This is a genomic window from Neobacillus dielmonensis (genome assembly GCF_000612665.1).
Lineage (GTDB): Bacteria > Bacillota > Bacilli > Bacillales > Cytobacillaceae > Neobacillus > Neobacillus dielmonensis.
In genome coordinates, this window is record NZ_HG942079.1 from 1 (window position 1) to 57,671 (window position 57,671).

Annotated in this window: 57 protein-coding genes and 1 riboswitch; of the genes, 26 read left to right on the forward strand and 31 right to left on the reverse strand. The window is 42.8% G+C overall.

What is annotated here, in order from left to right:
- Nucleotides 1-48: 48 nt before the first annotated feature.
- Together BN2425_RS18730 and BN2425_RS18735 are read right to left on the reverse strand one after the other, a co-directional pair.
- Nucleotides 49-2,010: a bifunctional 2',3'-cyclic-nucleotide 2'-phosphodiesterase/3'-nucleotidase gene (locus BN2425_RS18730; RefSeq protein WP_052352963.1), complete on the reverse strand. Its 1,962-nt coding sequence runs from the start codon at nt 2,008-2,010 to the stop codon at nt 49-51.
- A 370-nt stretch (nt 2,011-2,380) separates the two neighbouring features.
- Entirely contained in the window at nt 2,381-5,425 is a 3,045-nt protein-coding gene (locus BN2425_RS18735) for an efflux RND transporter permease subunit (RefSeq protein ID WP_042462672.1), read from the reverse strand.
- Nucleotides 5,426-5,997: 572 nt separating this feature from the next.
- Between BN2425_RS18735 and BN2425_RS18740 the strand changes: the two genes are divergently transcribed.
- Nucleotides 5,998-7,299 carry an NCS2 family permease gene (locus BN2425_RS18740; protein WP_042462675.1) on the forward strand — a complete coding sequence of 434 codons (1,302 nt, stop codon included), beginning with the start codon at nt 5,998-6,000 and terminating at the stop codon, nt 7,297-7,299.
- A gap of 32 nt (nt 7,300-7,331) precedes the next feature.
- Here the strand turns inward: BN2425_RS18740 and BN2425_RS18745 are convergent, their stop codons facing one another.
- Both BN2425_RS18745 and galE read right to left on the reverse strand, forming a co-directional pair.
- A complete protein-coding gene (locus BN2425_RS18745; RefSeq protein ID WP_042462678.1) occupies nt 7,332-7,793 on the reverse strand; it encodes a hypothetical protein in 462 nt (153 codons plus the stop codon).
- Nucleotides 7,794-7,917: 124 nt separating this feature from the next.
- Nucleotides 7,918-8,889, reverse strand: a complete 972-nt coding sequence (galE, locus tag BN2425_RS18750) for a UDP-glucose 4-epimerase GalE (protein WP_042462681.1) — start codon at nt 8,887-8,889, stop codon at nt 7,918-7,920.
- A gap of 259 nt (nt 8,890-9,148) precedes the next feature.
- Here galE and BN2425_RS23475 point away from each other — a divergent pair, with 259 nt between their 5' ends.
- The gene (locus BN2425_RS23475; RefSeq protein WP_042462683.1) at nt 9,149-10,729 is read left to right on the forward strand and encodes an N-acetylmuramoyl-L-alanine amidase; all 1,581 of its coding nucleotides are present in this window, start codon (nt 9,149-9,151) and stop codon (nt 10,727-10,729) included.
- A gap of 561 nt (nt 10,730-11,290) precedes the next feature.
- On the opposite strand, the gene BN2425_RS18760 is transcribed toward BN2425_RS23475, so the two are convergent.
- Nucleotides 11,291-11,449: an anti-repressor SinI family protein gene (locus BN2425_RS18760; protein ID WP_319922089.1), complete on the reverse strand. Its 159-nt coding sequence runs from the start codon at nt 11,447-11,449 to the stop codon at nt 11,291-11,293.
- A gap of 394 nt (nt 11,450-11,843) precedes the next feature.
- Here BN2425_RS18760 and BN2425_RS18765 point away from each other — a divergent pair, with 394 nt between their 5' ends.
- Both BN2425_RS18765 and BN2425_RS18770 read left to right on the forward strand, forming a co-directional pair.
- A complete protein-coding gene (locus tag BN2425_RS18765) occupies nt 11,844-12,347 on the forward strand; it encodes an Lrp/AsnC family transcriptional regulator (RefSeq protein ID WP_042462686.1) in 504 nt (167 codons plus the stop codon).
- A complete protein-coding gene (locus BN2425_RS18770; RefSeq protein WP_042462689.1) occupies nt 12,344-13,525 on the forward strand; it encodes an aminotransferase in 1,182 nt (393 codons plus the stop codon). The genes BN2425_RS18765 and BN2425_RS18770 overlap by 4 nt, the downstream gene beginning before the upstream one ends.
- Before the next feature lie 73 nt (nt 13,526-13,598).
- Here BN2425_RS18770 and BN2425_RS18775 read toward each other — a convergent pair whose 3' ends face one another.
- From BN2425_RS18775 to BN2425_RS18785, 3 genes are all read right to left on the reverse strand, one after another.
- Entirely contained in the window at nt 13,599-13,808 is a 210-nt protein-coding gene (locus tag BN2425_RS18775; protein WP_042462692.1) for a hypothetical protein, read from the reverse strand.
- 152 nt (nt 13,809-13,960) lie between these two features.
- Entirely contained in the window at nt 13,961-15,574 is a 1,614-nt protein-coding gene (locus BN2425_RS18780) for a hypothetical protein (protein WP_042462693.1), read from the reverse strand.
- A gap of 36 nt (nt 15,575-15,610) precedes the next feature.
- Nucleotides 15,611-16,501, reverse strand: a complete 891-nt coding sequence (locus BN2425_RS18785; protein WP_042462696.1) for a hypothetical protein — start codon at nt 16,499-16,501, stop codon at nt 15,611-15,613.
- A gap of 736 nt (nt 16,502-17,237) precedes the next feature.
- Here BN2425_RS18785 and BN2425_RS22625 point away from each other — a divergent pair.
- Nucleotides 17,238-17,375 (forward strand): hypothetical protein, encoded by a 138-nt coding sequence (locus tag BN2425_RS22625; RefSeq protein WP_154663555.1) that lies wholly within the window; start codon nt 17,238-17,240, stop codon nt 17,373-17,375.
- Nucleotides 17,376-17,410: 35 nt separating this feature from the next.
- On the opposite strand, the gene BN2425_RS18790 is transcribed toward BN2425_RS22625, so the two are convergent.
- The gene (locus BN2425_RS18790; protein ID WP_042462698.1) at nt 17,411-17,830 is read right to left on the reverse strand and encodes a VanZ family protein; all 420 of its coding nucleotides are present in this window, start codon (nt 17,828-17,830) and stop codon (nt 17,411-17,413) included.
- Between the two features lie 209 nt (nt 17,831-18,039).
- Between BN2425_RS18790 and BN2425_RS18795 the strand changes: the two genes are divergently transcribed.
- Nucleotides 18,040-18,609: a DUF6241 domain-containing protein gene (locus BN2425_RS18795; protein ID WP_042462701.1), complete on the forward strand. Its 570-nt coding sequence runs from the start codon at nt 18,040-18,042 to the stop codon at nt 18,607-18,609.
- 95 nt (nt 18,610-18,704) lie between these two features.
- On the opposite strand, the gene BN2425_RS18800 is transcribed toward BN2425_RS18795, so the two are convergent.
- Both BN2425_RS18800 and BN2425_RS18805 read right to left on the reverse strand, forming a co-directional pair.
- Complete coding sequence (locus BN2425_RS18800) at nt 18,705-19,634, reverse strand: SDR family NAD(P)-dependent oxidoreductase (RefSeq protein ID WP_042462704.1); 930 nt, start codon at nt 19,632-19,634, stop codon at nt 18,705-18,707.
- A 61-nt stretch (nt 19,635-19,695) separates the two neighbouring features.
- On the reverse strand, nt 19,696-20,262 hold the full coding sequence (locus tag BN2425_RS18805) for a TetR/AcrR family transcriptional regulator (RefSeq protein ID WP_042462706.1): 567 nt from the start codon (nt 20,260-20,262) through the stop codon (nt 19,696-19,698).
- A 198-nt stretch (nt 20,263-20,460) separates the two neighbouring features.
- On the opposite strand from BN2425_RS18805, the gene BN2425_RS18810 reads away from it, so the two are divergent.
- The 4 genes from BN2425_RS18810 (at nt 20,461) to BN2425_RS18825 (ending at nt 23,700) form a co-directional block, all read left to right on the forward strand.
- Entirely contained in the window at nt 20,461-20,895 is a 435-nt protein-coding gene (locus tag BN2425_RS18810; RefSeq protein ID WP_042462708.1) for a PaaI family thioesterase, read from the forward strand.
- Between the two features lie 39 nt (nt 20,896-20,934).
- Entirely contained in the window at nt 20,935-21,501 is a 567-nt protein-coding gene (locus tag BN2425_RS18815; RefSeq protein WP_042462710.1) for a lysophospholipid acyltransferase family protein, read from the forward strand.
- Between the two features lie 186 nt (nt 21,502-21,687).
- The gene (locus BN2425_RS18820; RefSeq protein ID WP_042462713.1) at nt 21,688-22,584 is read left to right on the forward strand and encodes a DMT family transporter; all 897 of its coding nucleotides are present in this window, start codon (nt 21,688-21,690) and stop codon (nt 22,582-22,584) included.
- A 276-nt stretch (nt 22,585-22,860) separates the two neighbouring features.
- Nucleotides 22,861-23,700, forward strand: coding sequence for a YhcN/YlaJ family sporulation lipoprotein (locus BN2425_RS18825; RefSeq protein WP_042462715.1), 840 nt, complete (start codon nt 22,861-22,863; stop codon nt 23,698-23,700).
- 42 nt (nt 23,701-23,742) lie between these two features.
- Here BN2425_RS18825 and BN2425_RS18830 read toward each other — a convergent pair whose 3' ends face one another.
- Nucleotides 23,743-25,134, reverse strand: a complete 1,392-nt coding sequence (locus tag BN2425_RS18830) for a S8 family peptidase (RefSeq protein ID WP_042462717.1) — start codon at nt 25,132-25,134, stop codon at nt 23,743-23,745.
- A gap of 258 nt (nt 25,135-25,392) precedes the next feature.
- On the opposite strand from BN2425_RS18830, the gene BN2425_RS18835 reads away from it, so the two are divergent.
- Nucleotides 25,393-25,647, forward strand: a complete 255-nt coding sequence (locus BN2425_RS18835) for a DUF1292 domain-containing protein (protein ID WP_042462719.1) — start codon at nt 25,393-25,395, stop codon at nt 25,645-25,647.
- Between the two features lie 107 nt (nt 25,648-25,754).
- On the opposite strand, the gene BN2425_RS18840 is transcribed toward BN2425_RS18835, so the two are convergent.
- From BN2425_RS18840 to BN2425_RS18850, 3 genes are all read right to left on the reverse strand, one after another.
- The gene (locus tag BN2425_RS18840; RefSeq protein WP_042462721.1) at nt 25,755-26,432 is read right to left on the reverse strand and encodes a uracil-DNA glycosylase; all 678 of its coding nucleotides are present in this window, start codon (nt 26,430-26,432) and stop codon (nt 25,755-25,757) included.
- Between the two features lie 314 nt (nt 26,433-26,746).
- Nucleotides 26,747-27,280: a transposase gene (locus BN2425_RS18845; RefSeq protein ID WP_042462724.1), complete on the reverse strand. Its 534-nt coding sequence runs from the start codon at nt 27,278-27,280 to the stop codon at nt 26,747-26,749.
- A gap of 219 nt (nt 27,281-27,499) precedes the next feature.
- The gene (locus BN2425_RS18850; protein ID WP_042462726.1) at nt 27,500-28,387 is read right to left on the reverse strand and encodes a LysR family transcriptional regulator; all 888 of its coding nucleotides are present in this window, start codon (nt 28,385-28,387) and stop codon (nt 27,500-27,502) included.
- A gap of 213 nt (nt 28,388-28,600) precedes the next feature.
- Here BN2425_RS18850 and BN2425_RS18855 point away from each other — a divergent pair, with 213 nt between their 5' ends.
- Nucleotides 28,601-29,224 (forward strand): chromate transporter, encoded by a 624-nt coding sequence (locus tag BN2425_RS18855; RefSeq protein ID WP_042462728.1) that lies wholly within the window; start codon nt 28,601-28,603, stop codon nt 29,222-29,224.
- Nucleotides 29,225-29,240: 16 nt separating this feature from the next.
- Nucleotides 29,241-29,783 (forward strand): chromate transporter, encoded by a 543-nt coding sequence (locus BN2425_RS18860; protein ID WP_042462730.1) that lies wholly within the window; start codon nt 29,241-29,243, stop codon nt 29,781-29,783.
- 323 nt (nt 29,784-30,106) lie between these two features.
- Here BN2425_RS18860 and BN2425_RS22630 read toward each other — a convergent pair whose 3' ends face one another.
- Together BN2425_RS22630 and BN2425_RS18870 are read right to left on the reverse strand one after the other, a co-directional pair.
- Nucleotides 30,107-30,277, reverse strand: coding sequence for a hypothetical protein (locus BN2425_RS22630; RefSeq protein ID WP_154663556.1), 171 nt, complete (start codon nt 30,275-30,277; stop codon nt 30,107-30,109).
- Nucleotides 30,278-30,509: 232 nt separating this feature from the next.
- A complete protein-coding gene (locus BN2425_RS18870) occupies nt 30,510-30,896 on the reverse strand; it encodes an FxsA family protein (protein WP_042462731.1) in 387 nt (128 codons plus the stop codon).
- A gap of 1,050 nt (nt 30,897-31,946) precedes the next feature.
- On the opposite strand from BN2425_RS18870, the gene BN2425_RS18875 reads away from it, so the two are divergent.
- Nucleotides 31,947-33,806 carry an aldehyde ferredoxin oxidoreductase family protein gene (locus tag BN2425_RS18875; protein ID WP_042462733.1) on the forward strand — a complete coding sequence of 620 codons (1,860 nt, stop codon included), beginning with the start codon at nt 31,947-31,949 and terminating at the stop codon, nt 33,804-33,806.
- Between the two features lie 72 nt (nt 33,807-33,878).
- On the forward strand, nt 33,879-34,127 hold the full coding sequence (locus BN2425_RS18880) for a MoaD/ThiS family protein (RefSeq protein ID WP_042462735.1): 249 nt from the start codon (nt 33,879-33,881) through the stop codon (nt 34,125-34,127).
- A 380-nt stretch (nt 34,128-34,507) separates the two neighbouring features.
- On the opposite strand, the gene BN2425_RS18885 is transcribed toward BN2425_RS18880, so the two are convergent.
- On the reverse strand, nt 34,508-34,723 hold the full coding sequence (locus BN2425_RS18885; RefSeq protein ID WP_042462737.1) for a hypothetical protein: 216 nt from the start codon (nt 34,721-34,723) through the stop codon (nt 34,508-34,510).
- Nucleotides 34,724-34,804: riboswitch (glycine riboswitch) on the reverse strand.
- Between the two features lie 220 nt (nt 34,805-35,024).
- Here BN2425_RS18885 and BN2425_RS18890 point away from each other — a divergent pair.
- Together BN2425_RS18890 and BN2425_RS18895 are read left to right on the forward strand one after the other, a co-directional pair.
- The gene (locus tag BN2425_RS18890; protein ID WP_042462739.1) at nt 35,025-35,315 is read left to right on the forward strand and encodes a restriction endonuclease; all 291 of its coding nucleotides are present in this window, start codon (nt 35,025-35,027) and stop codon (nt 35,313-35,315) included.
- A 200-nt stretch (nt 35,316-35,515) separates the two neighbouring features.
- Nucleotides 35,516-37,240 carry a multicopper oxidase family protein gene (locus BN2425_RS18895; protein WP_081798137.1) on the forward strand — a complete coding sequence of 575 codons (1,725 nt, stop codon included), beginning with the start codon at nt 35,516-35,518 and terminating at the stop codon, nt 37,238-37,240.
- A gap of 129 nt (nt 37,241-37,369) precedes the next feature.
- Here BN2425_RS18895 and BN2425_RS18900 read toward each other — a convergent pair whose 3' ends face one another.
- Nucleotides 37,370-39,430, reverse strand: coding sequence for a beta-galactosidase (locus BN2425_RS18900; RefSeq protein WP_042462742.1), 2,061 nt, complete (start codon nt 39,428-39,430; stop codon nt 37,370-37,372).
- 213 nt (nt 39,431-39,643) lie between these two features.
- Here BN2425_RS18900 and BN2425_RS18905 point away from each other — a divergent pair, with 213 nt between their 5' ends.
- Together BN2425_RS18905 and BN2425_RS18910 are read left to right on the forward strand one after the other, a co-directional pair.
- Nucleotides 39,644-40,078 (forward strand): hypothetical protein, encoded by a 435-nt coding sequence (locus tag BN2425_RS18905; RefSeq protein ID WP_042462745.1) that lies wholly within the window; start codon nt 39,644-39,646, stop codon nt 40,076-40,078.
- Nucleotides 40,079-40,309: 231 nt separating this feature from the next.
- Nucleotides 40,310-41,137, forward strand: coding sequence for a glycerophosphodiester phosphodiesterase (locus tag BN2425_RS18910; RefSeq protein ID WP_042462747.1), 828 nt, complete (start codon nt 40,310-40,312; stop codon nt 41,135-41,137).
- 90 nt (nt 41,138-41,227) lie between these two features.
- On the opposite strand, the gene BN2425_RS18915 is transcribed toward BN2425_RS18910, so the two are convergent.
- A complete protein-coding gene (locus tag BN2425_RS18915; RefSeq protein ID WP_042462750.1) occupies nt 41,228-42,277 on the reverse strand; it encodes a M14 family zinc carboxypeptidase in 1,050 nt (349 codons plus the stop codon).
- Nucleotides 42,278-42,526: 249 nt separating this feature from the next.
- On the reverse strand, nt 42,527-43,879 hold the full coding sequence (locus BN2425_RS18920; protein WP_042462753.1) for a glycosyltransferase family 2 protein: 1,353 nt from the start codon (nt 43,877-43,879) through the stop codon (nt 42,527-42,529).
- Between the two features lie 495 nt (nt 43,880-44,374).
- On the opposite strand from BN2425_RS18920, the gene BN2425_RS18925 reads away from it, so the two are divergent.
- Nucleotides 44,375-44,563, forward strand: a complete 189-nt coding sequence (locus tag BN2425_RS18925) for an aspartyl-phosphate phosphatase Spo0E family protein (RefSeq protein ID WP_042462756.1) — start codon at nt 44,375-44,377, stop codon at nt 44,561-44,563.
- A gap of 66 nt (nt 44,564-44,629) precedes the next feature.
- Here the strand turns inward: BN2425_RS18925 and BN2425_RS18930 are convergent, their stop codons facing one another.
- The 7 genes from BN2425_RS18930 to BN2425_RS18960 all read right to left on the reverse strand — a co-directional run bounded on the left by BN2425_RS18930 (nt 44,630) and on the right by BN2425_RS18960 (nt 49,510).
- On the reverse strand, nt 44,630-45,178 hold the full coding sequence (locus tag BN2425_RS18930; protein WP_042462758.1) for a DUF2812 domain-containing protein: 549 nt from the start codon (nt 45,176-45,178) through the stop codon (nt 44,630-44,632).
- Between the two features lie 5 nt (nt 45,179-45,183).
- On the reverse strand, nt 45,184-45,504 hold the full coding sequence (locus tag BN2425_RS18935; protein ID WP_042462760.1) for a PadR family transcriptional regulator: 321 nt from the start codon (nt 45,502-45,504) through the stop codon (nt 45,184-45,186).
- Between the two features lie 209 nt (nt 45,505-45,713).
- Nucleotides 45,714-46,202: a GNAT family N-acetyltransferase gene (locus BN2425_RS18940; protein WP_042462763.1), complete on the reverse strand. Its 489-nt coding sequence runs from the start codon at nt 46,200-46,202 to the stop codon at nt 45,714-45,716.
- Nucleotides 46,203-46,272: 70 nt separating this feature from the next.
- Nucleotides 46,273-47,439 carry a TraB/GumN family protein gene (locus tag BN2425_RS18945; RefSeq protein ID WP_042462766.1) on the reverse strand — a complete coding sequence of 389 codons (1,167 nt, stop codon included), beginning with the start codon at nt 47,437-47,439 and terminating at the stop codon, nt 46,273-46,275.
- A 153-nt stretch (nt 47,440-47,592) separates the two neighbouring features.
- Entirely contained in the window at nt 47,593-47,898 is a 306-nt protein-coding gene (locus tag BN2425_RS18950; protein WP_042462769.1) for a hypothetical protein, read from the reverse strand.
- Between the two features lie 207 nt (nt 47,899-48,105).
- Entirely contained in the window at nt 48,106-48,975 is an 870-nt protein-coding gene (locus tag BN2425_RS18955) for a pentapeptide repeat-containing protein (RefSeq protein ID WP_154663557.1), read from the reverse strand.
- Between the two features lie 85 nt (nt 48,976-49,060).
- A complete protein-coding gene (locus BN2425_RS18960; RefSeq protein WP_042462772.1) occupies nt 49,061-49,510 on the reverse strand; it encodes a DinB family protein in 450 nt (149 codons plus the stop codon).
- Between the two features lie 262 nt (nt 49,511-49,772).
- Between BN2425_RS18960 and BN2425_RS22635 the strand changes: the two genes are divergently transcribed.
- Nucleotides 49,773-49,928 carry a hypothetical protein gene (locus BN2425_RS22635; RefSeq protein WP_154663558.1) on the forward strand — a complete coding sequence of 52 codons (156 nt, stop codon included), beginning with the start codon at nt 49,773-49,775 and terminating at the stop codon, nt 49,926-49,928.
- A gap of 143 nt (nt 49,929-50,071) precedes the next feature.
- On the opposite strand, the gene BN2425_RS18965 is transcribed toward BN2425_RS22635, so the two are convergent.
- The gene (locus BN2425_RS18965) at nt 50,072-51,526 is read right to left on the reverse strand and encodes a M20 family peptidase (RefSeq protein ID WP_042462774.1); all 1,455 of its coding nucleotides are present in this window, start codon (nt 51,524-51,526) and stop codon (nt 50,072-50,074) included.
- A gap of 309 nt (nt 51,527-51,835) precedes the next feature.
- Here BN2425_RS18965 and BN2425_RS18970 point away from each other — a divergent pair, with 309 nt between their 5' ends.
- The 5 genes from BN2425_RS18970 to BN2425_RS18990 are packed head-to-tail and all read left to right on the forward strand — an operon-like array spanning nt 51,836 to nt 55,932.
- A complete protein-coding gene (locus BN2425_RS18970; protein ID WP_154663559.1) occupies nt 51,836-53,500 on the forward strand; it encodes an AAA family ATPase in 1,665 nt (554 codons plus the stop codon).
- 57 nt (nt 53,501-53,557) lie between these two features.
- On the forward strand, nt 53,558-53,785 hold the full coding sequence (locus tag BN2425_RS18975; RefSeq protein WP_042462779.1) for a DUF2997 domain-containing protein: 228 nt from the start codon (nt 53,558-53,560) through the stop codon (nt 53,783-53,785).
- Nucleotides 53,786-54,520 (forward strand): hypothetical protein, encoded by a 735-nt coding sequence (locus BN2425_RS18980; protein WP_042462782.1) that lies wholly within the window; start codon nt 53,786-53,788, stop codon nt 54,518-54,520.
- Nucleotides 54,521-54,568: 48 nt separating this feature from the next.
- The gene (locus BN2425_RS18985) at nt 54,569-55,333 is read left to right on the forward strand and encodes a ComEA family DNA-binding protein (RefSeq protein ID WP_052352965.1); all 765 of its coding nucleotides are present in this window, start codon (nt 54,569-54,571) and stop codon (nt 55,331-55,333) included.
- Complete coding sequence (locus BN2425_RS18990) at nt 55,333-55,932, forward strand: 4Fe-4S single cluster domain-containing protein (RefSeq protein ID WP_042462785.1); 600 nt, start codon at nt 55,333-55,335, stop codon at nt 55,930-55,932. The genes BN2425_RS18985 and BN2425_RS18990 overlap by 1 nt, the downstream gene beginning before the upstream one ends.
- 98 nt (nt 55,933-56,030) lie before the next feature.
- On the opposite strand, the gene BN2425_RS18995 is transcribed toward BN2425_RS18990, so the two are convergent.
- Both BN2425_RS18995 and BN2425_RS19000 read right to left on the reverse strand, forming a co-directional pair.
- On the reverse strand, nt 56,031-56,792 hold the full coding sequence (locus BN2425_RS18995; protein WP_042462787.1) for an SDR family oxidoreductase: 762 nt from the start codon (nt 56,790-56,792) through the stop codon (nt 56,031-56,033).
- Nucleotides 56,793-56,939: 147 nt separating this feature from the next.
- The gene (locus tag BN2425_RS19000; RefSeq protein ID WP_042462789.1) at nt 56,940-57,365 is read right to left on the reverse strand and encodes an OsmC family protein; all 426 of its coding nucleotides are present in this window, start codon (nt 57,363-57,365) and stop codon (nt 56,940-56,942) included.
- Nucleotides 57,366-57,671 lie beyond the last annotated feature (306 nt).

Here is a 57,671-nt window from a genome sequence, read left to right on the forward strand (position 1 = left end):
TGCTGGGCGCACGTAAAAAGGGCAGTGCGGCTGATGTGCACTGTCCTTTTATTGTACAGTTAAATCCAATAGGTACTTGGCAAATCCCCCATTTGAAGGCCCAAGATACTTGATGTCTGCGAACTGCTTAGCAAATTTTTGAGCAGTGGGTGATGAGTCAAAAACAGCCGTCGCAGTCCCGTTGAATTTTGCAATCGACCAATTGCTGTCAGCAGATGGACTAACCGTTTCGTTTTCTTGAATATAATCCTTTAGAATTTCACGAGTTTCATCTGGACCATTAAATATAACTTTCCCTTTGCTTACTCCCGGAAATGTTTTGCTTCCAGCCCGGTAATTATTCGTAGCAACAATGAACTTCTGGTCCGGCGTGACCGGTTTACCTTGATAAGTGAGATTAACAATCCGGCTGGAATTCGGGTGAATTAATTTATTATTGTAATCATATTTAGCAGGCTTGGTCACATCTATTTGGTACTTCACTCCATCCATCACATCAAAATTATAGGAACGGAAATGGGGATTGATTAGCTGCTGCTCCCCAGGTTGTGCAGGGTTAATCTCATTGAACAATCCAGCACTCATTTCGAGCCATTCTTTTAGCTGTTCCCCATTGATTAGCACCGCCTGAAGCATATTTGGGTATACATATAAATCTGCGATATTTTTAATCGCTAATGTGCCAGCAGGGATATCCGTATAATAACTGGGACCGCCGCGTCCGCCTGCTTTAAAGGGAGAGGCTGCCGAAAGAATCGGTATCCCGGCAAATTTACTGTAAGCGGGATCTTTTAGTTTTTCCGTTAAGTAATTCATTTGAGCATTATTAATAATTTGTACGGCCGGATCATCTTGAACAAGGGCAAAATAGCTGAAAATCGGAGTTGTTGTTTCGCCAACTGGCTGATTCACATAGTCAATCGTCGCCTGATGCTCAGGGAAAATTTCCTTCAGAATATCCTTATCGGCCGGAACATGTGATTTCCCCTTTTCTTCAGCAATCGGCCAAACCATACTTTTCCCATCCACAACGGACCATTTGCCCTGTTTCTTTTGGAGATTTAAATCAATGATTCCCAAATGGCTGCCAAAGGTCCCCGCCATGACAACGGGCTTTCCTTGGATTGTTCCTTTTTCAAGATTGGTATGAGGCAAATCTTTATATAACGGTCCAGGAAACAGATTGTGAGAGTGGCCGGATAGAATAGCATCGATTCCGTCAAGCTGTGCCAAATAGTAGGCGGCGTTTTCCATATCAGGCTCATAGGGCTCGCTGCTGATTCCGGTGTGGGCCAGAGCCACAATTACGTCTGCGCCTTCCTTTTTCATCATAGGAATATACTTTTTCGCAGTCTCTACAATCGGTTTGACCGTGATGTTCCCCTCTAGGTTGGATTTATCCCACTCCATGATTTGCGGAGGGACAAAACCAATGATGCCAACTTTGATTGTGTGTTCTCGGCCTCGATTGTCAACCACAGTTTTATTTAAAATGACATAGGGGACAAAATATGGTTCGTCCTGCGTGACCTGGTAAACATTCGCATTAACCACCGGCATTTTTGCCCCTTCAATTACCCGATTTAAAAAATCGAGGCCGTAATTAAATTCGTGATTACCGACCGTTACGGCATCGTACCCCAAGCGGTCCAAAGCCCGAAAAACGGGATGTGTCTCACCCTTTTTCAATCCTTTTACTTTGACCATATAGTCGCCTAAAGGGTTGCCCTGTATATTGTCTCCATTATCAAATAATAGGGAATTGAGTACCTCTTCCCGGGCATGCTTAATGAGTGAGGCTGTCTTTGCCAGTCCCAAATTTTGCGCCTCTTTTGTTTGATAATAATCGTAATTGGCCAAATGACCATGAATATCGGTGGTTTCTAGTAAACGTAACTGTATCACAGGTTCCCCCTCTTCCGCTGCAGTCCGCAATCGAGGCATTTGGACTTCCAATATGATGCCGGCCAGCATCAATGATACGAATAGAGTAATTATTTTTCTCAGCAAACCTGTAGCCTCCCTTATCCGTGACCATTAAATGAATATATTATCTGCAGAAAAACTGATAATATGAGTTCGATTAGGGAAAAATACAAGCTTACTATTGAGAAGTGGCCTTGGAATAAAGCAGGTTTTAGTCACGCGAACCTCAAGGACATAATTGTATTGTCTTTTAAACCGCCCTTATCAAGGACTGTTCCATCTAATTTCTCTTCTTTTTGTTTTTAAGACACCTTATGAAAGACATTTTCATTATGAATTCCACTCTTTTTGTCCTTCATCCCCCTATGAAAGACAGTTTGATTCAAATTTCACCTCAAACTGTCCTTCATGCCATCTCGCGGGAAGTCTTCGTGTCTCTCCTCTAGAGCGCGAACTACTTCCTATCAAACAGGCTATAGATAATGGGGATAATAAACAGAGTAAGAAAGGTACTGCTGATTAAGCCGCCTATCACGGTCAATGCCATTGGCTGGTTTATTTCGGTGCCTTCTCCGATTCCAAGTGCAAGCGGGATTAAACCTAGGATGGTGGTTAACGCCGTCATCAAAATTGGTCTAGCCCGGTCCTTTACGGAAACGACGATTGCCTCTATCTTGTCCATCCCACCCGCTCTCCTCTGATTGATATAATCAACAATCACAATCGCATTATTTACCACAATGCCAGCCAGGACGATTGCACCAATTATGACCGTAAGACTGATGGGACTTTGAGTGATGGTCAGAGCAGCCGCCACTCCTATTATCATTAAAGGAACAGTAAACATGATGACAAATGGATATTTTAACGATTCAAACTGCGCTGCCATAACAAGATAAACGAAGACGATGGCTAAAATGAACGCTAAAATTAAATCGTCTATGGATGAATCGAGCAGCTCCCGTTCCCCGCTAAATATCACATCAGACCCTTCTGGAAGACTCAGCTTGGCAATTTCTTTGTCTACTTGCTTTGCCATATCCCCCAAGTTGGTAGTAGCTTTGTATTTTAATGTGAACTGTACTGCCGGTTGCTGATTAATTCTCTGGATATCAACAGGGCCGCTTTTCTGCTTAATATCAGCCACTTCCGCTAAACGAATAAAGCTTCCGTCTGGCCTTTGAATCAGCAGTCCCTTTAGCTGTTCTAAATTGCTGGTGATATTCCGGTCATACTCGACAAAGACACTAAATATTTCTCCTTCCTTTGTTACCATCTGGGTGGCCCTAGCCCCGCGGGTAGCGTCATTTACCATCATGGCAATTTGGGCCGGGAACAACCCATTAACCAACGCTTTTTCCCGGTCAACCGTCACTTGGACCTCGTCCACTTTTTCCATTAAATCAGTCGATAATTCATTGACTTCACCGAGATCCTTTAATGCTTGATAAATTTTATTCACCGATTGTTTTAATCGCTGTTCGTTTGTGTCACGGACACTAAAGCTAAGGGTATTAGGATGTGCGCCCGTTGTCGATTGCAGGTTGAAAGATAGCTTCGACGTTTTATTAGCTTGACTAGCAACGGTTGTTAATTCGTTTTTCACCTCGTCAACAAAGGCGAAGGTCGATCTCCTCCGGTTGTCCAAGTCTTTCATTTTCACATAAAGCTCAGCAACATTTGTCTTGGTGGTCCCCCTGAAGCTTGCTTCCTGAGTGGTTCCAATCAGACTGACATAGGTGTCTACCTCTGGCTCATTCTTTAACACTTTTTCAAGAGCTGCTATAACTTTGTCTGTTTCTGAAAGGGCAGCCCCGTTTTCTAGCTTCACTCTGACACTAAAGAATCCTTCATCCATGTTCGGCAAGAACTGCCTCCCTACTGTTGTTAACCCATAGCAGCTAACAGCTAACAATATAACGGTAACAACTAATACTGGAGTTCGGGATTTTAGGGCCCAACGGACTGATTTTTCCAGCCGCTTTTGCCAACTGTTCTTTTGCCGTCTATTTTCACGGATTAAGATTGGTTTTTTTAACAAACGGCTGGCAAGCATAGGCACCACTGTTAATGCGACGAATAACGAGGCCAATAAGCTAAACGAGATGGTCATGGCAAACTCGGTAAATAACTCACCAATAATCCCGGTGATAAAGACAACAGGTAAAAATACCACCACTGTTGTTAACGTGGAAGCTGTAATGGCAGCCCCTACTTCCTTTGTGCCGCTCTTTGCTGCCTCCTGCGGGGATTTCCCCATGGAAAGATGCCGGTAAATGTTCTCAATCACGACAATTGAATTATCAACCAGCATTCCAATCCCAAGGGCCAATCCGCCAAGCGTCATAATATTCAAAGTGAATTTGGCAAAATACATCAGCACAAACGTAACAATGACCGAATAAGGGATTGCAATACCAATTATCAGGGGGCTGGTGATATTTTTCAAAAAAAGGAACAGGATCACCATCGCCAAAATTCCGCCCACAATTAACGAATCAGAGATGTTGCCGATTGCCATGCGAATATAATCACCTTGCTCAAACAATATTTCCGACTGAATCGTCTTATATTTATCTTTTTCTAAAAGTTCATGTAAACGTCGGCTGAATTCCTTGGACACGGCTGCCGTATTGGCCTCTGACTGCTGGAGAACACTCAGCAGCACAGAAGGCATCTGATTGGTTCGGGTGATTGTCCGGTCGTCAGCCTTTGTTATTTCAATCTGGCTGACGTCTGCCAATTCAAAAGGCAGGCCCGTCATGGGGTTGTAACCGACTGTCAACTCCTTTAAATTGGCAAGGGAATCAATGGTTGAGACAATGCGAGTTGTCAGTTCTTTTCCTTCTGTTAAAATGGTATCGCCCGGTAGTGAAATGTTATTGGCCTGAATTCTTTTCACAACATCAGCTTGACTGAGTTGGTAACTGCGCAGCTTCTCTTGGTCTAATGCGACCCGGACCTTTTGAACGGTGGTCCCGGAAAGATTAACGCTTGCGACTCCTCTCACCTTGTTCAGTTCGAGCTTGAGTTGTTCCGCCAACTCTCTTAAAGCTTGCTCATCCTGCTGAGATTGAAGCGACAGTTGAATAATCGGGAATTGGGATGGGTCAAATTTTAGAAACCGCGGCTTGCCCACATCCTCAGGCAGTATGGTCATGTCAAGCCTTTGCAAAACTTCATCCTGCACTTCCTCAATATCTGTGGACCAGGAAAACTGTAAAATAATCAAATTGGCGCCTTCCTGTGATGTCGATGTCATCGTTTTAATTCCAGGGAGGGTGGCCAAACTTCTCTCTAACGGTTTGGTTACTTTCTCCACTATCTCTTTGGGGCTGCCACCAGGATAGGTGGTGACGACCACTCCGACAGGTGGGCTGATTTCAGGGATCAGCTTCATCGGTATGTTTATTAGGGAAACTGCTCCCAAAATGACCGCGAGTAACATGGTAACCAAAGTAAAAACAGGCCGTTTAATTGAAAAATGACTGATGTTTATGGGAATCCCCCCTCATGGGCAAATAAAATCGTTTCTTGTAAAAATCTTACATATTACTATATAAAACCTGTGGAGCAGAAACAAGTTAACGCATGGGATTGAAAGCTATTCAGATGAAGGTCTTTTAGATTCATAAGGACAAAATTCTTTAATCTCTGGTTCACTTTGATTTCATGGCGGCTTCATGAGGACAAAAACCTCTAAAATCCAGCTTACTTTGTCTTGATAGCGGCAAATTCTTTCATCGCGAATCTTGTCTTTTAAAACAAAAAAACTCCGAATATGGACGGAGTTTTTTTCAAATATATTATTGGATCAGCTGGTTTAAAGATAAGTTATTAATCTAAAGTATGTTTATATTACTAGTGCGTCGCAAATGCCAATCCAAACAAGGCCCCTTTTATTTTGTTCCTCATCCTAAATCCACCTTTTTTATTTCTATTATGGCCTCCCTAACTGCTCATGACTAGCATAGAAAATGGATAAGCTATAATTACCTATTGAAATTTTAATCATTAGCGAATATTATTATAAAGTTGAATTAATAATGTTCGTGTTTTGGAGGAACTGTTATGTTTAGGCTGCAAGAAAATCAAACTAGCATAAAAACCGAAGTCCTTGCTGGAATTACCACCTTTTTTACGATGGTTTATATTGTTGTCGTCAATCCTGTGATCCTATCCGATGCAGGTGTACCGTTTAACCAGGTGTTTACCGCTACAATTATCGCCTCTGTAGTAGGAACACTGTGGATGGCTTTATTTGCTAATTATCCGATCGCCATTGCACCAGGTATGGGGCTCAATGCCTATTTTACCTACTCTGTTGTTGGGGCTCATCAGGGAATTAGTTATCAAACTGCATTTGCTGCTGTATTTGTGGCTGGCCTTATTTTTGTCATTTTGTCATTAACTCCCCTTAGAGAAAAATTAATCGAAGCAATTCCGGAAAATTTAAAATATGGGATTACTGCCGGAATTGGTTTATTTATCGCTTTTATTAGCTTACGCTTAACGAAAATTATTGTCGCTGACCCAAGTAACCTTGTGAAACTGGGCAACCTTCATGAGAAATCGGTGGTACTAACCATTGTTGGCTTGGCCATCACTCTCATTCTAATGTCGTTTCGAGTGAACGGGGCCTTATTTTTTGGCATGATCGTTACTGGTATTATCGCCTTTTTCACAGGGCAAATTCACTTCAAGGAAGGATTTGTCGCCCTGCCCTCTCTACCTGAGGGGCTTATGATTGCTAATCCATTTACCGCTTTAACAGACGTAGTGCATTACAGTCTGTATGCGGTGGTATTTTCCTTTATTTTAGTTACCATTTTTGACACAACCGGAACAATGGTCGGTGTTGCCAATCAAGCTGGGTTAATGAAAGGGGATAAGTTGCCACGGGCCCGCCATGCCTTACTTTCTGACTCGATTGCAACAGCGGTTGGGGCCATGTTTGGGACAAGTCCAACAACTGCTTTTATTGAGTCAACATCGGGTGTAGCGGCAGGCGGACGAACTGGCCTCACATCGCTGACCGTCGCTGCCCTGTTTATCCTATCCGCGTTCTTTGGGCCGCTTGTAAGTGCTGTTTCAGGAATATCAGCGATCACGGCACCTGCTTTGATTATTGTCGGCAGTCTGATGATGGGCAGCATTGCCAAAATACGCTGGAATGAGCTGGATGAAGCTTTCCCTGCTTTCTTAACCATCTTAAGCATGCCGCTTACTTCCAGTATTTCTACAGGAATTGCACTCGGTTTTATCAGCTATCCGCTTTTGAAGACAGCCAGAGGAAAATGGCGTGAAGTCCACCTGCTTGTTTGGGTGTTTGCGGTTCTATTCTTTATTCAATTAGCATTTTTACAGGGTTAATTGAAAAAGCCAGGCGGGTGGCCTGGCTTTTTCTATTTATTATAGTCCCACATGATTTTCCAGTCCCCTTTTTCTTTGACAAGATAGATTTCTTGCTCCAAATCAAAGTGACCGTATTTACCTTTATAGGTTTGTCTGACCAATACTTTATAAACATTTTTCAGAACAGGTGCTGTTTTTTCCATTCTCCATGTTTTGATTTTTTCCGGCTTTTCGAGCGTATAGGAAAAGGTTTCTACGCCAAAATGATTCATAAACACGTGTGCCCGATCTTGAATGTAGTTACTTTTTGTGAATTTCTTTTTCATGGAGGAGTGAAATAGCTCCCAAGAGTTTGCAAAATCACCTTCCTGCTCATATTGATAAAATTGGCCGACAACCTCCTCAGCAGCCTTACCGGAAGTGGCAAATATCCACATCACAGCTATAAAAATCACAATAAGGATCAATACTCCCATTAGCAGCCGTTTAAATGGAGTTGATTTTTTCCGCATATTCATCCCCTTTAACTCTATGTATACCATAAGGATATGAAAGGACCTGTTTAAATAGTAGTCCACAAAAAAACACCTTGGCCCAAAACACAGCCAAGATGTTTATTTTTTAAAAAAGTATCGTTTAGTAGCGTTGGTTTTGATGCCAGTTCCAAGCATCCGCAATGATTTTTTCTAAATTCCGCTGGGCTTTCCAGCCAAGTTCGGAATAAATTTTATCGGATGAAGCAACAAGTCTTGCAGGGTCGCCGGCACGACGGTCGGCCATTTCCACGTTTGCTTGTTTACCGGTGACTTTTTCACAGGTTTCAATAACCTCTTTCACCGAGTACCCAAGGCCATTTCCAAGATTGTAGACCTCAGCAGTTTTCTTTTCGGACAGGAGTGCTTCTAAGGCGAGAATATGGGCGGATGCTAAATCCGTGACATGGATATAATCGCGGATGCAAGTCCCATCTTCAGTAGGGTAATCTGAACCAAACACCGAAATCTTATCTCTTTGTCCCAGCAGTTGCTGCAGGATAATTGGGATTAGGTGGGTTTCTGGATTATGGCTTTCCCCAATCACTCCAGACTCATGCGCACCCGCTGCGTTAAAGTACCGGAGAATCACATAATGTAATCCATAGGCTTTTGAAAAGTCTGAAAGGATTTGCTCAACCATGAGCTTAGAATGCCCATACGGATTAATGGGAGCAGTAGGAGTTGTTTCATCGATGATATCTACGCTTGGGATCCCATAGGTAGCGGCGGTAGATGAGAAAATAAAGTTCTTCACCTTAAATTTAGTCATAACCTTTAATAGAGTTAAAGTGGCCGCTACGTTATTTTGATAATACTTCAACGGATCGACTACGGACTCTCCAACCAGGCTGTTGGCGGCAAAGTGCATGACTGCTTTTATCGGATAACTTTTAAAAATCATATCCAGATCTTCTTCATTACCAAGATCACCTTTGACAAAAATCGCCCGGCTGTCAACAGATTCCCGATGACCAGTAGATAAATTGTCTAAAACGACTACTTCTTCTTTTTCGACTAATTCCTTAACAAGATGGCTGCCAATGTAGCCGGCACCGCCGACAACTAATATCATGCTTCATTTCCCCTTAGTTAAGATTCACTTTCCTACAGTATTATAACACTTTCATAAAGAAGCTGCTCACATGATACAATAATAAAAATTCCCCGTGCTACAAATAATTGGCAATTAATCTTTTAGTGGTATTTTACTAAAAAAAGAGGAATCGATAGACCTAGAACTACTAAGGTGTCGAATGAATAGTATGACAAGGACCATCTAATACCGCATTATTTTAATTGATGCTTGTAAATAAGGAATTGGAGGAGATGAAATGAAAATTTATTTAGATCCAGGTCATGGTGGCGCGGATCCAGGTGCCCAAGGTAATGGACTAAATGAAAAAGATATTACACTGGACATTGCGCTGCGTTTACAGGCCATTTTAGTCAACAACTATGAAAACGTACAGGTTAGAATGAGCCGTACAACTGATGCAACTGTTAGCTTAGGGCAACGAACGAATGACGCCAATACATGGGGTGCTGACTTTTTCCTAGCAATTCACATCAATTCAGCCGGCAGTTCCGCCCGAGGGTATGAGGACTATATTTACAATGGGTTATCCGACTCGTCCAGAACAGCCAGAATTCAACAAACAATTCATGAAGAAGTCATAAAAACCATTCAGCTCCCAGACCGGGGCAGAAAGAAAGCAGATTTTCATGTTTTAAGGGAAACAAAAACAGATGCAGTCCTTACAGAAAGTGGGTTCATTACGAATCCAACTGATGCTGCCCTTATGAGTCAGCCACAATGGCGCCAAAGTGTCGCTCAAGGACATGCCAACGGGTTAGCCAGAGCTTTTAATCTTCAACTGAAGACAAATGTTGCACCTGCTCCCACTACATCGCCGGCGCAAAGCAGTCAACAGCAGCCCCCAGGTTCAAATGCGGGAACTCTGTTTAAAGTCATTTCTGGCTCTTTTCAATCAAGGGATCATGCTGACGAGCGCGTTTCAGAACTTCATTCAAGGGGCATTAACTCATTTGTGGACACGACTGTCATCAATGGTGCCACTTGGTACCGGGTTCAGACAGGAGCTTATGCTAATCGTGCCAATGCAGAATCTAAATTGACCGAACTTAGGAATGCAGGCTTTCAAGATGCCTTTATCGTTGCCGAAAAAGGGAACACGAGTGCACCAGCCAGCAGTACTGAACCGGCAGCGCCAACTCCAGAACCAGCAACTCCAGTAACCCCTGAACCCACTGAACCAAGTACTACTGTCCCTGAAACACCAACCACCGCAGCCCCTAGTGCGGATGAGCCCATGACACCGGTCACCCCATCTCCCGATAATGGCGGCAGTACCGCTAATAATGAGCTGCCAGTTAGTACTATTCTAGGTCCAACACTGCTGTCCCCGATGCAGATGGACCAATTTGCCAGACAGGTTAACCCGAATGCGCCTGCCTTAGCTAACTTTTATTTAACAATCGGTGAATATTATGGGATTCGAGGGGACGTGGCCTATGCCCAGGCCCTGCACGAGACGAACTTTTTCCGATTTACGGCAGTGGTCCAGCCAGGACAGAACAACTTTGCCGGAATAGGGGCAACTAACAGCAATAGTACGGGAGCTATTTTTGCTACACCGGAAGAGGGAGTCATTGCCCATTTGCAACATTTGTATGCTTATGCCACTACAGATCCAATGCCTAACCGGTATCCGCTTGTGGACCCGCGTTTTCATTTAGTAGCCCGGGGTTCTGCACCAACTTGGACTGACTTAAATGGAAAATGGGCTGTCCCCGGTACCACCTATGGTCAATCTATTTTAAATCTATATAGAAGAATGCTGGACTCAGCGATTGGGAATATGCAATCGGTACGAAATAGTATCACAAGTTAATAATGTATTGATTTAATTCATCCCCTTGATTTTTTACAATCTGCCTGTCTATAATTCTTGGCATCACAATAGAAATCGGAGCCATAGACAAGCCCGTACCAAAATATTTAATTATCTCCATAGACTAATAATAATATATAAGGGGATACGGGAAAAAGCCCAAGATACGTTGAACCCAATCGGTAAACTTGGTATCTGGATGCTTTACTGATTATTGAATTTTTATAAGCTTCTGCGCCGAGGAGGCTGCTCCCCGGCACGCCCGCGGGTTCGCTGAGCGACTGGAGCGGAAATCAACAGCCAAATTTAACATAGCCTTCAATAAAGATATTGGGAAACTTCAAGCAAAGTTAAGACGTATTTCCCCAGCCCCGTACTCCCGCAGGAGTCGAGCGCCTTCCGCTCCAATTAACAGAGTTAAAAAATCAACATTATCGTTTAACAGAGCCTTATTAAAAAAGAAGGCTGACTAAAGAAATTCATCCGTCACCATCGAAATCAATGGGAGCAGATCATTTCTTAACGTCAGCCACCTTTATGTATGTAAAGAACTTAAAAACCTTAAACCTTTTGCTGATTGAAAAATTGTCTGACCATTTCGATAGAAAGTCCCTGTTCTTTTGCTTCTAAAATCAGTGCGATCCATTCTTCGTCTAAAACCTCAGTTTCCACATTAGAAATAACCATCATCTCACCCCTATAATACAATCGGTCAGCCATCTTGCTTATTCTCCTTTCCTTTACCCCCGTGATTTTACATTTTTATCTTCATGTTTAAATACGACCAATTTACTATGTTTTCGCATTTTTTTAGGACTGTTTTCTTAATTAACCATGATGTCATTATTATATATAGTGCTTTTACATTAGGGTGTTGTAATTTGTCATCCTTCCATATTTTTCCCAACTTTTTTAATACAAATTTCAACAATTTTTTAACCTTCTTTGGGCGACTGATATAATACCCGCATAAAGGTAAAAGTCCCCGAATCATCTCGATTATGTAAACGAGTACTCTAAAAATTCATATTTTTAGGAATGTTTTCTAGTGACAGTATTGAAAAATAAATTTACAATCAACAATAGAACATTTTTAATCAAAGGAGAAAAACGGATGAAACTAACCAAACAGGAAATTGAAATTTTAAAAATATTGGAGGAAAATCATAGAATTTCTGTAGAAACGATTGCCTTAATGGCCGTGTGCAGTGAGGAAACCGTCAAAGAGACACTCAAGAAACTGGAAGACAGGAAAATCATTATCAGTTATCCTACGTTAATTGATTGGAGTAAGGTAGAGGGCCAGGAGACAATTGTGGCAATGATTGATGTGAAAGTGACTCCAAAACGGGGGGTTGGATTCGACGAGGTCGCAGAACGAATTGCCCGTTTTCCGGAGGTATCGTCCTTGTATTTAATGTCCGGTGCCTATGACTTATCGATTACGATAGAAGGAAAAACGATGCAGGAAATTGCTGCTTTTGTTTCCGAAAAGTTATCACCGATTGAAAATGTGGTTTCTACCACCACTCATTTCATGCTAAAAAAATACAAACACGATGGCGTGTTATTTGAAGATGGCGGCGATAAAGACCGAAGAATGGTGGTTACACCATGAAACAAGAGTATGTCCATTATTTGTCAGACACTGTGAAGGATCTCCAGCCATCGGGGATACGCAAGTTTTTTGACTTGGCTTCCAGCATGGAAGGCGTCATCTCATTGGGGGTCGGTGAGCCGGATTTCGTGACTCCGTGGAATGTCCGGGAAGCAGCCATTTTATCCTTAGAACAAGGGTTTACCTCCTATACAGCGAACCCTGGACTTTTGGAACTGCGGGAGGAAATCTCGAAATACTTGAACACCCGATTTTCGGTCGATTATCATCCAGCCGATCAAATTATCGTCACCATTGGAGCCAGCCAAGGTTTGGATTTGGCATTCCGGACGATTTTGAACCAAGACGATGAGGTGTTGATTGTGGAACCTGCTTTTGTTGCCTATGCCCCTTTGGTTAGCGTTGCCGGCGGGAAGCCCGTGGCGATTTCCACTTCTCCGGAAAACGGATTTAAAGTCACACCTGAACAAATTGAAGAAAAGATTACTGGCAGAACCAAAGCGATACTACTTAGTTCTCCCAACAATCCCACAGGCAGCACATTAAACAAACAGGAATTGGAGAAAATTGCTGAGATTGTTGAAAGGTACGATTTGCTAGTCGTTTCAGATGAAATTTATGCCGAATTGGTATATGAGGATGAACCCTATACAAGTTTTGCTGCTATTGATGGAATGTACGAACGGACGATTCTACTTAACGGGTTTTCCAAAGGTTTTGCCATGACCGGCTGGAGATTAGGGATTCTAGCAGCGCCCAAAGAATTGGTGGAGGTCATGTTAAAAATTTATCAGTACACGACGATGTGTGCCCCTCATATGCTGCAGCACGGTGCCATTGAGGCGCTTCGCAATGGCTATCATGAAGTGGAAGCCATGCGGGCGAGTTATCGGCGCAGGAGGAATTATATGGTGCAGATGTTGAATCAAATCGGTCTGTCGTGTCATAATCCCGGCGGGGCTTTCTATGTGTTCCCATCCATTCGGTCGACCGGCCTTACATCGGAGCAATTTGCTGAAGAGCTTCTTCGCGAAGAAAAGGTAGCGGTGGTCCCTGGTCATGTTTTCGGGGAAAGTGGAGAGGGCTATATACGCTGCTCCTACGCAACGTCAATGCCCCAACTGCAGGAAGCACTGAAACGGATGCAAAAGTTTATTAAAGCAAAGAGTCTTGTTTAAATAAAAGCATTTATGTATGTAAGAGAGGAAAGGTTGGCACCTTTTCCTCCTCAGCCTTCTGTTCTTTTTTCTTTTACCAATGGTGCCCATAGTGGTGATGATAGGGAAAATGGTGATGGTGATGATAGGGGAAACCATAACCTCCGTATCCACCAAAACCGCCATAACCATATGGAGAGCCATAGCCATAACCACCAGGGTAACCAAACCCGCCACCTAGGTAGCTATATCCACCAGGATAGCCGCCGTATCCACCGAGAAACGGAAACATACTTGCACCCACTTTCTTTTAATTCCTTACACTCTAGACATATGTAAAGGATAGAATAAAGGAGCTATTCCATTAAAAATTGGGCTAACGGAAACAACGTTTCGCCTCATGTATATACAAAAAACCGAAGGATTGGAATCCTTCGGCTTTTTCATATGAAGCCATTATTGAATTGAAGTTGGAATGGTTGTTTCTAGTGCAGCTTCATCTTCTGATACAGCTAAACCAGCGAGAACAGCTGATTGGTCTGCAGCATGTGCTTTTGCTGCGGTGCTAGCTTTTAAGCTTGCTTGAGCCGCTACTTTATTTTCAAAAGATGGGCTTACAGCTTCTGTTGCTTCAGCGGACTCTTCTGCTGTTTCTTCCTCTACTACTACATCAGTTGTCCCTAGCGCAGCGTCTAGACTCACTGTTGGTTCGGATTCTTCTTCGGCCGTGGCTTCTTCCGCAACAGCTTGGTTTGCATCCTCTTCTACAGTTGTTGTCCCTTCTGCTGGAGTTTTACTAGTGACAGCCTGTGTCTTTTCTTCAGTAGCTTCCTCGTTCACTGGCTCATTTACTGCTTCTTCAGCTGACTCAGTGCTTTCAACTTCGTCTTCCACAGCTACTGGTTCTTCTATTGGAGTTTCATCAGCAACTGTTGCAGTACCTTCTTCCACTGGCTCAATTACTGCTTCTTCGGCAGAATCAGTGCCAAAAAAGATAGCAGAGTTTTTATTGGCATGTGCTTTTGCCGTTTCACTTGCATAAGCACTGGCTTGGGAATTTGCTTTGTTTTCTGCAGATGGATTTACTTTTACTTCATTTTCATCTGAATCTTCTTCAGTAGCAGCCTGGTCTGCATCTTCGTCTACAGCTGCTGTTTCCTCATCTGAAGCTTCAACAGTGACCGCTTCAGTTGTTTCTTCCATAGTTTCTTCATTGGCCACTATGGCATCCTCTTCAGGCTCAGTTACTGCTTCTTCAGCAGACTCAGTGCCATAAAAGATGGCAGATTTTTTATTGGCATGTTCCTTTGCTGTTTCACTTGCATGAACACTGGCTTGGGAATTTGCTTTGTTTTCTGCAGATGGTTTTACATTTTCATCCTCATCGTCTGAATCCTCTACCACGGCCTCTGGCTCGTCGTCTTCATTTGTTTTGACAACGGCAGGAGTGTCGTAATTTTTAGAAGAATCATCGTCTTTGTCAGCATCCTCATCTTCTTGCTTAACCGGCTCTTTGGCTGCTACTTCTACAGCGGGTTGATCTTCAGCAACCGTTTCTTCCGCTTGAGCATCATCCTCTGTCACAGCTGGTTCTTGAGGTTCGACTGCTGGCTCTGTTACTTCTGGTGCTTCTGGTGCTTCAGTAACCACTTCAGGCTCTTGTGGTTCAGTTGCCACATTTGCTTCAGGGGTAACAGGCTCTTCCACTGCAGGCTGAGGAACTGGCGTTTTCTCTGTCTTTTCGCCCTTGCCCAGCACAGCAGAGTTTGGTGCAGCATGAAGCTTGGCTGTCTCGCTGGCATGCACACTCGCCTGCGATTTGCTGGCTTGCCCATTATTAGCCTGACCATTTGTGTTCACGTGTGATTGCGGTTGGGCTTTCCCCGCTGGTTGAACTGACGCAGGCGTATGGGCCTTTACCGCTTTTTCAGCTTGTACCGCATGAACTGCTTTTGCTTGACCCGGACCTGCTGCTTCCGTAAGCTGCCCACCGGCAAGAATTCCTACAGTTAATGCTCCAGCTAATGCAAAAGATTTTACAACAACATTTGGATTCAGATAGTGTTTCATTTTTTAATTCGCTCCTTTTTAAATGTGTTCCGTGACTTACCTGCGGGATACGCTATTTAAATAGGAGCTTTTTTGTGGCGGTGGCAATGGCGGTGCATTTACCCACTGGTTCGTTAACCATGCCTGCCGAGAATAGTAAAAATGCTCAAGTTGGCTGCCAAAATACTGGTCCGATACAAACCATTTATCGGTCACACTGCTCACACTTGAACTACCACTGAAGCGTTCATTGGGTGAACCGCCGCCGGAGGAGTTCGCCCGCTGGCTAGAATTCGTTGCCTGGTCATCCTTTGGAAGCTTGCTGGACTCCTCAGGATATTTGTTATCGTTCTGCGGTTGTTGAGACAGTGTATTGGCTGGTTTATCCACTTTAGTTTCCAATCGGATTGGGCCTTTCTCCTCCGATTTTACTTCCTTAGCGATTTCAGTCACGTCCTCTGCTTGACGTAAAGATAGGTCATCGTAAGTTTCTGCATCTTGTTTTTTAAAGTGCATTTGCTCTTCTACTTCCGTACCTTCATCCTTTACCACGTCTGTATTGGAAGTCTTCATGTCAGCCCTTCTTACCGCAGCCTGTGCATGTTCGTTCGCCTGTGGTGGCAGCTGATGCTCATTTGTCGCTGCTTTGTCGGGCGTAACACTAGGCTTAGCCGCATTGGCATATGGCTGTTTCTCCCCTTGATTACTTGAATTGACCTTGTTTGCGGCAGGGATTGTTTTTGGTGCGGCTTGTGCACTTTCCGATTTTGGCGAATGACCAGCTGGAGATACAGCATTTGAGATATTACTTGAATTACTAGGCTGCTTCATTACTTGAGAAGCTGCCTGAGGTTTATGAACCTCGTTTTTTTCAGCGAAGGCATTGTCAGGTAAAAACAAAGCTGCCCCAGCCATTAAACCTAATATAAGGAACTGGCGGTACTTCATCTTTTCACCTCCCCTCATGTTGAAGTTCTCGGGAAAAGATTCGAGAGATTTATACAGTTTTCGACCGCTTTTTTCACACTCAATGAAAACATTTCTTTTTGCCTGATTCATTTATGATGCTAAGTTCCCTTGTTTTTGGAAATTTTTAATAGATTCCGGGAAAAGCGGCACTTCAACCCCTTTCTATCAAATATGAATTGGTTATTCCTGTCGAAGGATTCCTGTTCTCACTGTCAGCCTTCACCTACTTCTGCAAACAGGATTTGCTATTGTTTAATAAAGAACCATTTACTCCAAGACTTTTAAAATATCTGGCAGGTCTTCGAACAGGTGCAGGACATAAAAGTTTATAAGATTTTTAAGGAGTGGTTAAAATGGACGTGCAAGGGAGTTTATTAGTTGGGTTATTGTGGGGAACATCCTTAAGTATCCCCTTATGGATTGCCTTATTCGGATGGATTAAAATTATCGTTTATTTATTTAGTTAAATTTTTCACTATAGTAGTCTATCTTTTGCCACTTCAAGTTATCATAATAATGATTCCTTCAAAGCACTTGTTAGAGCCTGTGATTTTGTAAATTAAGCTACAGAGTAGCTCGACCACAAAAGATATTTTTACCTACTTTTAAAAGAGCATGACAGAAAATAGTATTTCAGTATATAATCACATAGTGAAAAATCTATGAACAAGAGTATAAATAGAAAGACAATGTATCAGAAAAAGGGGAAAGATGAATGGCTAAAGATATCTGGCTAACACCTGAAGAAGTGATTGAGCGCAAACAACGAAAGAAGCTTTTGGTCAAAGGCTTTATCTTCCTTGGAACCATCCTTGCTAGTGCATTATTGACGATTATAGCAAACCAGCTTTAAACAGAAAGCCCTGGGATTTCCGGGGCTTTCTTGCTTCACTGGCCTCTTATATCGAATTGTCTAGATTTTGGCGCCAAGTATTGCATACTAAGCGCCATGATGATACCGGCAAGATCAAATCCTATATCAAACAATCTGCCATCCCTTGTAAAGAACAATTGAAGAATTTCAGTAAACATCGCGTAAGTAGTGGCAACGACAAAAATCAGGATTTTTGATTGCTTTTTCCTTTGTAGCAGCAAGGCAAATACGAAAAAAGCAAAGCTGTGGCCAATTTTTTGCTTAACAAATCCATTACTTACTTGTTCTGGCATAGGCGTAAATAAATCTGCCAAATCGGGGTGAGACTCCCAATGAAATTGAACTTCACCATAAGCGAGCAACTCTGAAAAACTGGCCGTGCAGGTCAAAACGAAAATTAACAGCATCCAAATTAAAATGGTAACACTTTTCATAACTCCTCCCCTTTCTGATAACCATCTTTGTCTATACGTAAAAGATATATACTATATGGTTCAACGCTTTACAGTAGTGGGGGACTGTCCCCCACCTAATTAATGCTTTAGTGTAGCGGAGAACTTCTCTATTTTTCTGTTTTGCTGGAATGATTTAGGATTTATTGGTAAAGTAGAGGTATCTGGAACTTCTTATAGGGGGATAGAGTGTGAGAAAAGTCTTGATGATAACGGCTATAGTTCTGGCTGTCTTGGCGAGTGGAAGTTTTGGAGTTTATAAGATTATGGATAATGCTTCCGGATATGAGGAGAAGCAGGAGGCTATACAGGCCGATACTACTACTGTCGATGATGCAGCTAAGAGACAGGAAGAAATAGAGAAACAGCAGACGGCTAAAATCGGCGGAATTCAATATGATATAGGGATTGATCAGTCAAGCTCCCAAAAAGCTGTCATCGAAGTCATGCATAAAATGACTCATCAAAAAGTGAAGGCGGAAGATAAGTGGGGCGCTATCCCGATGATTCCCGATACCATTAACAAAGTCTATGAGATTGTCAACAATAGTCAATTCGAGTTAAAAGAGGATTTACTAGGAATCCTTGATAAATGGAAGAATGGGAACTTCGCGAGTGTAGATACGGACCACAATTATTTTTGGCGGTACCAGGACGGCACCGTTGGCAAAGCCTATGGGATTATGAGTAAATCAGAGGAAAAAACGTTTGTCATCAATAACTATGGACAAGAATACTTAGCCGATATGGGCATTCAATAATACGTAGTAATCCGGAGACCATCCGGCACCTAATTCAATCGGCGCCGAATGGTCTTTTGTAAAATTCCCCCGTGATAAGCTCCCTCTGTTGCGGTTTAGTCCTGGACCATAAATTCCAATGTCCTCGCTAACCCCTGTTTATAAGGGGTACGCGGCAGCGGGCCAATCCAATTTTCATACTTTCCTCCATCCAACACCACCGGTTCCTCATTTAAATAGAACATCTCTATCACTTCCCTCATGCCTGCACTAAACAGGCCAAGGATTCGAATCATATTTTTGCTGACAATGGACACCTTTTGGTCATACCCTCGAATTTCCCTGAGCATTTCGATTAACTCGTCACCAGTCACGGCGCCATAGCTGGGAATGTTCCAGACTTGGCCATATGCTTCTTCATGCAGCGCTAGATTGACTAGGGCTTCGGCTGCATCAGGAGTATAAATGAATTCCTTGGCTATTTTAGGATTTCCAACGTATAATGCTTTTTTATTCTTCACTACATTCTTCAGCGTATAGTGAAGCAAGGTGTTTTCTGCATTTGGCCCATAAAAGTCAGGAAAATGGGCAAGGATAAATGGCACGCCGGAATCCTTTATTTTCGTTTCGATGTGGAGACGAATTTTCCCCTTTTTGGTATGCGGTTGTTTTGGCGTCGTTTCCACTACTCTCTTTCCTGCTTTTCCATAAGCGTATATATTATCCACGATAGCGAGCTTGACGGATTTTTCTTTTGCCACGGTTAAAATATTTGTTACCAAATTCTCTAGTCTGGCTTCCCACTGCTCATAAGGAATATTGGCGGCATGAAAGATGACATCTACCCCAGCTGCAGCCTCCCGAATATCATTGATTTGAAAAAGATCCCCTGACACAATGGATACATTGGAATCCGCTGCGAACAATCTTTCCAGCTTGGTTTTCGTTCTAGCAAAGGCTGTTACCTGAACTCCTCTGGACGATAAATCCTTCACAATCGAATACCCGATACCACCCGATGCACCTAATACTAATGCTTTTTTCAACCTAACTCTCCCCTTTCTCAATTTAATTGACCACTGGTCAATTACTCTAAAAAAAATCTGCTTAAATTAATTTTAATAAAAAATCCGCATGTGCCTCTGCAAGGTCCTTGACCTCTTCAAATCCATTTACATATCGGCAGTAATGCGTAACAAACCCATGTAGGGACAAAAATAATAACCAAATTTCCTGGACTTTTAACTTCTTACCGCTCAAACGCGCCACACTTTGAGCAAAGATTTCGTAGCTTCTATTTGGTCCTTGGTTTAATAAATTTCTTACTTCCTCATCCTTTGTTAAAAACATAATCTCATAGTGACTTTGATGGTTGAGCCCAAATTCAATGTAGGCGACCAAAATCTGCTTCAGTTTTTCCCTTTCATCCAGATCCTTGCCAAGCACCTCTTGAAGTCTCTGGTTTAGCAAAACAAAATGATCCTCCACTAACTCGTAAAAGAGTTCTGCCTTATTTTTAAAATGATAATAGAGGGTGCCATGACTGCAGCCAAGTTCTTTCGCAATCTGCCGCATGGAAACATGCTGGTAGCCTTTACTGACAAATAAATCTCTTGCGGCGTCCATAATCATATCTTGTGTTAATTCTTGCTGGACTGGTTTTCGCGGTGACATTTGCTGTATCCTCCTTATTGACCACTGGTCAATAAAATATTACCTTATATACCAATAAATGTAAACTCTTTTTTGTAATTGTTTTGCACTAAATAGTTGTTGCAGGGATTCCCCCTTCGTAGTAGTATATTTTTGGCAGATTAATAGTAATATTGTTGAATTTTTTTCATAAACAACTTTCAAATGGGGTGTGTATGGATGGCCTATCTAGATACCTTGCAAAAAATGATGGATGGTGAAGTGCCTCCCCCTCCCATCAGCCAATTTCTCGGCTTAAACTTGGTGGAAGCTGGCGAAGGACTAGTCATTTTTGAAATGGAGGCAACCGACGAGATGGATAATCCAATGGGTACTCTCCACGGGGGAATCCTTTGTGACCTGTCCGATGCAGCGATGGGATGTGCGTTTGCCACCACTTTGCCTGACAATGTTTCCTATACAACCGTTGAATTGAAGCTCAATTTCTTGAAACCAGCCTGGAATTCCAAGCTCCGTGCCGTAGGCAGAGTAATTAAAACAGGCAATACGACGGGTCTTGTAGAATGTCAGGTATTTGATTCTAAAGACAGTCTCGTGGCACACGCTACCAGCACCTGCATGATTTTAACCGGGGAAAACCGCATTGAACGGTAACACCTCCCCTTCCAACTTAACCAACTGGAGGAATTTGACTTGTATCAGTTTATCGGGAATTTAGTAAAAGCTCTTCTCCGTTGTTTCGGAAAAATACAGGTAGAAAACAAACACTATCTTCCGCAGTCCGGTCCCTATGTCATCGCTTGTACGCATACCGGATGGGTGGATATCCTCTACCTAGGGGTAACCCTCCTTCCTACTCCCATCCATTACATGGCCAAGAAGGAACTTTTTCAAACCAAGTTTATTGCTTGGTTTCTAGGAAAATTAAATGCCTTTCCGGTCGATCGGGCAAATCCTGGTCCAAGTGTTCTAAAAATCCCCCACCGGCTCTTGGCAAAAGGTGAAGTCGTAGGGATTTTTCCAACTGGAACTAGGACCACTGAACAAATGGCTCTCAAGCAAGGGGCAATTACGATAGCCCAGCGCGCCAAGGTCCCGATTATTCCGGCTGTCTATAGCGGGCCCAATAATTTTAGAGACCTGCTCTCACGCAAGAAGGCGAAACTTGTTTTCGGAGAGCCAATCATGATAACAGACACAACTAAAGAAGCCCGGGATATTTATAATCGAATGCTTGAGGAAAAAATGAAAGCTTTATAGTCCCAAGTTTATCATTAGTAAATCCCTATACATTTCCTAACAGGTCGTATGACAGCTGCGGCCTTTTTTATGTGAGTGAGAGTCATGATTGAACAATGTACAATTTTTTTGAACATCTGTGGTATGATTTTAGATGAAATTATATTAAAACCTGACAACTAGAGTCACAAGAGAAAGGGAGAAGTCATGAAACAGGAAGAACGTTCCGTATCGATTGGCCTGCCGCTGGCGATATCGATCATTGCTATATCGTTTTCAGCCATTTTTGTGAAATGGTCGGATGCTCCGGCATCGATATTAAGCATGTATCGAATGGCGATGGCAAGCTTTTTATTGCTTCCTATGGTGATTAAATACCGCCATGAATTTAAAAAAATAAGTAAACGCAACTGGCTGTTTTTATTTTTTTCTGGAATCTTTTTAGCTATGCATTTCGTTCTATGGTTTGGAAGCTTAAAACTCACAACAGTCGCTAGTTCAACCATTATTCTTGCTTTGCAGCCTGTTGTCTCTTTAATCGGAGGCTTTTTCTTATTTAAGGAACGCACAAATAGTGCTGTATTGGGAACCATGGGAATTGCCATTGTGGGTGCGGTTATGATTGGCTGGGGAGACCTTGCCCTAAGCAAAAATGCCATCCTTGGTGACTTATTATCGTTTTTTAGCGTGATTGCCGTGGTAGGATACTTATTGATTGGCCAAAGTGTCGTCAAAAAATTGTCGCACTGGATCTACAGCTTCTGTGTATTTTTCTTTGCTTCCATCGTACTTGGCCTGTTTAATTTATTTTCAGGGGTAGAATTTACCGGATACCCCGCAAAAGAGTGGGGCATTTTCCTATTATTAGCCATCGTGCCGACGATGAGTCATGTCATTAATAACTGGCTGCTAAATTATGTGAATGCGACCACGATTTCGATGAGCATTTTAGGAGAGCCTGTCGGAGCCTCCACATTAGCTTTCTTTTTGTTGAGTGAGAAGCTAACCATTTGGCAAATGGCCGGCGGCCTGCTCGTTTTAGTTGGTGTTTTTGCTTTTATCAATCAGCAGCAAAAAACAACCGCTCTTAAGGAAGCAGTTTAAATTTGATGATTAAACCCTCTTTGACCAAAGAGGGTTTTTTAGTTTTTGGTTCTGTTAAATCTGGGCTGTTGGTTTCCGCTCCAATCTACAGAGTTAAAAAAATCAATATTATCTTTTACCAGCGCCTAGTTTTTAAAAATAATTTTTGGAATAGTCACCCATGACTTTTTGCCCAGAAATTACATCAGGGAACATCGCATGGTTTTATTGAAATGAGCCACGATATGGATGTAGTACATTTTTCGAAGTAGTACATTTCAAGATGGAGGAGATTTCATGAAAAAACCCTTGCTAGGATTAGCGTTTACGATTTCCCTCATTGGTTTGACAGCTTGTAACGGGGACAATAACAATGACAACAATATCGCAAGAAATAACAACAACAACAATATGAACGTTAATACGGTTCGAAAAGCTAATCAAAATAATGGCAAATTGCGGTTGTCTACACTTGCGGAACGACGAGTGGAACGTATGGATGAAGTGGATGATGCCCGAGTAATCGTTCGCAACAATGATGCCTATGTGGCGGTTCGCCTTAAAGGCAATACTAAAAACGGAACTGCTGGAAATAACAATACGACCACCACAAATAATAGTGGTAATGCTTTAAACCTTGGTAATGGTGGAGACGCTAATCTAAACAATACCGGCCTAAGTGGCGGAACTACGACTGGAACTACAAATAACATGAATGGCAATATGACGAACAATAACACTGTAGGTCCTACTGGTTATGGTACCACTGGAAGTAATACCAATATGGCCGGTTATAACAATCAAACTGGGACAAATGGCACCAATGGAAACAACAATACCCTTGGAACAAATCAGGTGAATAACAACTTTAACCGCACTGGTACAGACCATCTGGATAACAACAATAATGGAACTAATAAAGGAGCTAACACTTATAGTGATATTTCTAATAAATTAGAACAACGGATTGCGGACCAAGTGCGCTCAGCTGATAAAAGCATTCACAAAGTGTACGTTTCTTATGATACAAATTTTTATAACAGAATGGGTAATTTCACAAACAATCTAACTAATGGGCGGAATGGTGACGGCCTGTTGGATGATTTTGGAGATACCGTTCGCCGCTTTTTCCGTTAAAGAATAGTAAGGGGGCATCGTGCCCCCTTTCTTTGCTGTTAATTAACGGTTTAAAATTTGATTAAACCAGTTGCTTTGGTTTTTTGGCTGACTTTTTTGAGACACTGCCTGCAGCGATGCCATATTATTGATGATTCCACTGCCGTAATAAGGTTCTGTGCCTGGTTGTGCTTTCTGTGTGTGATTCCTCATAACGTCTATCACTTCGGTATTTTTTAGCTTGGGATTGATGGAACGAATCAGTCCAGCGAGAGCAGTGACATGGGGTGCCGCCATCGATGTCCCAGAAAGCGATGCGTATTCCCCTTGTAAATAGGTGCTTGGGATATCGACCCCTGGTGCTGCAATATCAATGTAATCACCATAATTGGAAAATTCAGCTCGTTTTCCATTCCAGTCAACCGCCGCAACCCCAAGAACTCCCTGGTAGGCTGCAGGATAACTGGGCTGGTTGGTATTATCATTTCCAGCAGCTGCAATCACCACTACATCCTTACTAAGTGCATAGCTGATTGCGTCTTCTAAAAGTGACGATGATTGATAATTTCCCAGGCTTAGGTTAATCACATTGGCCCCGTGGTCAACCGCCCAGCGGATTCCTTCTGCTACGTCGAAAGAGCCTCCTGAACCGTCTGAATTCATGACTTTTATAGGAATGATCGGGTTATTCCACGTGATGCCGGCTACTCCCTCCCCGTTGTTTGTATTAGAGGCGATGATGCCGGCAACATGTGTGCCATGGCCGTTATCATCCTCTGGATTGTCATTATCGTCTACCGCATTGTAGCCAGGCAATAATTTTCCAGCAAGATCTGGGTGATCAAGGTCTACTCCCGTATCCACTACGGCAATTTTGACATCCTTGGACCCGCGCGTAAAATTCCAGCCATCTTCCGTGCTAATGGCCGGCAGGTTCCATTGATAACCACTGTAATAAGTATCGTTTATCTCGTTTGGCAGGTAGATGTAATGGGGTTCGGTAAATTCGACGGATTCCAGCCCGTTAAAGTAATCCATTAACTTTTCTGGTGATTGGCTCTGGGATCTAAAGATAATAGCAAAATCATGTTTTTCTTTTACCACACCGTCAATATCGGTTAAGATTTTTTGCAGGCCTTCATCACTTGGCGCGTTTTTAAAATGGACAATGACCTCGTTGTCATAATAATGACTTTTATCTTGATGGTTATGGTGGATAATTTTTACGGTAGGGGTACTGTTTAGCTTCATTTTTAAGTTGTCATTGGCTCTGATACTATCTACTTTGCGGATAGAGTGCTGATTTTGCTGTAAGTTTTGGACTTGGGTTAGTTTGTTTTCTGTCCTGCTGCGGGTTTGGATTGGATCTTCAGAGTCCCGGTATGGCTTGATTGCAAAAACTGCGATTAAAATGAGTGCTGCTGCCGCAGCGCCGATGATCCATTTATGCTTCATGTTTACACCTCGAGTTTCTTCTTCTATTAATGAGAATGACATGAGCCCACAAGGCTTTATCTTCTGGTGGATTTTAGTAATATTCATTTGAGCACTTCAAATTGTATTCTTACAATAGCCGTTTTTCGCCTAGATAATGTATCAAAAAGAATGTTTTTACGTGTATAAAATAGGGAAGTCTTAAAATGTTTATGGAGTCATTAACCGGTCTGGAATGGGGAATAGTATGGAGGATGAAAAAACGAGGTGATTTTAACGATGAAACACGATGAGCCGAGGGATTATATAACGGTAGAAGATGAGCAGGGCAACCAAAAAGACTATGCCATTGAGGCCCTTTTCGATATGGAACAAGAATCCTATGCCCTACTCAAAAATGAAGAAGAAACTATTGTCATGAAGATTGAAGGAGAAGAAGGGAACCAATTCCTAGTCGGAATCAACAACCCCGAAAAAACCGAAGCAGTCCTAGACGCCTACCAAATCGCCGTAGAAAACGCACCTGCGGAATAAAAAGAATTGAAAAGAACTGGGGACAGTCCCCCGGTGCATCACCACATTAAACTAGCGGGGGCCTGTCCCCCAGCACGTTAACACAATAAAGTCACAGAAGCTGTCCCTTATTCTTTGTTTGGTATTTGCCAGTCGATTTCTTGTTTGCCTATTTTCCGGAGAAAGGCATTAGTCCGGGAAAAGGGCTTGCTGCCGAAGAAGCCGTTGTTAGCGGAGAAGGGACTAGGATGGGCAGATTTAATGATGAAGTGCTGCGGCGAGGTGATCAACTGCTGTTTTTGTTGAGCGAACTTACCCCATAGGATAAACACAACCGGAGTCTCCCGCTGGTTCAATGTTTCAATAATTCTGTCCGTAAATTGTTCCCATCCTAGGCCTTTATGGGAGTTAGGAGTGCCCGCCTGTACAGTTAGCACAGCGTTTAGCAGCAACACCCCCTGCTTAGTCCACTTCACCAGAGAGCCATGATTAGGAATGTAACATCCCAAGTCACTTTGTAATTCTTTATAAATATTTTTCAATGATGGCGGGATGGTCACACCAGGTTTAACAGAAAAACTTAAACCCTGAGCTTGTCCAGGTCCATGGTAAGGATCCTGCCCGATAATCACCACTTTTGTATTCTCGTAAGAAGTATAATGGAGTGCATTAAAAATATCGTACATATCTGGATAGATTACCTTTGTTTGATATTCTTTCTTTAGAGCCTCTCTTAACCTTTGATAGTAGGGTTGTTTGAACTCATTTTCTAATAGCTGAGCCCAATCATTTTTTAAAATAGCCATTGCTTGCCACACTCATTTCCTAAGTTGCTGAATATCACTATTATAAAAATGTATCCCCCCATGTATCAATAGAATAGCTCAGTGTTTATATAATAGGATTAGAGGTTATCTAGCATTATAGAATAAATGGAGAGGAGACGGCGAAAAAAATTCCGATAATCCATTCCGGTCCACAAACTTCCACCAAATTGTCTATCCCTTCGTGCCTCCTCTTATTTAGTAATATGAGATATTTATTATCAAAAATGCAATGCAGGGTCTGCCCCCTGCTCTTTTTTTAACGCGTTAAAGCAGTGGGGGACAGGCCCCATTATTTAACTAGATCCTAATACAAACTTTTGGTAGTTTTCTTTTTGGGGCTCAGGAAAGTTGGATAATAGTTTGGTGGTGTTTACATGGGGATCGGGTTCAGAGGTGAAAGCATGATAGCTGCTCCACGGGTAGTGTTCTGGGGCATCAACCATGTTTGCTTCAACAGGATTCATATGGATATATCTGCTGGCAACAACAAAATGGTGTAAGTCGTCAATAAGTGTCGCCCCATACCTTCCTTGGAAGACATGCCCTACCTGTTCATGGCGCTTGTTGAAATATATCGCATAATGGAAGTTCACAGTTTTCATGATTTCTGTTGGTGGGTCATTAACGGTTTCTAGGAGGAGATGCACATGGTTGGTCATGAGGCAGTAGGAATGGAGATGATACGGATACAGACTTCGGGCCTCTTCTAGCAAATCCAAATAAGTACAAAAATCCTGTTCATCAAAAAAAATATCAGACTTACGATTTCCGCGGCATGTGACATGATACATCGCCCCCGGAAACCAAACACGATGCTTCCTTGCCAAAGAAAACACCTCTTTCCGAAATTATTTAAGTACAATCAACAATATTCAACAGCCTCAGTCAATTTCCTTCCATTCAAAAAGAATATTTCTTGTGGGACCAACCCTCTACTAAGGTAATGCGTTAATCAGCTGGGGGCCTGTCCCCCACTATGATAAAGCGGTGTCGCACTGGGGGCCTGTCCCCCACCTTAGTAAAGCGCTATATCCAGCATGTCTGCGTCATTTTACGTCTCTGTTTTTGATAAAGTCTAGGAAGTTTGTGACGCTGGTTTTGTGGAAACGTTGGTTTTTTTTGACGAGCCATAGGTTTCTTTTGATATGTATTTCATTGATGGTGATTTCTCGCAGGATTCCTTGTTTTAGTTCTCTGTCTACGGTTAGTCTTGGCAGGATGCTAATTCCTAGGCCAGCTTCTACGGCACTTTTTATGGCTTGGGTGCTGCCTAATTCCATATAGTTTTCGATTTTCTCGAGGATTCCATGTTTTTTCAGCATACTATCCACGATGACCCTTGTACCGGAAATCGTTTCGCGCAAAATCATTCGTTCATTGATTAGTTCTTCTATATCAATTTGCCCTTCCCATTCGTGGTCAGGTGAACAAACAAGAATCAATTCATCCTCTGCAAATTTTTCAACGATAAAACCACCATTGTCAAATATTCCTTCTACAAGTGCCAAGTCAATCACTTCATTTGCTAAATCTTCTATCACACCTGGCGTATTTTTTATGGTCAAAGACACCTTTATTTCAGGGTACTGTTTTTTAAAAAGCCCCAGCAAACTTGGAAGCAAATATTCTCCAATCGTTAAGGAGGCGCCAACATGAAGGGTTGTATGGTAGTCCCCCATCGCTTGCTTCATGACTTCCTTGGAACGATTAAAATCCCGAACAATTGATTTGGCAAAAGGATATAACAGTTTACCAGCCTCCGTTACCTTCATTTTTCCGTCCGTACGATCAAATAGTAAAGTTCCATAAAAGTCTTCAAGCTGATGGATTTGTCTTGTCACGGCAGGCTGAGATACATAGTTTAACCGGGCGGCCTGGCTTATGCTTCCTTCATCCACAACTAAACAAAAAAGTTTTAGGCTCTCAATGTTCAAATGAAACAACCCCCTACCCATGTACATACTATACTAAATATAGTAACATACATTCGGTAGGGAGACCTCAAGGGTTATAAAGATTTGTTATACCCTATAATATTGTTGCAATTTACCCCTTGGACCATATCTGATAACTTAATAGATAGTTATCATCAAACTGGAGCGTACTGGTTTTTAGAAATAACCTACACGATTGAAAGAAGGATAAACATGAACGGTGAATGGACAAAATTATTACAACTATTTTGGACATTTTTTAAAATCAGCCCTGTGACATTTGGCGGTGGGTTTGCGATGATCCCTTTAATTGAGCGGGAAATTGTCGAAAAAAGAAAATGGCTGGACAGTGAAGATGTGACTGAGGTGTTTGCCCTATCGCAATCGGTACCGGGAGCCGTGGGGATCAACTCTGCATCATTTATCGGACATCGAGTTGGAGGAGTTAAAGGTGCATTGGCGGCCATGCTCGGTGTCTCGCTTCCAACGTTCTTCATCGTACTTGCTCTAGGCATATCCTACTTTTTCATTCATGGCAATCCAAAACTAGAGGCAGCTTTTGTCTCCATCCGGGTCACAATCATAGCCATTATTGTATATGCAGCCATTCAAACAGCAAGGACGGCCATTTTTGATAAAACCACCTTCCTCATTATGTTGGCGGGTGTTGTGGTCTTATTCTTCATCCACCCACTATTGGCCATTCTGCTTGGCGCTGTTACAGGGATGATTTCAGTCTTTTTAAAAAGGAAACTTGGGTACGAAGTACAACTGAAGCATGACAAGGCGAAAGACCCGGCCAATAACCCAGATTATTTTATGGGTGCCGGAATTTAAATCGGGGGACTGTTTCATGGTATTGTGGCAACTGTTTCATACATTTTTTCTATTAGGATTTGTCTCTTTTGGCGGAGGATATGCGATGATTCCGCTGATTGAAACGGCCGCCACTAAGTATGGTTGGATGTCGACGGAACAATTGACCAATATGGTCGCCATCGCTGGGATGTCTCCAGGCCCCATTGCCGCCAACAGTGCCATCCTTGTTGGTTACTCGGCAGCAGGGATCTCAGGTGCTGTTACATCAGCTGTTGCAATCTTGCTGCCATCTATTATTTTAGTCAGTGTCGTGGCATCTTTTTTTATAAAATTGCATCATCATTCTGTGGTGGAATCCATGTTTTATGGCTTAAAGCCGCTTGTTACCAGTTTAATTATTTTTGCTGCGATAAAATTCGCCCAAGCTAATAACTTGGCGGTCTTTGATTTCTCTTTCCATTCCATCAGTTTGCTGCTCATCTTTGGATTATCACTATTTGCTTTAATAAAGCTTCGGTGGAATCCTGTCTATGTCATTATTCTCTCTGGCTTAGTGGGCATTGCCCTATATTCTTAAAGATTTTAAGAATATCCTATAATGAAGCATACTGCAGTGATGGAGGGATTAAGTTGGGATTTCTCGGCCTGTTTCAAAATAGATGTGAAATATGTAAACGGAAAACCAGCCCATTAAGAAAATACGTTAATGACAAGGGAAAAACTATAAAAGTGTGCATCCCCTGTTCAGAATATGCAGAACGCAGAGCCTTTCGGCTGAAAAGATAGGGGGACCGTCCCCCACTTAGGTACAGCATAGATGCGACAGTGCGTAATCGAACATAGAGGTAGATGCGCGTGCTAGATACTTTTTGCTTTTGGGAGCACACTCTATTAGTTTGGTTAACCCTGAAGAATTGTTATCTCATTTTCGGCTTCCACCATTCGCCCAAACCGATATCCTTCAATCAGGACATGCCGCTCATGTTCAGTTAACTGGCGGTTCCATTTCTGTTCCAAATAGAAAATCACTTCATTATACAATGGCTGGGCATATTCAAAAGGGTGTCTCATAACAAAAACCTCCTTCACATCCAATATCCCCAATTATCTCCTGCTAAACTAACTTTATACTTCCCTATCAAAACAATATGCAAAACGTTCTTAAGAAGTGACTATAGCCTTGAGAATATGCCTCATTCCCCAACATGGTAAAGCGTTAATTCGCCGGGGGACAGTCCCCCATTCTAGTAACGTGTTAAAGTGTGTGTAAGGGGGCTGTCCTCGACACCCCCCCTTTTTGATATTATTTGATTATTTTTATATTACCGTTGGTTATTCTCTTTTTTATGATTCGCAGCATGTACCGTTTGATGAATTTTCGTGTTGGTGGAAATAGCATGAGAAATCCAGTAATATCGCTGATAAAACCAGGCGTTAGCAGAAGGGTTCCGCCAATTAGGATACATATTCCATCTAGAACGGCATCGCCAGGCATTTGTCCATTCTGCAGCTGAGTCTGGACGGTTCTTAGTGCTTGGAGCCCTTCACGTTTTGCCAAATAAGCGCCGAGAATGCCTGTTAAAATGATCAGCATGACGGTGAGCCACACACCGAATAATTTACCGGAAACCATCAACAGCCCGATCTCTGCCGCAGGTACAGCAATAATGAAGAATAATAAATAACGCATAGGCATCTCCTTTTAATTGTAAAATGGTGGTACCCCCATTAAGCCGGCTGAATGAGCGCTTTTCGATACCAGATACATCCCCTATTGCAAGCCAAACCGACTAAAAAACTGGCGCTTCTATTGTTTCTTATTATCATGGGTAATCCTTAAGTTTTCATTAATTATCCAGGGCTTATCCAGCTATTCAGAGCCCTTTTTGTAGTTATCACCATGCAATTTTTACGAAGGACCGCTTTTTTTCATAATATTGGAATAGCCAAAATGGTTACTGCCAGCTAGAATCTACTCAACAAGTATCCAATTATAATATCCAAAAAAAATATAAGAGTGAAATAGATGGTAAATACTTCATCACGTGTCCGCTTGGATAACTGTCCCCAGAAAATATCAATTAAGCAAGAAGTTTGGGCCGGCACCGGTGAAAAACCTGTTTAAAAGTTTGGGATAACATGGCTGAGTCAATGATAAAGCCTTTTGACTATGATGATGAAGAACCTTCTAACCAAAGAAAATAGCAACCACTCTAATGACCATAACAACAGGATAAGAACCAATAAAGGTTAACCATTTCATAACTTTTGTGACCCATTGGGGTTGCCATTTTTATCGCAGGAATAACAGTGCTGTCAAAATTAATGAAGCGGTAAAAAGGAAACCACACAACTAAACTAGACATAAAAGCAATAACTAGATGTATTTAAGACTATGAACATGTCCTAGGTAAGTCATTTGGACTTGGACTTACTACTAGTAAATGCGAAATTAAATTAAAAAGTAACTGAACACATGCTCATTGGCCGGAGGTGACCCACTTAATAACTTTCCAATACTTTCCCTCTTATCATACCTGACTTTGGACGGACAACCAAACATAATCGGATAAACTTCTGTTCCACTTTTAAGCAGAGGGGAGTGGCCCTAACCGCTTTAAAGAGTTAATTTGCTAAGTGTTGTTCTTAATATTTTTTAAATATTCGTTCAACTTATTTACATATATTGGAATTAATTTTATACTTTTTAATATAGGATTTTTGAAAGGGAGGTATGGGCATGATTGGTGGATACGCTGGCAAGATGTTGTTTGTGAATTTAACTGATGGCACCTTGGAAGAGCAGGAACTAACGGATGAATTAGCTGAGAACTTTATAGGTGGTTACGGAATCGGTGCGAAAGTACTCTATGAAAGGATGCCAGCAGGAGCCGACCCACTCGGGCCAGATAGTATGATTGGATTTGTGACCGGGCCATCTAATGGCACGAATGCCTTCTTTGGAGGCCGATACAGTGTGGTCCATAAATCTCCAATCAGCGGCGGCTGGAATGATTCCAACTCCGGCGGCTACTTTGGTCCTGAACTCAAAAAAGCAGGCTATGATGCCGTCTTCGTTTCCGGAATCTCCGACAAACCCGTCTATCTTTGGATTAACGACGGAAAAGCACAAATAAAAGATGCCACACATTTATGGGGACGAGACACAAAAGAAATATGGGAGGACCTAAAACTAGAAACCGGAGAACCCAAATTACGTATATTAGCCATTGGACGAACAGGTGAAAACGTTTCGCTACTCGCCTGCCCCATCAATGATGGTCACCGTGCACCCGGACGGGGAGGAAGCGGCGCCATTATGGGATCAAAAAAATTGAAAGCGATCGCGGTTCGCGGCACCGGAACCGTTCCTGTCGCAGATCCCAAGCGCATTCAAGATTTGAACAAACGAGTGGGCGCCACGATGAAGGCAAGCCCAATTGGAAAAGCCTTCGGCGCAATGGGCACCGGCAGCACAACACCGGCCTCTGCGTTAAGCGGCGACTCTCCCGTTAAAAACTGGGGCGGAGTCGGTATCCTTGATTTTGGCATAGAAAATGTTCAAAAAGTTGGCTCCGCCGAAATGGATAAGTATAAAACACGAAAATATGCCTGTTCCCGGTGCCCATTAGGCTGTGGTGCCGAATATGAAGTCAACGACGGAAAATACCCAGTCGGAAAAACTGACCGGCCAGAATACGAAACAGCGGCCGCCTTCGGCTCGACTCTCCTCAACTACGATACCGCTTCGATCCTGAAGTGTAACGAAATGTGCAATCAATACGGAATCGATACCATTTCTGCCGGAATGACAATTGCTTGGGCAATGGAATGCTATAGTGAAGGAATACTGACTCGGGAAGAATTGGATGGAATTGATTTAACTTGGGGGAACGGCGACGCGATCGTGGCCATCCTGCAAAAAATGTGTGATGGCGAGGGTTGCGGTGCTATTTTAGCGAATGGTTCAGCCTATGCAGCCAATGAGTGGGGCAAAGGCGAGCAATTCCTGCAAACCGCCTCCGGAATTGAACTGCCAATGCATGACCCGAGGTTTGCACCAGGACTGGCCAGAACCTATCAATACGATCCATCACCAGGCCGCCACGTGAAAGGCGGGTTAGGCTCTCTGCAAATGGCAGGAGAAGAAAAACAAGATAAATACGATTATCGCGGCACCGGGGCTCTTGACCTGGCACTCACCACCCATACCGAGGTCCTAAACAGCATGGGGCTCTGTATGTTTGGGGAAATGGTATCCCCACCTGGGGTCCATAATGAATATATTGAAGCCTTAACTGGAATGACCTTTAACGATGCCGATCAATACACGACTGGCCTTCGCATCCTTAATATGCGCCATGCCTTTAATGTCCGAGAAGGAATTAAGCCGTCAGACCTGACGATTTCAGCACGAGCTGTTGGCAAGCCTGCTCTTACCGCCGGCCCTCTTGCAGGGGTATCCATTGATACGGATTTGCTAGCCCGCAATTTCTTTGAATCCGCCAATTGGGACTTTGAAACGGGCAAGCCGGCACGCGAGCTGCTGGAAAATATCGGCCACTTAGAAGAGGTAATCAAAGATTTATATGGAGCCTAGTACATTTTGTTGCTTCATAAACAGTTATTCAGCATTCATTAATGCAAGGGAATTATGCTAGGGAGTGAGCCAATGATTATCCATTATTATTATTTTGGAGTCCCCATCCCCTCCTTAACTCATGAGAAACAAGCGGTGGAAATACCTTCTGGCACCACCATTGACCAGCTCATGAAAGTGATAGGTGAAACGATTGAAGACTCCGCAAGTGAGTTTTTAAATAAAGCATCCTTTCTCGTCAATAAAATGGGGGCCAAAAGAGAGGCTGTCTTAAAGGACGGCGATGAAGTGGTCATCTTGTATCCCATAGGGGGAGGTTAATCGGGAAATGCTTGTATGGTTATGGTTGCCTTATATAGGCAACCTACTTTTATTCTGTCATTTTGCTCACCCTGATAAATGCTTTGACAATTAATCCAGGTCATTTAGGGTAACCAAACCGTTTTGGAAAACTGCTCATCGATGACAAGCTTTTGACCCATGTCTTGACTCATGTCCGATTCGAATACTAAAGAACATTTCTTTCATTTCCTTGCTATCATCCTTTCTTTCTCCAAATCAAACATACAACCTTGAATCTTCTAAAGTCTTTTTACTATCATATTCAATCATCCCCTCATTCTCTACTAGCTCCTTGCAACTTGATTCAATTCGTCCTGCAATTTATTTAAATTGGCTGTTAGAAACATCCACAAGCATGGTTATTGTAAAAAAATCCCGTAAAATCGTTTGGCTGATTTAATTTTGGTCAAGACGGTCGGTATACGGGTAAAAACTCCGACTTTGTCCTTCGCAATTACACTTACAACTGCACGTCTGCTTACCATTGCTTCCACCTCATTTTTTGTAATAAAAAAGGATTGGATCCTTGTTCCAATCTCAGGAAAAAAACGTGTACAGCTTTCTTGCCCTTGCACCACATTTCTCCTGTCCTTTTGCCTGAGATTATGAATCCTTCGGCGCCGCTCAAAACTAGCCGTCGCTCCAGAAACTGCTCCAGCTATAGTGTCACCCATAGCATTCATCGCGCTTTATTGGATTAAACCAATAGGAGCAATTTTAAATGATCCAGCCAATGAAAGAGCTTGCCTAACACGTTAAAGCGTTACTTGGGTGGGGGACAGGCCCCCATTACGGTGATGCGTTACTCCATTGAGGGACTGGCCCCGCATTTAATTTCTAAAAAGGTGCAAAATAACCGAAAAAACGGTTGGAGGGATGGTTGTGGGGGTTTGTGAGCTTTGTGGACGCGATGATGTGGAAATTACAGTTCATCATCTTCTTCCCAAGGAGATGGGTGGAACGTTTGGGGCCACCGCTAACCTTTGTATTCCCTGCCACAAGCAAATTCATGCTCTGTATACCAATGAGGAAATTGCTGCACGGCTGACTTCTTTATCTGATTTAAGGAAAGATGAAAAACTGGGCCGGTTTATTAGGTGGATTCGGAAACAACCTTCCAGCAAAATCATGAAAATAAAAAAGTCAAAGGAACGAAGGAAAAGATAGTGGTTAATCAATAGCGAAACCCCTATCTTATTCCTGCCTTGTTTTCCCACAAATACAAGGTTACTAGTTTCCAAGTCCAATATCGTTATATCTCCTTCTTGTGTCCAAGCAGTTTTTCATTTTTTTGCATTAACTATAGTATGTCCGGGAGTATTGACAGTCTCTGGACACACGAAAATTCATGAAAGGAGAAAAATATATTGCAGCTTAAAAAGTTTGTGGATGCATTACCCATTCCATCCATCGTAAAACCTGTTGGATACCGCAACGGAAAACCTTACTACGAAGTCTCAATGAAACAGGTGAAGCAAAAATTGCACCGGGACTTGCTGGAAACGACGGTTTGGGGATATAACGGATCCTACCCCGGCCCTACCATTGAGGCAAGGCGAAACGAGCCGGTCTATGTCAAATGGAAAAATGAATTGCCGCATGAACATCTGTTGCCAGTTGACCGCACTGTTCACGGAGCCGGGCCAGATCAGCCAACTGTCCGGACGGTCGTTCATTTGCACGGCGGCCGGGTCCGGCCGGAGTATGACGGATTCCCTGAGGCCTGGTTTACGAGGAACTTTAGAAAAAGAGGGCCTAAATTCCTTGAAGAAGTCTATTACTATCCCAACTGTCAGCGACCCACTACTCTTTGGTATCACGATCACGCAGTAGGCATTACGCGCCTCAACGTCTATGCAGGTCTGGCAGGATTTTACCTGATTCGGGATGTTCAGGAAGAAAGCTTAAATCTTCCAAGTGGACCCTATGAAATTCCCTTGTTGATCCAAGATCGTTCGTTCTATCCGAACGGAGAACTCTTTTATCCATCGCAGCCCGATGTAATTCCGCCTCCGGAAGATGTTCCCCACTTTCCCAACCCATCCATTGTACCAGAGTTTTTCGGTGACACGATTTTAGTAAACGGAAAAGTGTGGCCATATTTGGAAGTTGAACCCCGAAAGTATCGATTCCGGATCTTAAATGGATCCAATGCCCGGTTTTATAAAATGCAATTGGATTCGGGGCAAAAGTTTATCCAAATTGGAACCGATGGTGGCTTATTGGAGTCCCCGGTGGAAACAGATACGATTATTTTGGCACCGGCAGAGAGGGCCGATGTCATTATTGATTTTTCTAAGCATAAAGGTAACCGGATTATTCTTACCAACAGTGCCAATGCTCCATTTCCTGCTGGTGACCCGCCTAGTGAAGACCTGGCTCAAATCATGCAGTTCCGTGTTAAGGAAAAACCCTTTCACCTCGACACCAGTGAAGTGCCAGAACAGCTTAGCTGCTTGGAACGCCTGAATAAGGACCAAGCTGTTGTTACGAGAATGAACACTCTAGATGAAAGCATGGATGAGTTTGATCGCCTGCTTTTATTGCTAAATGAAATGCGATGGGCTGACTTGCCTTTGACTGAAACCCCCTCTAACGGAACCATTGAAGTTTGGGAACTTTACAATAACACGGTGGATACCCACCCAATTCATCTGCATCTCGTGCAGTTCCAGATTTTGAATCGGCAGTCGTTTACAGGCGATCCTCGTAATCCGGCTTCACTTGTATTCGGGGACGAAATGCCGCCTGACGAAAATGAGCGTGGATGGAAAGATACAGTCAGAGCAAATCCGGGGGAAGTGACGAGGATTATCGCACGGTTTGGACCGTTTACCGGTATCTATCCATGGCACTGCCATATTCTCGAACATGAGGATCACGAAATGATGCGTCCTTACGAAGTGCTTAAAAATCCTGACTTTGATCCATGCCTGCCAATCCAAGGGGTTTGCGACGATGACTCGTATACGCAATGCTGCAGCCACAAAAAAGGAAACTGCCAATGCGAGTATGAAAATCCTCTGCACATTTCACTAGACATCATCAACAAACTCTTGGACAAAGTCACCAAAAAACCCCCTCACACTTAAAACTAACAGGGGCTGATCCTCACCTACTTTAACGCTTTACCGTGGCGGGGGCCTGTCCCCCACTGCTTTAAAGTGCTAAAAAGGACCGGTTTCCATTGCTTTAAGCGACGAGACTGGTCCTTTTTTGTGTTATTTTTGTTTTTCTGCAATTCTTACTTCGTATTTATCCAATGTTAGGTGACCTGTGAGTTCTTCACCTGTTATCACGTCTTTCACGGTGGAACCGAGTGTGACGGATTGGCTTTGTTCCGTGAAGTTTATGATAAAAATGTAGTCTTTTTCCGGCGCACGTCTGACTTGGACAGATACTCCTTTGCCATGTGTGATATCTGAAGTGGGTTCAAGTGCTAACTCCTTGATAATTTCTTGATAGAACACGCTTTGAAAACGATACTCTAAACGTCCGCCGATGTAATAGGTTTTTCCCTCACCATACTGATGGCTGGTAATTGCCGGTGTGTCGGCATAGAAATCATCTTGATAAATACCTTCAACCTCTGCCCCATTGACTTCAATAACAGTTGCATAGTCCTTCAATTCATAAGATTTGTCCCGGAAACGGACCGCATTCCGGTCATTCGGATAATACGTATCCGTCTCCACCGGCTTCATGCCAAACATCTCCTGAAGATCCTGGTGCCATCCTCCCAAATATGTTAAGTCATGTTCATTCACAAGCCCGCTGATATAGGTCATAACCAACCTGCCGCCTCCGGACACATAGGACTTTAACCTTGATATCGTCTGCTCGCTCATCAAATAAAGCATTGGCACGATTAATAACTTATACTTGGAAAAATCCTGTTCCTTGGTGATGACATCAACTGGTATATCTTTTTCCCAGAAAGTACGATAATGCTGCTGCAAGGTTTGCGGATATCGCTTTGTATCCGAGCCAAACCCTTGGGCGTCGTTGATAGCCCAGTTGCTGTCCCAATCATAGAGGATTGCCACATCAGATGGACGATTGGTCCCGACTACTTCTGCTAATTTTTCTAAAGTTTTTCCAACCTTTGCAACCTCTTGAAATACTCGGTTATTCGGACTATTATCATGGTCCACAACAGCCCCATGAAACTTTTCCGAAGACCCACGTGACTTCCGCCATTGGAAGTACAGGATGCTGTCAGAGCCGTGTGCCACCATTTGCATCGAGGACAGCAGATGCATGCCAGGCCGCTTCGCTTTATTGACCTTATGCCAGTTGACCAAACTTGGGGTCATTTCCATTGTTAAAAACGGCTGCTGCTTCAGGCTGCGATATAAATCATTGATAAATCCGACCTTCATCGCCAAATCCGCCGTTGATTCCCAATCATTATGCCAAGCAGGATAGGCATCCCAACATACAACATCAAGGTGCTTGGCAAACTTACTGTAATCCAGGCCTTGAAACGGAATTAAATCAAACGTGTCGGCCATAAAGTTGGTCGTAACCGGTACATTCGGTGTGACCTCCCGTAACGGAACAATCTCATTTTTAAAAAAGTCGATGGTCTGATCGGTCACGAACCGGCGCCAATCAAGTTTTAGCCCATGGACCATGCGTTCCCCGTTCGGAGAAGGCGATTCAATTTGGGACCAATCTGAATAGGTATGGCTCCAGAACGGCCCCCACCAGGCATCGTTAACCGCTTTTAGATTATGGTTATATTTTTCCTTCAGCCACTCTCTGAAAGCATTTTGGCACAAGTTACAATGGCAGTCGCCGCCATATTCGTTCGAGATGTGCCACATGAGCAGGGCTGGATGTTGCCCGTACCGTTCGGCCAGCAGCCTGTTCATTTGTTGTGTCTTTTCTCGGTAGACCGGTGATGTAAAACAGTGATTATGCCTTCCGCCGTGCAGCTGCTTTACCCGTGCTGCATTGACCCGAAGCACTTCCGAATATTTTTGAGACATCCAGGCAGGACGGGCCCCGCTTGGCGTTGCCAGAATCACTCGGCCGCCAATAGAATAAATATCGTCGAAAATTTTATCCAGCCATTCAAATTTATAAATTCCTTCTTCCGGCTCCAACGCACTCCAGGCAAAGATGCCGACAGAAAATGTATTGGTATGGGCAAGCTGCATGAATTGGATGTCGTCTGCTAAAATATCGGGACGGTCCAGCCACTGATCTGGATTATAATCGCCGCCGTGCAGCATGAAATCTGCTTTTGTGATAAAGGTTCTCTCATTCTTAGTCATTGTTGTCTCCTTTTATCTTTTTTTGTTTCTTTATATGTTCTCTTTGTGTTCCTTGAAAACCTTTCTCGGAACAGGACTAAATTTTTTTCAAAACACGCTAAATTGACTTCCCACTCTTCCGTAAACATAAAATGGCTAGTTCTGGAAAAACTAAATATTTGAAACCTATGAGAAAGTCATGATGGCTGGCATTATTTTGGGAGCGTGGAATGAATGGATTTAAATTATTTGGCCCCTACAAAGTTACTTGAGGATATCTATTTAACGTTGTGTTCGGTATATGAGGATGAGCAGCATTATAGTGAGGAGGAAAAGAAGGCGATCCAAGTGACGAAGGAGCATTTGACGAAGAAGGTGATGAATGAATTTGTTGTCGATGAGGAGTATTTTTTAACAATGGACCCAAGTGATTTTGAAAAGGGCTACGGAATGCTGCAGCAAGATTTTCTTCATCTGATAAAAGGCTGCAGTGAGAATAATATTGATTATGACAGCTTCCTGCTCATCATGGACCAGCTGATAAGCAGTGCCAAAATGCGAATGAACGCCTATGAGCTGTTGGAGGAGAAAATTAACGAGGTAAAAGAGGCAGAAGCGGAGGAAGAAACAGCGGCAGAGGTTGAAACAGAAGCGGCAGATGAGGAATAAAAGGACGATTTGTTTTAAGGCTCCGCAAAGGTTCCTTCCCAAACTTAGTTCGATCCTAGTTAGAACCAGTAGGACATTTTTCCTTCTTTTCATGTAAATAAATCTAGGAAAATAATCTTTTTTCTTTTTATATTTTTCTAACACGATTAATACACGAATCATAAACCGGCTTTACATTTCTCCGCTAGACTAAACTTGTTTCAAACTATTAAACAAGGGAGTTGGAGAAAAATGAAGAAAACGTTATTGGGAGCCGGATTTGCATTCACTTTACTGTTTAGCCCCTTCCAGCAGGCTTTTGCCGCAGAGACCACAATCGGAGAATTAAGGCAATTAGATACTATTGCCCATCGGGGTGCCTCAGGATATGCCCCTGAAAACACCATTGCCGCTTTCGACAAAGCGCTCGAAATGAAGGCTGACTACATAGAAATTGATGTGCAGCGAAGCCAGGATGGAAAATTGGTGGTCATCCATGATACCACTGTCGACAGGACCACAGATGGCACTGGGTCTGTGAAGGATTTGACTTTTGACCAGCTGCGCAGCCTGGACGCGGGAAGCTATAAGGGAGAACAATTTTCAGGTGAAAAAATCCCGACTTTTGACGAAGTGCTGGATCGCTATCACGGGAAAATTGGTATTTTAATAGAATTGAAATCACCCGAACTTTATCCTGGAGTGGAGGAAATGGTTGCTGAGGAGTTAAGGGAACGTAATTTAGATCGACCACAAAATGAAAAAATCATCATCCAATCGTTTAACTTTGAATCTATGAAAAAAATGAATTCTTTATTGCCAAAGATGCCAATTGGTGTCCTCACTTCCTCCAAAGCCGACACAACGGATGCAGCACTACAGGCATTTGCAACATATGCTGACTATTTTAACCCAAGCTATGGACTCGTCACAAAAGAATTAGTAGACAAAGTACATGCACTCGGAATGGGAATCTCATCTTGGACAGTTAGAAGCCATGATGCAGCCCAATTCCTAATTGACATGAAAGTAGACGCCATCATCACCGACTACCCCGATTACGTAGACCCGAGAAAATAATAGACAAGAGGACAAATCACCGCATTAACGCACGGGGGGACAGGCCCCCAGTGCGTTAATGCGGTGGAGGCTGTCCCCCCTTTATTTGTGTTATTCCGTTTCTTCTCCAGGTCTTGAGGTTTGGGTTGGAAGGGTATCCCAAAAGCTTGTGTCTGCGTTGTTGATAGATCCATCGGCGATGGCTCTGACGGTGGCGTCAAGGGTGGTAATCGTTTGTTTAATCAAGTAGCCATTACTCTTTTGTCCAAGAACATATGGTTCATATTCGTGGTCGGACATACCACGCATTTCGAACAGCAGTGTGGAAATACCATATTCTACAGCGGCTCCATTACGTCCAATTCTTGTTTCTGAACCGCCATTGTATTTGCCAATATGGCCCCAGCCTGTAGAGTCGACAGCGTTATATACGACAGCCCCCAGTTTTTTCGAGCGTTCTAGAACTTCAGGCTTTACGTTCGCGTTTGTCGGGTAAAGGATCGAACCTGACACATACTCCCCATTTATTTGACTTTGTGTTCCTTGGTGATGGAGGTCGATCATATAATCAATGTGGTATTTTTTCAATACGTTGTTATGGAGTGCTTGCGTTTCTGGCTGTGCTTTGGCATCGTGGTCACGGTTTAAGTCCGTCCCTGTGGCGTTATAGCGAGTCAGATGCCTGCCTCCGTCTGCCATATAATCATCTAGGGAAAAGTCGACATCGCCCATGGCACCGTCTGCATTTAACATAGGAATGATGAGAATATTGACATTATCAAGAACGCCCTTCATCTTCTGTGTGCCTAAATGTTTAATGAATTCTAAGGCCCCTTCAGTGGTCAGCTGCTCATTTCCATGCTGCTGAGTTAAAAAGAGGATGGTAGGGTTAGCTGGGTTAGAGATATATTTAGCAAGGTAAATATCGCGGCCTTTCACCGTTTTTCCGATTACTTCAAGCTGCATATTCTCCTGTTTAGCATCTTGTGTTTTGAGATAGTCTACTAGTTCCTGGTGTGTGTGAAGAATCGAGGTCTGAATTGACTCATTGCCGCCAACATTTGGTCCCTCTCCTACAGCGCTGACTGGAACAGACACGGCAGTAAGTCCCCCAAATGCCATTAAACTAGATAAAGAAAATGCTAAAACCTTCTTTTTCATTCAACAACCCCCATTTTAAATTTTGTAATAAAATTCCATAAATTCTATTACATATTAAATAGTAAAAGTAAAATGGTAGACTGTATATATGAAAAAATTACCATATTTTAACATTACTAAATTCCTATTAGAGGGGCTGATAGATTAACGCGGCAATGGAACGGGGGACTGTCCCCCGCCATATTAACGCTTTACTCTACTGGGGGACTGTCCCCCGTCTAAGTAAAGCAGTAAAGCGACAGGGGAAATTTAACGCCATTTTCTTTTGGTCTTTAGTATTTCTTGTATGTATCCGAGTACTGCTACTGGTGACATGATCATTTGGTAGAATAGGATGTATAAGATAAATCCTGTAATATTTTTTCGGATTTTAAGATTTAGGTGATTGAATACTGAATTTTTTTGGTAGATATAGAGAATGCTGTAACTAATAAGGGTTAATGGCAAAACGAGCAGTGTCATGGGACCAACAATCCAGTAATAGCCGAATAAAGCAAGAATGAGTCCGGGAAGCCAGCATATTGTGAAAATCAAGTCTAAATAAGGCATGATTAGATTGATTCCGGTTAAATATTTCACATATACTTGGGGCTGATTCCAAGGCTTAATTTCTCTTAATCCCTCGATCATGCCTCTCGCCCATCTGGCCCGTTGCCTGACCAGATGATTAAAAGATGTGGGGACTTCTGTAAAAGATACAGCCAATGGCTCAAAATAAACGCGCCATTTTTTCTTGAGCAGCCGCCAAGTCAATACTATATCTTCTCCGATAGCATCGGGCCAGCCCCCTGCTTCTTTTATGCAGTTTGTTTTGTATAAGCTGTAAGCCCCTTGGGCAACCAATGTTCCTTGGTATAAGCCCTGCAGTCTCTTAATAGAGGCAATTCCTAAAAAGTAATCCCACTCTTGAATCTTTGTCCAGATGTTCTTACGGCTATTTTTCGTTAAAACCGAACCTGCAACGGCGCAAACATCCTCAGGACTAGATTTCATCCGAGCTACAAGATAACGAATAGAAGAACGATGAAGGATGGTGTCTGCATCAAGAGTAATCACATAGGGTGTAAGCACAAATTTTAGAGCATGGTTTAACGCATGGAATTTGCCAGGCATATTTTCATGGAGGAGGATAATTTCGATAGTAAATGCCTTCTTAGCTTTTAAAACTTCTAGAATGGTTTTGTCTGTGGAACAATTATTTACAACAAATACTTTTATTTTTCCTGGATAGTCTTGCTGATTGAGGTAACTTAATGTTTGAAAGATCTTGGTATCTTCATTATGCGCTGCGATGATGACCGTGATGTCGTCATTGGGGAATTCATTTCTAAAAGAAGGCTGTCTGTCCATAAGAAGACTGATGACTAAAAAAGCATTCATATAGCCGGGTATATAACAAATTCCGCCTATAATAATGAGAGCTACCGGCATGGTAACAATATGAGAAAGCTCTCTTAGCCATGGTAAAGCAAAGATAACAGCCATGCACATCCATAAAAAAGCAACAAAATGACTAATCCAAAACTTTGCCCTAATCGGAAGGTACAACCTTCTTTCCTCTGCATTCGTACGAATATGAACAGAATTCATAATAGGTTTCATAGAACACCCCTTTTCCATCGAAAGTAGTAGTACAAATCTACTATACTATAATATGTTTGAAAAGAGTTAATTTTTTTAATATATAATTAACAGAAAACAATGGACTGTCCCCCACTCCAGTAACGCTTTACTGTAATGGTGTGATTTATCCTCCCATAAACGTTTTTCTAGTTTCATTTTATAGTAATTCATTTCATATTAAACGTTACAACACTCTCCATTCCATTGCCTAATCTTCTATTAACCCAGAACTTAGAGTTAACTGAATTATTTTACTTTATCCCAGAACATTATAAAAATATAACATATTTCGACAAATCCCTACATCAGTTCATAGTTTTCATTATGTAGGAATTCATACAATTATTTTATTAGTATCATTTATAATTTTTTTGAAAATTGTTATTTTCCACAGGCACATTTCGTTTAAAAATAAGCCGTGGTACGATTAGTAAAGTTTATTTTAAAATACAAAATTGCTGTATGAGGTGTCCTATGGAAATCATTGAAAATCTTCCAAACGAAAACATCAAACTATTAAAGGAAATAGCCAACACAAGAACACAACTATTGGATTTATACACCCAACACGGACCAGCCAGCCCTGACTATATTTCCCTATCTCTAAAACAAAACCTACTAATCAACCAATACATCGAAGAAAAAATCGCTTCCATGGTTTAACACGTTAAAAGGGTGGGGCCACCCTTTTAACGTGTTAATGCAACGGGGAATGTCCCCATTTAATGCTTATTCATGGATTCCTTTTTCTGTTTTTAGGGCTGTTATTTTTTGAGTCAGAGGCAGGATTAAAAAGATAAGCATTAGGGCTGTGATGGTGAAGGATAATAAGGATACGTAGGTATTAATAGGAGGCTTACCTATTGATGCCATGTTCCCAAGGTGTAAGTTTAAAAATCCTATGAATAAATTAAATCCGGCTACTGCCAAAAAGAGCACCATTATTCTTTTGTAGTGTTGCAATTTTGAATCTATGTCTGAGTAAATGGTAAATTCGCCTTCCGCCTCTTTTTTTCTGAAATAAACCCAGCGGTTATACGACGTTACCAGTTCTGCTCCTGTTTCCTCCATAAATTCAATATAGTTTTGGCTTTCCTGATGATTGATTGGTTGCTCAAGCAGCTCAAGCCTGTACGTGTATTCCCCCTTTGGAGCGTCCCCAAATACATATCTTCCCCATGAATATTCAATTAAAGCTAGACCATTGGCTGACATTTTATTTAGGAACTTTTCTTCCTTCTCAAAGTCATAAAATAATTTCCTAATAACATGCTTCATAATTCTCAACCTCCGGCAATGGCCTGGCCATTTTTAATAAGTTCTTTTAATCTCAAAATTTCAAGGTTAACCTCTGATCTTCCTGTGTCAGTAATTTCATACTCTTTTTTACGTGACCGTTCTTCACTCGGTAAAGGTCTTATCCATCCTTTTTCAAGCAATGTGTTAATCGCCCCATACAAGGTCCCTGCTCCAAGCGAGACACGACCATTGCTCAGCTCTTTTATATTCTGCATAATGCCGTATCCATGCATCGGCTGATAAAGGGACAAAAGAATATAATAAACAGCTTCCGTTAACGCACCGTGTTCCATGGGTTCTTTCATCTAATCACCTCTTATCTATTACGTTTGACGATATATCGGCTTCAGTTATATTATATCGACACCTGATATAAAATTGAATCCAACTAGTCCAATATTTTCAAACACATCCACAAAAAAACACAGAAAGCAAAAATATGCTCTCTGTGTTGCTTTAGCAGAGTGGGGGACAGGCCCCCGGTAGTTTAACGCGTTAAAGTGATTTGTTCTGCTTACCCAAGTTTTTTAACCATGTTGTACCAAACGCCCCCGCCATGCTCGGAGTTTGAGACACCTTTGTTTACATATCCATGCTTTTCGTAAAACTGAATTAAGTTCTGTTTGCAAGTAAGGGTTACGGTTTCGCGGCTTTTAGCATTTGCTTGTTTTTCCAAATGATTTAAAAGTGCGGAGGCAATGCCTTGGTTCTGGTATGAAGGCAATACCGCTAATCCTAGTATACTTTGATGGCCTCCAAATAGTGGATTGGGTTGGGTTTGACTGAAAAGGTCATCGGTTATGTAGTTTGCCGTGGTGACTGGTCCATTAACCAAACCCACAACGCCCCCGTCTGCTTCAGCCACAAAAAAACTATCAGGAATCATTTGAATTCGTTGTTCAAATGATTCTTTAGTGGCAGCCTCTTCTTTTGTAAAACATAAATTCTCAATGACGACCAATTCAGGCAGGTCGGCCATTTTAACATTTCTTATTTTTACCATAGCCCTTAAAAGTCCCCTCCGTTACTCTTTATAAAAAAGAGTGAAATACGAAGATTTCACTCTTTCACTCTTATAAATTCTCCAGAAATGTTTTGATAACGTCTGTTCCACCGATGAACAGCCCAACTGTGGTGCCAAGGTTACATAAAACCACAATCAGCAAAATTCGGCTGACTTTATTTCTCCAAAAGCCTTTTACGGTAAAAACGTCTTTTGACAGTGTTTCGAAATCCTTCACACTTGGTCTGCGTATATAGGCTTGAGTCAGTCCAGCAAACCAGCCAGCCGCGAGAAGCGGATGCAAGGTGGTAATCGGCGCTGCCACAAAGGCAGTCAAGATGGTCAACGGATGTCCCAATGCAATCGCCGTCCCAAGTGCGGCAAACGATCCATTCCATAATATCCAACTGATAGTCTGGTCGAAGCCGGCTGATGGACTCGCAATAAAGGTATAAACAATCATTGCTAAAATGAGAATGGGCAGGCTCCAGCCGATGATTTTCGGAACGACGGATTTAGGCGGCAAGGCTGTCAAACGATCCAAATCCTGTTCCTTTTTAATTTCTTCTTTAATGCCTGGGACATGGGCTGCACCTAAAACCGCCACGATCTTTTCTCCAGGCGCTTCCTTGATTTTTTGCGCTAGATATTGGTCCCGCTCGTTGATTAACGGTGTTTTTAACCGAGGAAAGCTTTCGGTAAATTCATTTAGCATCGCATTAATTGTGTCCTGTTCCTTCATTTTTTCCAGTTCTTCTTCGGTGATGCTTTCTTTGCTAAAGATACTGGCGATGACCGAAGTAAGCAGGTTTGCCTTCCCCCAAAAGCCAAGATTGCCCCAGATTCTCGAAAAAGTAATCTGGATATTCCGGTCCGCCAGCACAAGATTGGCACCAACTTCTTTTGCTGAGGCAATTCCCTGAATCATTTCCGAGCCTGCCCTGATGTTGAGCTGATTAGCCATGCGGTTTTGGAAAGAGGAGATTGCCAGATTCATGAGCAAAAGCGATGCCTTCTTTTCCTTAATGACTTGAATGATATCCATTTCCTTCCACTTACTACCCTCAGAAATAGCCTGGTACCGCTGCTCGTCCAATTCAATACAAACAGAATCTGGACGCTCCGCCTCGATAACCTCTTTTACCTGCTCCGCACTATTCTTCGAAACATGCGCTGTACCTATCAAAATATACTCTTTACCATCCAAATGAATCCGCGTAATATTCTCCTCGCCCATACATACCTTCCTTTAAAAAGACCATTTACAAAATGTTATTGCTCTATTATACCATTAACCAGCAGCCAAAAAACAGCAAAATAACAGGGCCTATCCCCCCACTACTTTATTGCATTAACATGGCGGGGGTCAGGCCCCCGCCATGTTAACGCGTTACCGTGTTGGCTGTTTTTTTTGATATTTTCCAGTTCGTCTGTAGGCGCGAATTTGAGTTTTTAGAGAGGAGTACATGCCTGATGCTGCGTTCCCATAGAAAAAGCCCATAAAGATGCCTGCCCAAAGGCTTTTGGGGTGGGCAAAGAAGATGGCGATGATTAACCCGAGGACATTGGCAAGGCCTGGTACATAGGGTTTGGATATAGGCAATAGTTTTTTCAAAATTTCAGTCAGAATCACAACTATCGGGACGGCAATCACGCTATCCCAAAAGTTGGTATATATAACGGGAAAAGTCTCCATTTGGCCATCCTCGTTTCCCAGATGAAATTTTTGGTTAATTATATAGTGCCCAGAATAGAATCAATAACTAGCCTTTGCTGTAACATAATACGGAAAAAAGTAAAAAAAAACCATGATCATCCTAGACCTTGGTTTTGTTTAATAAGCTGCTTTATAAAAATAAAAACTACCATGTTGAACTAAACAGGTTCTGAATACGTCTTAGAATTAAGAAGCCCAATGGGAAGGCCGGTTAAGTAAATGGGGTAATTGGGTAGTTACGTCCCCCTTGGCCGAGTTGATCTGAACTTGTGTGAGAAAAATACTGCCACGAAGGTCTGCCCCGCTCAAATCGGCATCCCGTAAATCAGCACCAATGAGGTCAGCCTGTCTCAAATCTGCACCACGTAAATCAGCCGCAATCAGGTAGGCCCCTCGTAAATTGGCTCCTTGGAAATTGGCTCCTTTAAGTTTTGCTCCAATAAAGTCCTTTCCTCGGTGATTCAATTTTTTATTTTTTCTAGGACCTTTGCCAGTAGTTGAGGACTCGGCCCGAACGAGTTCGCTAGTCTTCACAAGCAATTCATTAATGTCCGAACGGTGTGCTGGAATATCCAGGTTTAGCAGTGAATCAGGGTCAAGCCGAGTAAGCAGCTCTGTTTCTTCTAATTTGACTTGCAGTTCCTCATGGATAGAACGTGTGACTTCTAAGGAGAGCGCTTCGGTTAGATACCATAACATTTCATGAAGCTGCTGCATGATCGGAAACACTTCAAACATCTTTTTGGCCGTTTCCCGGTCATCTCGCCAGTCCTTTCCTGCAAATGTAACTTGAGATACTTTTTGTCCGGCGCCAAAGCAATCGAAAACCGTACAGCCCTTAAAGCCCTCCTTTCTAAGATTCCGGTGAATGCCACAGCGAAAATTCGAATCAAGATTCTGGCACGGTGTACCGATTTCTTTATCAATTGCAAAATCCGCAGAAGCCGCAAAAGCCAGTGCCACGCAACACAAACCGAAACATTTCTCGCAATCCACTCGCAAACTGTTGTGGCTAAGAGAACCTATTGAGTGTTTATCTTCATTTATAATTGACAATCCCTGCACTTCCTTTTTCACACTTGGAGAGAATATTCCTACTTTATTAACGCTTTACTGTATTGGGGAGCTGCTCCTGTGCATGCTATCTTACGTAAGTGATGTAGTCGACATTGATGGGTTCATGTTGTTCTTGTCTGAGAAGGCGGTTGATTTGACCCCGGTGGTATTGGCCGTGCAATGCGACATGGGTTAGGATGTCAGCTAAGGTGGTCCTGAATTCTTTTCCCGTGCTATTTTTATAGATAATGGTATCTTCTTCATTGGCTGCAGTCAGTACGGACAGTAGTTCCTTAAAGTTTTGATGATTGGTTTTCGAAAGTTTTAAACATTCATCCAGACTGAGTTCTGTCCAAAGTCCTTTGGCTGAACTACTTAACCCTTTAATTCTGTTAAACCATACTTCTTCCGCTAAAAGAATGTGAGAAAATAACTGCTTCGCCGGGTGACTTTGGTCTTCCAATGTCTTTAAGCTGTCTAAAATACGCATATTAGCCCAATGTAGGTGATCATACATTTTGGATATCAACTTCATTACACTGCCTCCTTACAAAAACGTGCAATAACAAAAGCATAGCACCTCTTCCTTACTTTATCTACCATAATAACCTGTGCTTTACCAATTATTCACTATTAAAATTCCAGGAGAACAGTACTCTTCTGCGTCATTCTATTCATCCTGCCTCATCCTTCTACGAAGAAGGTATGAATAAGCTAAATGTCAGGAAGAACGGAGGAAGATCAACCGAGTAGTTTTACTGTAAATAATCCATGATAAAAAGAGGAGGTGTGGAAAAATGGCGGATTACCAAAATCCAGTTGAATTTACCGGTAAAGTCCTTGACCAAAGAAACAACCTGACCGGCCCAGACGATTCCGGAAGGACATCCCATCCCGAACAACCGAAACATGTTGACATCCAGCAAACTACCAGCAAAAAAGAACAGGTATAGGTGTGGGGCCTGTCCCCCAGTTGATTAGCGTGTTAAAGCAACGGGGGGTACCCCCAAAAGGTCAATAGAGTTAAAGCAGTCGGATAAAACTTCTTAGTTCTTAAAAGAGCCCCCGTTACGCTTTTCGGGGGCAGCTTATTTTATTATACTTCTTTCATCACTTCCATATAGAACTTGATGGCGTTGAGGTAGTTTTTGATAGAGATGTGCTCGTTAGTTCCGTGCATCCGGTTAAGGTCCTCCGAAGTGATTTGTACCGGTAGGAAGCGGTAGGTATTTTCCGAGACGGCATCATAATGCTTGGCGTCTGAACCGGCGAACATCAGGTAGGGTGCGATGACGGACCGATTATACACGTTTCTTGCCGCTTGTTGGATGGCCTTGAATTCCCAGCCATCTACAGAGGAAACCTTTGTCGCTTCGCTGCCCGTCAAGGTTACTTTTATGTTTTGATCATCAATCGTATCTTCTATGAAGGTTTTCACTTCCTCCAGGGAGTCACCCGGCATGAGGCGTAGATTGATAATAGCAGATGCTTTTTCCGGTAGAGCATTGTATTGTTCGCCGGCCTGGAAAATCGTCGGTGCGATCGTCGTCCGGATTAATGCTGCTGATGCCGGCTCTTTTAGGAGAATTTTTTCAATAATGGATTCAAAAATGAATTTGTTGGCAAACACATATTTCATGCCAAAGCTCATTTCCGGTGCGACAAATTCAAATAGGTCTTCACCCGGCCCTCTGAGATCCCCCTTGAACTGGGTAGTTTCAAGTTTGGCAATTGCTGCGGCAATTCTTCCGATATTGGTGTGATCCTTCGGCTGAGAAGAATGGCCTCCGCTGCCTTCGATTGTAAGTTCAGCCGTTGCCGACCCCTTCTCGGAAATGCCCACAACTCCGACAGGCTGGCTGACACCAGGAACCATATTTTCCACAATTGCCCCCCCTTCGTCCAAGACAAATTCAAATTGGATGCCTCTATCCTTTAAGATCTGGGCGACAATGTTTGCCCCTTCGTCGCCGCCGACTTCTTCATCAAAGCCGAACATAAGATAAATATCCCGATCTGGGACAAAGCCGTCTTTCAGCAACTGTTCAGCAGCTTCCATAATCCCAATTACGCCAATTTTATCGTCGAGTGTCCCCCGTCCCCAGATTTTCCCGTCTGTGACGGCACCGCTAAAGGGGTCCTGCTCCCAATTGGTCTCGGTGCCGGTCAATACGGGGACAACATCGTAATGGCTCGTAAGGCCGATTGGTTTCTTGGCGGCATCCGTTCCTTTCCACCTGTAAACGAGCGAATAATCATTGATTTTTTCCAGGTTCAGGTGCTGATGGACAAGCGGGTAGTTTTCCTCTAGAAAGGCAATGAATTGGTCGAATTGGGTGAAGTCAAACTTGCTGCGGTCTTGGTAGGAAATCGTCTTGTAGGTGATGGCTTGCGACAGTCGGCTAACGGCCGCCTCCTCGTTGATGACTGCTTGTGTGGGCTGGGGTGCAGGCTGTTTCGATTGAATGGTTAACGTTCTGAATACGGTTACAATTACAAAAACGAGCAAAAAAGTGCTAATGATTAATCCGGTTAACTTCCACTTTTTCATTGAGATTTCCCCATTCTATATAGTCCTATTTTTTATTATAAAATAAAACTAATCTTCAGAGTAGTATGTAAAATAGTGCCCCCCTAAAGTTGTTCGTACCTGGTAATGAGTCCAACGTGACGATCTACCCATACTTCTCCACTATCATACATTTTTCCTGAAATACACTAAATATCCAATAACTAAGGTAGAATAAAAATGGAAGATTGTGAGAAGGTTTTTCTGATATTTTTGTTGAATTTTATTACGGTATGTCACAAAATAAATAGATATTGAAAGCAGGAAATTGGTAAAAGGGGATTTATGAAAATGAGCGAACAAACCATCACTGATTTTAAAACAAATTTGTCAAATCTTTTGAAAGCAAGGTTTCCCTATTTATATATTGCCACATGGGAAGAGGAGCGAGCCGTTGCAGTAATCCAGTCGGTCGCCGAGGACGTGAGCCTGATTAAAACCAGCCGGAAAGTGTTTACCTGGAGTGTAACAAAAGGCTTGTCTGAAAATGGTGAAAAAGGAAAAGAAGAAACAAAAACTCCGATCAAAGCCCTTGAATTTATCGAACGATATAGTGAACCCGCCATCTTTATTCTAAAAGATTTCCACGTTTACTTCGGTACAAATGGACGACCCTCTGACATTCAACTGATTCGAAAGGTTCGCGACCTTGTGCCCACCTTGAAACAAAGTCCAAGCCCCAAAAATGTGATTTTCGTCAGTCCAAGCCTCGTATTACCGGATGATTTACAAAAAGATGTCACCATCGTTGACTTTGATCTTCCCTCCTTTTTTGAAATCAAATATGTTCTAGATGAAATGATTTATGCCAATCAAAAAAGCGGTAGGATTGTCATTAATCTTAATGAAGAAGAAAAGGAACGATTGGCCAAGGCAGCGCTGGGGTTAACCCTGCAGGAAGCAGAAAATGCCTTTGCCCGGGCCATGGTGGAGGATGGCAGACTGGATATCAACGATGTTGAAGTCATCATGGAAGAGAAACGACAAATCATCAAGAAGTCCGGAATCCTGGAATATATTAAAAGTGACCTTAGGATGGAGGACGTCGGCGGACTGGAAAACCTGAAACGCTGGTTGAAAAAACGGAACAAATCCTGGCTCGAGTCCGCCCAAAAATATGGACTACCCGCACCTAAAGGCGTCCTAATTACAGGAGTTCCCGGCTGCGGAAAGAGTTTAATTGCTAAATCCATCAGTGCGATGTGGCAGCTGCCCCTGCTCCGCCTCGATATGGGGAAGATTTTTAGTGGTGTCGTGGGTAGCAGTGAAGAGAATATGAGAAAGGCGATTCAAACGGTCGAGGCCATCGCTCCATCCATCCTGTGGATTGATGAGATTGAAAAAGGCTTCAGTGGCCTTTCTTCAACCGGTGACAGCGGCACTTCCAGCCGGATTTTTGGAACGTTCTTAACCTGGATGCAGGAGAAAACAAAGCCAGTGTTTGTGGTGGCTACGGCCAATAATATTCATTCCCTGCCGGCCGAATTGCTGCGAAAAGGGAGGTTTGATGAAATTTTTTTCGTCGATTTGCCGACTCTAAACGAACGAATGGAAATTTTCAAAGTTCACATTAAAAAAAGGCTGAACAACCCGCACGTAATAGGCCAGTTTGAACTGAATGACCGGGTGCTGGAAGAACTGGCGCAGTTAACGGAAGGCTATGTCGGTGCAGAAGTAGAGCAAATTGTGATATCAGCACTGTTCGAGGCGTTCTCCGAGGACCGAAGCATTGAATTGAATGATTTTATAAAGGCCATCCAGAATACAGTACCGCTGTCGGTGACCCAGGCAGAGCAAATCCACTCCATCCGCGAATGGGCCAATATCCGCGCTGTGGCGGCGACTCCAAAAGAGGATCGTTCGGAGTACAAGAGCGAAGTGAAGCTTGTCAAAGAACCACCTTCTGAGGCCGAGGATGTGCGGATGGCACGGGGCGGCCGGGCAGTGGATTTTTAAAAAAATGGGGAAGTCAATCTGGCTATAGAATTTGATAGAAAGGAATGGTTTATCTTAATGGCAAAACAATTGCGTATTCAAATCTTTCAAGACGGTCAGATTCAAGCTGAGGTTCTTGGAATAAAAGGGAAAAAGTGTACCGATTATATCTCGCTGTTAGAAGAGCTGTTGGAAGCAGAGACCGTTGATTCGGAATACACACCAGAATATTACGAAGTGGAAGAAACCGAATTAGCAGAGGTTGAAACCAATTCGATGAAATTAAACATAAAGGGGGACTCATAAATGTCTGTGTCATTAGCTCTTATTCCTGTTGCTCTTGCGCTTAGGGCCGTGATGCATAAAGATGTATTTGATGAATGGTCCAAATCCATGCAGGTCATCGTACCGACAACAATTGAAACGGAAGCTGAACTGATTTCAACCTTATACAAATCAGGTTATGACGCTGAAAAATATGGCGGTACGATTAAGACCCATTTAAACAACAAGGAGCAATTCTTTTTTTGGGAATACATAGATGGGAAATGGCATGCGATTTTTGCAAAATCCGACTCCCCAGCGATGTTAGAAACGTTTATGTGCGACCTGGAGGAGAAAGCGCAGCGGCAAATTTTTACCGGAAGCATTCATCAAGAGGAAGAACGGATCGGACAAGATACGGTTCAAACCTTCCCGACCAACTTTCGGGATGGAAACATCCTGGTACGAACACTAAAGGAATTTGGCGTGAATCCGATCCAAGGTGCCAATGGCCAGATTACCTGCAACCTGCAGGGAACCTATCTTACTTTCCGACAGCACGGGGATGCTCCTTTTTCGATTGAAATTAAAAATCCGCCGAATTTACATGACATTTTTTTGTATATCTCCGACTTGGATGAGGAGTACAAACGCTGCGTTCAAGCCATTGTCTATGAGAAGCTTAAGCAAAGGGCGGCAGAGAAAAATTTGTTGATTGAATCAGAAGAAATAATGGAGGATAACTCCATTGTTATTACCCTAAATATCCAGGGATAATAACTTAGTATTTTCATAGAATTAGTTTTTTGAGGGGGAAAATAGTGCATGTCAGCATCACCCAAAGGGGCCATCTGGAGACTGAGGAACTCGCTGTGGATGCTTTTTACCTTTACGTTTGTCTTTAACTGGATTGGCTTTTTCATCATCGGACGGAAAGCCCGCTATAAAAAGTGGTCGATATATGGGGCCCTTTATACCATCCCGTTTATTCTCCTTTGTGTTTTCGGAGAACAATACGATACAAATTCATGGCAATGGGACTTGATTGGTTATTCCATGCTTGGTGGGGGAATCGCCTCGATTATTCATGCCTTTCGGATCCGCAAAGAGTATTTTTATCGATTAGAAGCCATTGAAATGCGGCAGCCGGAGGAGGAACGGAGATTGCGGGGACAGATACAGAAGGAATATGGCGTGGGATATAGTCAGAACCCTGTTCAGCAAACCACTAATAATATAAACACAGGAGTTCCAAAGCAGCAAACTGTCACGGCACCTTCCTTGGAAAAATCGCACCACCAATCGAAATCCGCTGTCGTTAAGAATAGTCCAGTCGACGACGCAGTTCCTGTTGACCTTAATCGAGCGACAGAGTTTGAAATTGCCATCTTGCCAGGTGTCGGGCCAATCTTGGCCAAAAAAGCCATCAAGGAAAGGGAAACGTTGGGCGGCTTTCAATCGCTGGAAGACTTTGCGGAAATTTTGGGCCTGAAACCACATATTGTGGAAAAAATTCGGCCCCTGGTCATGGTCAACGGTCCGAGGGAACCTCGTTCCAAACATTACGCAGGACGGATGGTTGATTTTTAATGAAATTAAGAATTCATCAATTTATTCCTTTTACACGTGTCGAGGGGCCTGGCGCGAGGGTATGCATTCAGGTCCAAGGCTGCCCGATTCATTGTCCCGGCTGTGCGGTCCCGTTCACATGGTCCACTAAGGGTGGCTATGAGATAACCGTTTCCGAACTGGCAGAGCGGATTATGGCAGGTCCCAAGGTGGAAGGGATTACGTTTTTAGGCGGAGAACCGTTTGAGCAAGCGGCAGGTCTCGCGGAGCTCGGTGGGATTTTGAAAGAAGCGGGGTTGTCGGTAATGACCTTTTCCGGATACCTGCTTGAAGATATTCTTGCGGCCAACAGGCAAGACTGGAACGAGTTGCTCCGAGTCACCGACCTCTTGGTTGACGGTCCATTCCGGAAAGATTTGCGGGATTTGAGCCGCCCTTGGGTGGGGTCCTCCAACCAAAGGTATCATTTTTTGACGGAACGTTATGTGGATTTGAAGGACCGGTTGGGAAATATCCCAAATCGGTTGGAGGTCACCTTGAAGCCGGATGGCCGAGTGTTTACTAATGGAATGGCGACGATTGAAGATTTAGAGGGATTATTGAACGAATTGATTAAATAGCGAGGGTGCCTGTCGGAGGCACCCTCATTTTTTTATCTTTTTTCATCACATTGGCCTGCAGTGAGTATTTTTGTGCAATAAAAAAAGCACGACGCTGTTTAGAAATCAGGATTGTTCCTCAAAAATCCTTCCCATGCCCTCTTGGTCCCTTCGGCTATCTCTTCTCTAGGGGCAGTCAGCCTCTGCTCGGTACCGCCGTAACCAATTTCTAGTTGATTAGCTTCCAACCCTTGAAAAATCGTGTCAGCAAAGTGATCCAATGGAGCCCCAAATGTATGTAAGCCAACTCCTCCTAGGTCCGTATTGACGGCAGGCGGGAAGATTTCGATGACCTCTATACTAGTGTCCGCCAATTGATGCCGTAAGGAGGTTGAAAATGAATGAATGGCTGCTTTAGTAGCACTATAAATTGGGACCCATACTCCTGGCATGATCGCTAAACCTGAAGAAACATTCAGGATTGCCGCATATTTTTGTTGCATGAGGTGTGGGATTAATAGCATCGACAAGTGAATCGGGCCTTCCACATTGATGGCAATTTCATTTTGATAATAGTTCCAATCCTTGTCGGCATTCAACAAGTTTACTCTCTGCTGGACTCCTGCATTATTGACCAATACGTTCAGCTTTGGGAACTCATTTGTCACCCATTCAACAAGGCCCTTCCTGTCTTCCTCTTTCGACACATCACAAACACGAATATGTAGTTGGGGAAACTTTTCCTTTGCTTCATTTAGTTTCTCCTGACGCCGTCCAACCACAATGACCTCGTTCCCTCTGCTCAAGAACCGTTCTGTAAATGCCAAACCAATACCCGAAGCACCGCCAGTAATCAATATCGTATTACCAGATACATTCATCACGAATCCTCCTGCAATTTACTTCAATATCAGTTTCTCCAACACATGGCATATAATCCACCGCCGGAATAAACCTCACCGCAGTACCGCTTTAATTGAGTGGGGGCCTGTCCCCCACCTCATTAACGCCTTACTGTACTGAAGGATTTATAACACCTTATCCCCTTTGGCCCCGTTTATTGAGTAGCTTGCAGTAATTTCTGAGTTTAGTGAATGGGCAACGGAGCAATATTTATCTTTGGATAATTGTATCGCCCGAATCACTTTATCTTCAGGAAGTTCTCCTTCTAATGCATAATGAATGTTAATCGTAGTAAATCGCTTGGGGTGGTCATCCGCCCGCTCTCCTTTTACATCCATATGAAAAGAAACTGGGTCAAGCCGCATTTTATGTAAAATTGAAATGATATCAATCCCCGTACATCCTGCTACCGCCTGCAGCAGTAACTCCGTTGGCCTTGCCCCTGTATTTTCTCCACCGACTTCCGGCGCCGCATCCATATGAATTTCGTGCCCAGAAGGAGTCACCCCAGAGAAAGCCATCTTCCCATTCCACTTAACCGTTAATTCCATTAAAAAAACCCCTTTCATTTTTACTTATTCTACCCGATTGACTCTCCCTTATTTTTACTATTTTAAAGAACATTTGTCCAATAATTCGGGTGCAGGAGAAGTCCCTCAATGCTTCACCAATTTAACGTGCTGGGGGACAGGCCCCCGCCGCTTTACCACTTTAAACTATTAAGGGACTGTCTCCCTATACATTCTCTATGTTTAATTTTGTCGATTTTCTGACTGTTTAAGGGAATTAAAGGAACGGTTTTGAATTTATAGTAAAATTCTATTAGTTGTTCTTAAAAGTGAAAGAATGGGCTACAT

Bases quoted from the DNA above. Each gene is read 5' to 3' on its own strand.
- BN2425_RS22630 (WP_154663556.1), bottom strand. From the start codon at position 30,277: ATGAGACACCCTTTTGAATATGCCCAGCCATTGTATAATGAAGTGATT.
- BN2425_RS18765 (WP_042462686.1), top strand. From the start codon at position 11,844: ATGAAACTAACCAAACAGGAAATTGAAATTTTAAAAATATTGGAGGAA.
- BN2425_RS18870 (WP_042462731.1), bottom strand. From the start codon at position 30,896: ATGCGTTATTTATTATTCTTCATTATTGCTGTACCTGCGGCAGAGATC.
- BN2425_RS22625 (WP_154663555.1), top strand. From the start codon at position 17,238: ATGGCTAAAGATATCTGGCTAACACCTGAAGAAGTGATTGAGCGCAAA.
- BN2425_RS18960 (WP_042462772.1), bottom strand. From the start codon at position 49,510: ATGAAGTTGATATCCAAAATGTATGATCACCTACATTGGGCTAATATG.
- BN2425_RS18760 (WP_319922089.1), bottom strand. From the start codon at position 11,449: ATGGCTGACCGATTGTATTATAGGGGTGAGATGATGGTTATTTCTAAT.
- BN2425_RS18860 (WP_042462730.1), top strand. From the start codon at position 29,241: ATGGTATTGTGGCAACTGTTTCATACATTTTTTCTATTAGGATTTGTC.
- BN2425_RS18745 (WP_042462678.1), bottom strand. From the start codon at position 7,793: ATGCGGAAAAAATCAACTCCATTTAAACGGCTGCTAATGGGAGTATTG.
- BN2425_RS18970 (WP_154663559.1), top strand. From the start codon at position 51,836: ATGAGCGAACAAACCATCACTGATTTTAAAACAAATTTGTCAAATCTT.
- BN2425_RS22635 (WP_154663558.1), top strand. From the start codon at position 49,773: ATGGCGGATTACCAAAATCCAGTTGAATTTACCGGTAAAGTCCTTGAC.
- BN2425_RS18880 (WP_042462735.1), top strand. From the start codon at position 33,879: ATGATTATCCATTATTATTATTTTGGAGTCCCCATCCCCTCCTTAACT.
- BN2425_RS19000 (WP_042462789.1), bottom strand. From the start codon at position 57,365: ATGGAATTAACGGTTAAGTGGAATGGGAAGATGGCTTTCTCTGGGGTG.
- BN2425_RS18920 (WP_042462753.1), bottom strand. From the start codon at position 43,879: ATGAAACCTATTATGAATTCTGTTCATATTCGTACGAATGCAGAGGAA.
- BN2425_RS18900 (WP_042462742.1), bottom strand. From the start codon at position 39,430: ATGACTAAGAATGAGAGAACCTTTATCACAAAAGCAGATTTCATGCTG.
- BN2425_RS18875 (WP_042462733.1), top strand. From the start codon at position 31,947: ATGATTGGTGGATACGCTGGCAAGATGTTGTTTGTGAATTTAACTGAT.
- BN2425_RS18810 (WP_042462708.1), top strand. From the start codon at position 20,461: ATGGCCTATCTAGATACCTTGCAAAAAATGATGGATGGTGAAGTGCCT.
- BN2425_RS18830 (WP_042462717.1), bottom strand. From the start codon at position 25,134: ATGAAGCATAAATGGATCATCGGCGCTGCGGCAGCAGCACTCATTTTA.
- BN2425_RS18785 (WP_042462696.1), bottom strand. From the start codon at position 16,501: ATGAAGTACCGCCAGTTCCTTATATTAGGTTTAATGGCTGGGGCAGCT.
- BN2425_RS18855 (WP_042462728.1), top strand. From the start codon at position 28,601: ATGAACGGTGAATGGACAAAATTATTACAACTATTTTGGACATTTTTT.
- BN2425_RS18905 (WP_042462745.1), top strand. From the start codon at position 39,644: ATGGATTTAAATTATTTGGCCCCTACAAAGTTACTTGAGGATATCTAT.
- galE (WP_042462681.1), bottom strand. From the start codon at position 8,889: ATGATATTAGTTGTCGGCGGTGCCGGCTACATTGGCAGCCATCTTGTT.
- BN2425_RS18890 (WP_042462739.1), top strand. From the start codon at position 35,025: ATGGTTGTGGGGGTTTGTGAGCTTTGTGGACGCGATGATGTGGAAATT.
- BN2425_RS18770 (WP_042462689.1), top strand. From the start codon at position 12,344: ATGAAACAAGAGTATGTCCATTATTTGTCAGACACTGTGAAGGATCTC.
- BN2425_RS18940 (WP_042462763.1), bottom strand. From the start codon at position 46,202: ATGGTAAAAATAAGAAATGTTAAAATGGCCGACCTGCCTGAATTGGTC.
- BN2425_RS18950 (WP_042462769.1), bottom strand. From the start codon at position 47,898: ATGGAGACTTTTCCCGTTATATATACCAACTTTTGGGATAGCGTGATT.
- BN2425_RS18840 (WP_042462721.1), bottom strand. From the start codon at position 26,432: ATGGCTATTTTAAAAAATGATTGGGCTCAGCTATTAGAAAATGAGTTC.
- BN2425_RS18835 (WP_042462719.1), top strand. From the start codon at position 25,393: ATGAAACACGATGAGCCGAGGGATTATATAACGGTAGAAGATGAGCAG.
- BN2425_RS18980 (WP_042462782.1), top strand. From the start codon at position 53,786: ATGTCTGTGTCATTAGCTCTTATTCCTGTTGCTCTTGCGCTTAGGGCC.
- BN2425_RS18985 (WP_052352965.1), top strand. From the start codon at position 54,569: ATGTCAGCATCACCCAAAGGGGCCATCTGGAGACTGAGGAACTCGCTG.
- BN2425_RS18740 (WP_042462675.1), top strand. From the start codon at position 5,998: ATGTTTAGGCTGCAAGAAAATCAAACTAGCATAAAAACCGAAGTCCTT.
- BN2425_RS18990 (WP_042462785.1), top strand. From the start codon at position 55,333: ATGAAATTAAGAATTCATCAATTTATTCCTTTTACACGTGTCGAGGGG.
- BN2425_RS18995 (WP_042462787.1), bottom strand. From the start codon at position 56,792: ATGAATGTATCTGGTAATACGATATTGATTACTGGCGGTGCTTCGGGT.
- BN2425_RS18945 (WP_042462766.1), bottom strand. From the start codon at position 47,439: ATGGGCGAGGAGAATATTACGCGGATTCATTTGGATGGTAAAGAGTAT.
- BN2425_RS18915 (WP_042462750.1), bottom strand. From the start codon at position 42,277: ATGAAAAAGAAGGTTTTAGCATTTTCTTTATCTAGTTTAATGGCATTT.
- BN2425_RS18925 (WP_042462756.1), top strand. From the start codon at position 44,375: ATGGAAATCATTGAAAATCTTCCAAACGAAAACATCAAACTATTAAAG.
- BN2425_RS18790 (WP_042462698.1), bottom strand. From the start codon at position 17,830: ATGAAAAGTGTTACCATTTTAATTTGGATGCTGTTAATTTTCGTTTTG.
- BN2425_RS18935 (WP_042462760.1), bottom strand. From the start codon at position 45,504: ATGAAAGAACCCATGGAACACGGTGCGTTAACGGAAGCTGTTTATTAT.
- BN2425_RS18820 (WP_042462713.1), top strand. From the start codon at position 21,688: ATGAAACAGGAAGAACGTTCCGTATCGATTGGCCTGCCGCTGGCGATA.
- BN2425_RS18930 (WP_042462758.1), bottom strand. From the start codon at position 45,178: ATGAAGCATGTTATTAGGAAATTATTTTATGACTTTGAGAAGGAAGAA.
- BN2425_RS18780 (WP_042462693.1), bottom strand. From the start codon at position 15,574: ATGAAACACTATCTGAATCCAAATGTTGTTGTAAAATCTTTTGCATTA.
- BN2425_RS18975 (WP_042462779.1), top strand. From the start codon at position 53,558: ATGGCAAAACAATTGCGTATTCAAATCTTTCAAGACGGTCAGATTCAA.
- BN2425_RS18805 (WP_042462706.1), bottom strand. From the start codon at position 20,262: ATGTCACCGCGAAAACCAGTCCAGCAAGAATTAACACAAGATATGATT.
- BN2425_RS18910 (WP_042462747.1), top strand. From the start codon at position 40,310: ATGAAGAAAACGTTATTGGGAGCCGGATTTGCATTCACTTTACTGTTT.
- BN2425_RS18825 (WP_042462715.1), top strand. From the start codon at position 22,861: ATGAAAAAACCCTTGCTAGGATTAGCGTTTACGATTTCCCTCATTGGT.
- BN2425_RS18965 (WP_042462774.1), bottom strand. From the start codon at position 51,526: ATGAAAAAGTGGAAGTTAACCGGATTAATCATTAGCACTTTTTTGCTC.
- BN2425_RS23475 (WP_042462683.1), top strand. From the start codon at position 9,149: ATGAAAATTTATTTAGATCCAGGTCATGGTGGCGCGGATCCAGGTGCC.